Here is a 52,477-nt window from a genome sequence, read left to right on the forward strand (position 1 = left end):
GGATAATCAATATCTAAGTTATCAATTAATATTTTTCGTCTTATATGTGATATATCAAATAGGATTAATTAAAATATATTTAAAAATTGTTGAAAAAAGTAATAACTTTAAAATGTTTGCCTTTGCAATTTTATTATCATTACTTCCGTTAATTACAATCAAAGTATTACAAAGTAGTTGGTTAGGTGAATATCAAGTCAAGATATATGGAACAAGATTAATTGAATTTATAGGATTTCTTGGAATTTCATACATCGCATTTAAGAGTATCCAATTAATCATGGAAATTCGAGATAAGAGAATAAAGTCTATAGAAGTATTAAAACTTGTAGATTTTATTACGTTCTTCCCAACAATTTCATCAGGGCCAATAGATCGTTATAGAAGATTTATTAAAGATGAGAACACAATTCCAACACCAGAAGCATATTATGGTTTATTGATAAAAGCGACACATATGATTTTTATAGGGTTTCTATATAAATATATTATTGCTTATTACATAAACGAATACGTTATCAAAGTTGTTCCGATTGATACTGACCAAACATTTATGAATTACTTGGTATATATGTATGGTTATAGCTTCTATTTATTCTTTGATTTTGCAGGGTATAGTTTATTCGCAATTGCTTTTAGTTATTTATTAGGTATACAAACACCTATTAACTTTAACAAGCCATTTAAATCTAAAAACATTAAAGACTTTTGGAATAGATGGCATATGAGTTTGTCGTTTTGGTTTAGAGACTGTGTATATATGAGATTTGTCTTCTGGGTATCTAAGAAAAAATTAATAAAAGATAAATTGCTCATTTCAAACTTAGGATTCCTATTAAACTTTTTCATTATGGGTATCTGGCATGGAATCGAAATTAATTATATATTATACGGTTTATACCATGCATTTTTATTTATAGCTTATGGCTATTATGAAGTATGGCGCAAAAAGCACCCGCTTAAAGTAAACAATATGTTTATAAATGCGGTAGCAATCGTCATTACGTTCCATTGTGTGGCATTTGGATTTTTACTATTTTCAGGAAAATTAATTTAAAGGAGATTCATTATGAATTTTGAAGAACAAGTATTAGACTTATTGGCAGAGGTTGCAGAAAATGACATCGTGAAAGAAAACCCAGATATTGAGATTTTTGAAGAAGGGATTATAGATTCTTTTGCTACTGTGGGATTATTAATAGAGATACAAAACAGCCTTGGGATAGATGTTACAATTACGGATTTCGACAGGGATGAATGGGCAACTCCGAATAAAATAATTAAAGTACTTAAGGAATTACAATGAAATTAAGATTACTATTACCATTATTATTTAGTGGTATATTGTTTGGTTTATTTCTTTTAATTCCTGTAGAGTGGTTTACATCTTTATCCAAGCACGAGAACATTAAGCAAGAATCAACATCACTTGATGATTCAGTTTTAAAAGGCATACATTCTCAAGAAGAGATGTTGAAGAGCAACAAATATTATCCTGTTTTTGGCTCAAGTGAGTTAGAAAAACCAGATATTTTTCATCCAGCACATGTATTAAATGAGAAAAAGGCGAAGTTAAGCCCTTATTTAATAGGAACTGGTGGATCAACTGATTTGATTCATGCCATCAACATTGGAAGTCAATCACATAACTTAAAAGGTAAGAAAATTGCCATCATTATTTCACCGCAATGGTTTACAAACCATGGATTAACGAATGATAATTTTAATGCAAGATTGTCTCCAATTCAGACGGATCATTTATTTTCAAATGAATCATTAAGTCCCGAATTAAAGAATAGATTTGCAAAGCGATTAATACAGTTTGATCAACTAAAGAATAATTCATATTTAAATTCTGTCATTAAATCGCCGACGCATCAATATGATGAAGGCACATATATGAATAATTTCGAATATAAAATCTACCAAAAACATGATGCGCTTAAATCTATATTATTACCGGCCAAATCGCCGTTAAATAATGAGAAAGCACATGATTTAAGTCATTTGAGTTGGGAAGAAATGAGAGATTATGCTTCTGAATATGGAAAAAAACATTCGACTAATAACAAATTTGGTATGAACAATCATTATTGGCGTCAATTAATGAGCCAACATAAACGTTATAATCGTAATTATGAGTTCAACAAAAATTCAAAAGAATTTAAAGATTTACAACTATTAATTGATACGTTGAAAGAATCTAAAGCAGATCCATTGTTTATCGTTATACCTGCAAATGGAAAATGGTATGATCATATAAATGTAAATCCTGCGAAAAGAGAAGCAGTTTATCAAAAAATAAACGAGACTATTACATCAAATGGCATGAAAGTATATGACATGACTGATAAAGAATATGAACCTTATGTCATTACAGATGCTGTTCATATAGGCTGGAAAGGCTGGGTCTATATAGATGAGCAAATGATTAATCACATAAACGGTAAATATGATGAAAGTATCAGTAGACAATTTTAGTAAAATTTCCTGGGAAATTTTATATTTGAATTATTTAGTGTTATGTTAAAATCCCTACACGTTAGTCTAAAGCTAACGTGTAGGGATTTTTAATATACAACAAAGTCTGGGACTCATTAGTTATGTCCCAGACTCTCAAAGCAATCTATATGATTACCATATGAAATTTATTTAAAATAAAGTTTTTAACAATATTAGAATACTTGTTCTACTTCAACTACACCTGGTACTTCTTCTAATAACGCACGTTCGATACCTGCTTTTAATGTGATTGTTGAACTAGGGCAAGTACCACAAGCACCAAGTAAACGTAATTTTACAATGCCATCATCTACGTCCACTAATTCACAGTCACCACCGTCACGTAATAAGAATGGTCTTAATTTTTCAAGGACGTCACTAACTTGATCAAACATTGTTTGTTGTTCTGTAGTCATATATATAAATGCTCCTTTCACAAAGTCTTATTAGATACATTAATCTTATTTATCTATTATAATAGATATACAGTAAAAAATCTATTCATCAAACTAGGGGGATTTCAATATGTCTAAAGCAAGTATCGTCGTATATGGTGCAGATGTTATATGTGCGAGTTGTGTCAATGCACCTTCTTCAAAAGATACTTATGAGTGGTTAGAAGCAATTTTAACAAGAAAGTATCCAAATTTAAATATTGAGTACACATATATTGATATTGAAAAACAAACTGAAAATTTAACAGATCATGACCAACAGTTTATTGAAAGAATAAATGAAGATGAATTGTTTTATCCACTTGTGACGATAAATGATGAATATGTAGCAGATGGTTATATACAATTAAAATCTATAACAAAATTTATGGATCAACATTTAGTAGTCGAATAATAGCATGATTGCTTTTGAAATAATTAAAGCAACTAATATTTACAGGTATGAGCTGATTATGGTAGTTATTAAGAAATGTAACAAGACATCGCATAATTGTCATGAAGACTTTTATGCGATGTCTTGTTAATTGAATCATGCAATAAGTGCATTATCCATTATGGTATTTATATAACCAGAGTACGCCGGATTTGATTACTCTTGCTAATCGGCCTGTAACTGTTTGTTCCATTAAATAAGCAAATCCTTGTTTTTCGCCTAATGATCCAACAAATCCTTGAGGCTTTAACTCTGGCATTTTTTCAGGTAGTGGTTTGTTAGCCCATTGTAGCTTCATAACTTCAGCAATTTGATCTGCTTGTATTTCTGCTAAATAAGCACTTGGTGCGTGTGGTAATGCTGCACAATCACCTACAATATATACATTTTTGTATGTTGGAATTTGATGATATTGATTTACAATAACCCTTCTACTGTCATTTGTATCAACAGGTAAGTTTCGAACTATTTCAACTGGTTGAATACCGGCTGTCCATACAACTAAATCAACCTCATGGATGTCTTCATTATTATGAAGCTTTCCTGGATCAACTTTTGTAATGTTTGATTTTGGCACAACTTCAACATCATGTTTGTCGAACCATTTTTTGACATAATTACTAAGTTTTTCAGGGAAAGCAGGAAGAATTCGTTCGCCTCTATCAAATAATTTAATTTTGATATCTTGACGACTTTCTCTTAATTCACTAGCAAGTTCTATACCACTTAAACCAGCACCTACAATACCTATTGTAGCGTTGCTAGGTAAGTCACAAATTGCTTGGTAAGTTTTGCGTGCATTTTGTACTGTTTGAATACTATATGTGTATTCTTTTGCACCAGGAACATTATGGTATTTGTCTTCGCAACCTAATCCAATGACAAGTTCGTCATAATCAACCCTTGTATCACCTACTGAAACAATTTGATTGTCTAAATCAATATCTGTTATCTCCCCATATACCGTATTGATTTTAGTGTTCTTTGGAAATTGAACTCGAATGTCTTTGTCTGGTGCTGTACCTGCTGCTAGAGCGTAGAACTCTGTCTTTAAGCTGTGAAATGGCATACGATCAATTAGCGTAATTGAATAATCGGAAGGTAAAGCGCTTGGGATAATTTCTTTCATCAAGCGCATATTACCATATCCGCCCCCTAATAATACTAAGCTTTTCATCGTTATTCTCCTTTATCCTAAATCAAATTTCTACAAATTTGTATGTATATATTTTATAATATATAAGTATACTTTCAGTATAATCTTTTTTGGCATAAACTACAATGAATGTTAAAATTGTTTAATGAATATGAAGTAAGTAGGTGAACACATTGAACCCAATTGTCGAATTTTGTATTTCAAACTTGGCTAAAGGTGCTGATGCAGTGTTTAACAAGCTCGACAATGATCCAAACGTAGATGTACTAGAATATGGCTGTCTACAGAATTGTGGACCATGTGCTAGAGGGTTATATGCATTAGTTAACGGAGATATGGTCAAGGGTGAAACACCAGATGAATTATTAGCTAATATATATAGTCATATAGAAGAAAATTGGATTTTTTAGGAGGAGTTATTTATGGCAACAGTAATATTAACTGAGGCAGCAGCATATGAAGTAAAAGATATGCTAAATAGTAACGATATGGCAGAAGGGTACTTAAGAGTATCCGTTAAAGGCGGAGGTTGTACGGGATTATCTTATGGTATGTCCGCAGAAGAAGAACCATCTGAAAATGATGAAGTACTTGAGTATTACAATGTTAAAGTATTAGTAGACAAAAAGGATGCACCGATTTTAAATGGTACGACTATTGATTTTAAAACATCATTAATGGGTGGCGGATTCTCAATAGAAAACCCTAACGCAATCGCAGCATGTGGTTGTGGAAGTTCCTTTAAAACGAAAGACGTTGCAGGTACACCTGAGAATTGTTAAAGTATGCACAAAATTTTGTGTGACACTTGAATTTATACTTATAAAAATATACAATAAACCTTGTATGTAAAAGTTTTATCTTTGATTGTGACAAAAAACACAAAGAGGCACGAAATTTAAAATAGTGCCAAACAATATTAGAAAGTATAGGTGAAAATAATGGGATTTGAACGTAAAAAAGTTCTCGTATTAGGGGCAGGTTACGCAGGCTTACAAACAATGACTAAATTACAAAAATTAGTCTCAAACCAAGATGTTGAATTAACTTTAATTAACAAAAATGATTATCACTACGAATCAACTTGGTTACATGAAACATCAGCTGGTACTTTAAACTATGAAGATGCTTTATATCCAATTACAAATGTAATTGATAGAAATAAAGTAAACTTTGTTAAAGCTGAAGTTAGCAAAATTAATAAAGATGCTAAAAATGTTGAAACTACAAATGGCGTATTTGAATATGACATTTTAGTTGTTGCACTTGGATTTGAAAGTGAAACATTCGGAATTGAAGGTATGAAAGAACATGCACTTCAAATCGAAAATATTAACACTTCACGCCGAATTGCAAAACATCTTGAAGATAAATTTGCAAATTATGCATCTTCAAAAGTTAAAGATGAAAATGACCTAGCTATTTTAGTTGGTGGCGCTGGATTCACTGGTGTTGAATTATTAGGCGAATTAACTGAACGCATCCCTGAATTATGTAAAAAATATGGTGTAGATCAATCTAAAGTTAAAATTACTTGTGTTGAAGCAGCACCTAAAATGTTACCTATGTTCTCTGAAGATTTAGTTAACTACGTTGTTAAATATTTAGAAGATCGCGGTGTAGAATTCAAAATTTCTACTCCAATCGTAGCTTGTAACGAAAAAGGTTTCGTTGTTAAAGTAAATGATGTTGAACAAACATTAGAAGCTAATACAGCTATTTGGGCTGCAGGTGTTAGAGGTAGTAAATTAATGGAAGAATCATTTGATGGCGTTAAGCGTGGTCGTATCGTAGTTAAAGATGACCTATCTATTGATAACTATGATGATATCTTCGTAATTGGTGACTGTTCAGCTGTAATGGCTGGTGAAGGAGACAACAAACGTCCACTTCCAACTACAGCACAAATTGCAATGCAACAAGGTGAACACTTAGCTAAAAACATTAACAATATTTTCAATGGCGAAAAAACTGAACCATTTGTTTATGATGATAAAGGAACAGTATGTTCATTAGGTAGTCATGATGGTGTTGGTGTTGTTATGGGCCGTGAAATCACTGGTAAAAAAGCAGCATTTATGAAAAAAGTTATCGATACTCGTGCTATCTTCAAAATCGGTGGCATCGGATTAGCCTATAAAAAAGGTAAATTCTAAGTAATTAGAAAATTAAGTACAGAGACCTGCTATTAGGCGGGTCTCTTTTTTTAAAGGAGGTTAGTTATGATTTCATTACCACAAGTTATCATATCGATGGCACTATTTTTTGTATTATTTTTTGGAATTGCATTTATACTAAACATGCTATTAAAAACAACTTGGCTAATGGTTGTTTTATATCCATTTGTAATATTTGCTATCGTTGATAAAGTTTCAACAACCATGTATTTTACAAATCCATCTACAGCATTTTCGAAATTGTTAACTGGTTTAGTTCATATACATACAGCAGACATTTTGATGCTAGGGTTTGGGTGGATTGGTGCTATTGTTGCAGGATTTGTAATACGTAATTTAAGAAGAAGCGGTTATTCAATGTTCTAAAAAAGGGGATAGATAAAATGAACTTTTTATTTAAAAATGCATATGAACAAAATGAACTACCAATTGTAATAGGTTGTCCAAGCCATTTGAATCAAATGGCTAACTTTGATGAAGTAAGCCAAATGTTAAATAATCAACTTGAAGACTTAAAGAAACAACAAATTATTAGTAGTGAATTAGGTGTTATATCTACTACTGGCATAATCATTAATGATAAAATAGTGAAACTCATAACGGTTGGTTTAGGAAATTTAAAAGAAATAAAAGATAACGATTACCAAAAAGTTTATGGGCAATTAAGCAGATATTTACATAATAATAAAATTGAAGAAATTCAATTAATTGATGATACGTTTAAATCTCAAACAATTTCTGATAGCGAGCGATTATATCGTTTTGGATGGTTCTCGAAACAAGCAGTATTTAATTTTGATAATTATAAATCAAGTAAATCAGCGGATATAGAAACTAAAATTCACTTTATAAACAGTTCATCTGATAATGTCGAAACATATATTCAACAAGGTGAAATTTTGGGTGATAGCATTAATTTAGCTAGAACATATTCTCAAACACCACCAAACATATTGACGCCAGAATATTTTGCGAACCAAATTAAAAATCATTTCAAAGATACGCAAGTCTCAGTGTCTATTAAAGATGAAGTAGCAATTAAGAATGAAGGAATTGGTTTATTAGATGCTGTTGGAAAAGGATCTATCAATCCACCGAGATTAGTCACTTTAGAATATAAAGGATCAGATAAAGATCCAATAGCATTGGTAGGTAAAGGTGTTACTTATGATTCAGGTGGATACCAAATTAAACCTAAAAATGGCATGCCAACTATGAAATATGATATGAGCGGTGCGAGTAATGTTGTTGCAATGGTAAATGCCATTAGTGAATTACAATTACCGATTCATATTGTAGCTGTATTACCACTTGCCGAAAATATGATTTCTAACGCAGCAATGAAACCTGATGACGTATTTACTGCTTTAAGTGGCGAAACTGTAGAAGTAACGAATACAGATGCAGAAGGTAGACTTGTATTAGGAGATGCTGTTTCGTATGTGAAACAATACCGTCCAGAACTTATTATGAATTTTGCTACATTAACAGGTGCTGTCGTTGGTGCACTTGGATTAGGAAAGACAGGTATTTTCTCAAGTGATGGGGATGCTTATATCGATGCTATTAAATCAGCAGCAAAATATTCAAACGAAGTGAGTTTTGAGCTACCAATTACAGATGAAGAAAAAGAAGATATTCGATCATCTGATGTAGCAGATTTAACGAATTGTATGTTGAATAAGCATGGTAAAGCGTTATTTGCTGCGGCATTCGTTACGCATTTCAGTGGGGATATTCCACATTTACACTTTGATATTGCGGGATCTGGAGAAACTGAACGCGATTCATTTAAAGGTCCTAAAGGTGCAACAGGTGCGATGATACCTACTGTATTACATTTCTTGAAAAATAAATAATACATCCAAAAAGGCAGTAAAAATTCTAATTATCATAGTGTTTTTACTGCTTATTCTTTAAAGGATATTAATTGAATATTCGGACTAATTGCTACGTGATTGACATGGTCGTAATCAACTGATAAGATAAATTCATTGATTTACTTTATCGTGGTAGAGAGTTAAAGAACGGAGGAGTTTATTTTGGAAATTAATGCTGTATTAGTAGCAGTTTTAATCATGATTGTACTTTGTTTATTTAGATTAAACGTTGTTCTAAGCATTTTTATAGGTGCTTTAACAGGAGGATTACTCAGCGGAATGTCTTTAGACAAAGTTATTTCAACATTTGGCACGTCTATTGTTGATGGTGCTGAAGTAGCATTATCATACGCTTTATTAGGCGGATTTGCAGCACTCATATCTTACAGTGGCATTACAGATTATATAGTTGGTAAAATTATTAAATCTATGAAGAAAGAAAATTCACATACTAGTAGGTTGAAAATTAAAGTGACACTCGTAGTTGTGTTACTTGTTATATCTGTACTTAGTCAAAATATTATACCTGTTCATATAGCATTTATACCAATTTTAATTCCACCATTATTAAGCTTGTTCAACGAATTACAAATTGATAGAAGATTAATTGCAACAGTAATCGGATTTGGATTATGTTTTCCTTATATTCTTTTCCCATATGGATATGGACATATCTTTCAATCCATTATATTCGATTCATTTGAAAAATCACATGTTGATATAGCATTTAATAGTATATGGAAAGCAATGTTAATTCCATCAATGGGTTATGTATTTGGATTAATCATAGCACTTATCATTTATTGGAAACCAAGAAAATATAAAACAATTAAAGTAGATGAAGAAGAAGAAATCAAAACTTTAAAACCTTATCCATTAATTGTTACAGCAGTAGCCATATTGGCGACTTTTATCGTACAAACATTTACTGAATCAATGATTTTTGGTGCGTTAGCTGGGATTTTAATCTTCTTCTTCTCTGGATTATATAATTGGAAAGATTTAGATGTAAAACTTGTAGAAGGTATACAAATCATGGCATACATTGGTGTCGTTATATTATCTGCTAATGGATTCGCAGGTGTTATGAATGAAACACATGAAATTGGTAATTTAGTTCATAGTTTAGCTGCCATTACGGGTGGTAATAAAGTATTTAGTATTATCATGATGTATGTCATTGGATTAGTTGTAACATTAGGAATAGGGTCCTCATTCGCTACTATTCCGATTATCGCAAGTTTATTTATTCCTTTCGGTCAAGAAATGGGATTAAGTGCGATGGCCTTAATAGCAGTAATAGGGACTGCAGGCGCTTTAGGAGATTCAGGAAGTCCAGCGAGTGATTCAACACTAGGACCTACTGCAGGTTTGAACGTCGATGGTGAACATGACCACATTAGAGATACTTGTATTCCTAACTTTCTCATCTACAATATACCACTTCTTATATTTGGATTTATTGCAGCTATGGTACTATAGTATTGAATGAAGGGGGAAATACTATGAATTTACTAGAACATCTTCAAATGAAAACAATTGAAATTAAACATGGTTATATTGAAATGACAATGCCTGTTACAGATGAAGTGAAGCAACCATTTGGATATTTACACGGTGGTGCAACAATTGCATTAGGTGAAACAGCAGCTTCTATTGGCGCACATGCATCATCACAAGAAGATGAAATACCTCTTGGTCTTGAAATCAATGCTAACCATATAAAGTCTGTACAATCAGGGGAAGTGAGAGCAATAGGAACTGCACTTCACATAGGACGTACTACTCAAGTGTGGGATGTAAAAATTTCAGATGAACACGGTGAATTAATTTCAGTTATTAGAGCAACAATTGCAATTAAGAAAATAAGATCATAATTATAACGTAATAGAATTTCAATTCAGTCATCTAATGACCATAAAAATCCTGGGACAAATTTGTTCCAGGATTTTTATTTATTATTTAAATTACATACTACAGACGCTTTTGATGATAATTGTATAGAAGGGCGCTAAGTAGCCAGATTAAGAAATCTAGCAAAATAGAATAAAGAAAAAGAGATCTAATCCATTATTTTATGGATTAGATCTCTGAATTTGTACATGGTTATTTATGTACCAAATTCGTCTATGATTTATATTAATAGTAAATTATTTAGCATCCTTCAAATCATCTCTTAAAGTTCTGTCTGTAGGTTTAACCCCCATATAATATGCACTTCTTGAAACTAAGTGACCTGCAAGTGGTCCAGTGATAAATATGAAGATGATACCTAATAACAATTGAACATTGAAATGGCCATCTTTACCTATGAAATAAATAAGAACACCAGTTAAAATCAACATTACACCAAGTGTAGAAGCTTTCCCAGAGGCATGTGCTCTAGAATAGACATCTGGTAGTCTAAGTATACCAAGAGCAGCGAAAAAGCTGAAAAAGGCACCTGCGACCATCATAATAACTGAAATACTAATAAGTATCGTCTCTATCATTTTCAATGATCTCTCCTTTATCCATAAATTTAGCAAAAGCTGCTGTACCTAGGAATGCCAGAATACCAATTAATAACAATATAACGAATAAGAACGTTGTATCGGTTAATACCGAGAATAAAGCTATAATTGCCATTAATGTAATGCCTAATGCATCTAATGCAATAACTCTATCAGCTAAAGTTGGTCCTAAAATTACACGAATGAGTATACCAATCATTGAAATTGCGACAATGATAATCGCGATAATTACGAAAATATTCGTCATCGTATACTCACCTCCTTGATTGCTTTTTCAAAGGAATCTTTAATTGCACTAATTTCAGAATCTATATCTGAAAAATCTATAGAATGTATATATAGTGTTTTTTGATCATCTGAAATTGCGACTACGATAGTACCTGGAGTTAGTGTAATTAATTGAGATAATAATGCAACTTCCCAATCATGTTTCAACTCAGTAGGATATGCAAAAAATGCCGGTTTATTATGAATTTCTTTTTGTATGACGATTCTGATCACATCAATGTTAGCTAATATTAATTCTTTCATAAATATTAGTCCTAAAACAAATGCTTTCCATACAGGTCTTAAATATAAATGATTGCCAGGAAGAAGCGGTAATGCAGCTATTATAAATAGAATACCGAATAAGTATCCAAATACAAATGCACCGAACGTGTATGTATCTGAAAGCATCATCCAAAGTGCTGCTAATAATACATTAATGAGTGCTTGTATAGCCATTAGTAATCGCCTCCTAACGCATTGACATAAGTCTCAGGATTATAGAATGGTAATGCAGCTTTTTCTATTAATGGATATAGCATATCTGCTCCAAGACCAAATAAAATTGCGATTACCGTGATCGTTAAAGAAGCAAACATCAGTTTCTTTATTGGTAATTTTGGATTAAATGTATATCCTTTTTCTTCTCCCCAAAATGCCATTAAGAAAATTCGCATCACAGAATATAGAACGAATAAACTTGATAATAATACAACTATACCACTAATGTAATAACCTTTTTCGAACGTTGACATGACAATCATATATTTGCCGTAAAAACCACTTAATGGTGGAATACCAGCTAATGATAGTGCAGCAACAAAGTAGAACCATCCTAATACTGGATAATGGTTTATTAGACCACTAAAGTTTCTTAAATCAGGTGTGCCAGTAATTTTGATAATAATACCAATTAATAAAAATAGTGCTGCTTTTATGATCATGTCATGTAGTAAGTAATAGATACTACCCATCATACCAGTTTTATCCATCATGGCAGCACCAATAAGAATGACACCAATCGCAATCATTATGTTATAAATAATGATTTTTTTAATGTCATAATAAGCAATGGCACCGATACAACCCATGATGATGGTTAAGATAGATAATACGATTAATGTCTGGGTTATAAAGTCGCTATTCACTGAATAGAATAAACTAAATGTACGCATGATAGCGTATGCACCGACTTTTGTTAATAATGCACCAAATAATGCAATAATCGGAATAGGTGGTGCATAATAAGCGCCAGGTAACCAGAAATATAGCGGGAACATACCAGCTTTAGTTGCAAAAACAAATAAAAACATAATAAATGTTATGACTACAATATTTAAATCAGTCTTAGAAAGCTCTGCAAACTTTACGTGTAAATCTCCCATATTAAGTGTACCTGTTATTGAATAAAGCATACCAACACCCATTACAAAAAATGCCGATGTCAGTACGTTAACAAGTATATATTTGATACTTTCTTGTAGCTGGATTTTCGTACCACCAATTACAAGAAGTAAGTATGATGACATTAAGAATACTTCGAAAAATACGAACATGTTGAATAAGTCACCAGTCATAAACGCACCGTTTACACCAGTTACCATCATAGATACACCGAAGTAATAGAAGTAACGTTCACGATGTATGCCTATAGATTGATGTGAATAAACTAATACACAAAGTGTAATAAATAAGCTGACACTTACGAGTAATGCACTTAACATATCAACGTAAATAACGATACTATAAGGGACTGGCCAACTTCCTAAGTTCATCGTCATAGTGCCATTTAAATTAATGTTGTAAATATTATACAAACTTACAAGAAAAGCAAGTATAAATCCTGTTAACACGACTTTACGTTTAACATAAGGTCTTTGACCTATAAATATAAGTGTAACAGCAGTTAAAAATGTGATGACAAGAGGTACAATAATCAAGTTATTCATCTTTCGGTACCTCCTTCATCTCTTCCAAATTATCTGTACCAAGCTCTTTGTAACTTCGAAAAGCAAGAACTAAGAAAAATGCAGTAACCGCAAATGCGATAACAATTGCAGTTAAAATTAATGCTTGCGGAAGTGGATCGACATAATTTTTGATGCCTTCAGTTTCGATAGGGAGGGCACCTTTTTTTAGTCCACCCATTGTAAGAAGCATTAAATGAACGCCATGTGAAAGTAGTGTCGTACCAATAATAATCCTAATTAAACTCTTAGAGAGAACTAGGTATACTGATACGGATATGATAATACCTGCAACGAAAATCATTAATATTTCCATTATTCATTCTCTCCAATCGATAATATGATTGTTATCGATGTACCGACAACAGCAAGTAATACGCCTAAATCAAACAACATAGCAGTATGCCAATGCACTTCACCAAATATTGGGAGATGAAGCTCACCAAATTTGTGTGTAAAAAATGTTTTGTGATAAGTCCAACTTAAAATCGGTGTTAATATACAGAAAAATAATCCAATACCAGTGACGATTTTGAAGTCGAAGGGAAACATTTTGTTTAAAGTCTTCATATCAAAAGCAATCCCAATAATGATAACTGCTGAAGACAGTAATAACCCTCCAACGAAACCGCCACCTGGACTATAATGACCACCGAAGAATATGGATACTGCGTACATCATAATAATTAGGAAGATAATGACAGCATTAAACTGAAAGAATACATCATTCGATTGTTTCTTCATTTTCATTACCTCCATTTTTGTTATTATCACGTAATTTTATAAGTGTATAAATACCTAATCCTGCAATACCTAGAACTGCAGATTCAAATAATGTATCAAAGCCACGGAAGTCAACAAGAATAACATTTACCATGTTTTTTCCTGCTGCTAAATCATAAACATTATCAATATAATATTTAGAAATTGAATCAAAGTGTCTATTACCGTAAGCAATTAAACCGATTGTAATAACTGATATACCAACACAAATAGCAATTAAGAAATTGCCGATTTTGAATTTTCTATCTTCATCATGTCTATTCATTTTAGGTAAATGGAAGAAACATAATAAGAACAATGCTGTTGAAATTGTCTCGATTGAAAGTTGAGTTAAAGCTAAATCTGGTGCACCAAATAACACAAAGAACAATGCGACTGAATACCCAACAGCTGCAAGCATAATGATGCTGAATAATCTTGATTTTGCTAAAACGATACAGAATGTACTAACGAGTATAAGACCCATAAGTATAACTTCATATGGTCTAATTTCACTAATATGATCGAATGCAATACTTACTGGATGTGTAAATATTGTAAGTGCCGTCATAATGATAAAGAATGAAAAAATATACATTAAATATGATCTTATAAATCCTGTCATATAACTTTGTGTAATTTTATTTGAGATATAAGAACTTAAATAAATACCTCTATCATAATAATAATTGAAAGTTAAATATTCAGGTTGATAAGCGTATACTTTAATCCATTTCGAAACGGATTTAAATAATACGAAACCGACAATAAATACGATCAATGTACCCATTAATGCAGGTGTTATACCATGCCAAAATGAGATGTGTACTTCTGGACTTTCTGCATAAGGTGCAATTGCTCTAACTGCAGGTGCAATGATTGAATTGCTTAATATATTTGGGAATAAACCAAATATCACAACTAATGAAATTAAAATCCCAGTCGGTAACAACATAAGCTTTGGCGCTTCATGTGGTTTTTTAGGTAATTGATCAGCTTTGTATTCTCCAAAGAATATTTCATGAACATATTTAAATGAATATACAAATGTAAAGATACTACCGACAACTGCAATAACTGGAAGTAAAAATCCAAGTGTCGAAAGGTTGAATACACCAGCTTTATGAGAATCAAACATTGCAGTTAAGAAAAGTTCTTTTGATAAGAAGCCATTAAATGGAGGAACACCTGCCATACTTAATGCTGCAATAATCGTGAACGTACATGAAATAGGCATAATGGTCATGAGTCCACCTAGTTTTTTAATATCTCGTGTTCCGACTTCATGATCAATCGTACCCGTTATCATAAATAATGCGCCCTTAAAGGTTGCATGATTGATTAAGTGGAATACAGCTGCAATAATACTTGCTAAAAATAACTGACTTTCCTCTCCGGTATAATGATAACTAACTGCTCCAATACCCAGCATAGACATGATCATACCTAGCTGTGAAATAGTAGAGAATGCGAGGATGCCTTTTAAGTCTTGTTGTTTTACAGCATTAAATGATGCCCAAAACAGCGTGACCAGTCCTATAGCAGTGACTGTCCATACAAAGCCACCATTTATAGCAAATATAGGTGTCGTTCTTGCGACTAAATATATACCGGCTTTTACCATTGTTGCTGAATGAAGGTAAGCACTTACTGGTGTAGGTGCTTCCATTGCATCAGGTAACCAAATGTGAAATGGAAACTGTGCTGACTTTGTCATTGCACCAATTAATACGAGTACCATTGCTAGAATAAATAAAGGCGATTTCTGAATTGTCTCTGCATTTTGAATGAGTGACGTGATACTCCAAGAATTTCCTGCAATTGATAGCGAGATAAAGCCACCAAGTAGCATAAGCCCACCAAACACTGTTATTAATAATGATTTTTGTGCACCATAGATGGATGACTTTTTATGTCGCCAATAACCAATGAGTAAGAAACTTGATATTGAAGTTAATTCCCAAAATAGATAAAGCATTAATAGGTTATCGGATAGTACTACACCTAACATTGCGCCCATAAACATTAATAAGTAACAATAGAAATTTCCCAAAGATTCATTCTTACTTAAATATGTAATTGAATAAAGTACGACTAACGCACCAATTCCGGAAATTAAAGATGCAAATAATAAACTGAGTCCATCTAAATGAACTGCAAAATTCATTCCGAGTCTTGGCATGAATTCCCAAATAACAATAAATGGCTTGTCTGAATCAGGAACATTTATGTAAGACATAAAATAACTAAAAATAATGATTGGTATAGGTAAAACAAACCAACCTAGATGAATTTTTTTATAAAATCTATAAAAAATCGGTATAATAACTGCAAATATTAAAGGTAATAAAACCATAATATGCATTAAACTCATTTAATAACCTCCCTCCAAAAAATACCTATAAACTATTATACACAATTTTTCATTTGCATGAAAACAGTCGAAATGCTCATGTTTAGAATTTTTAAGCGCTTATTAAATATGAAGAAACGTGTTCATTTAAGTATAAATTTTTTCAAAAGACTAGAAGTTTGTTTTGTATTGTCTTTCGTAATCTAACTTAAGTTGTTGAATGCATTTAAGCGCTTCTTTGCTATAAGCATTATCTCGTTTTGACATTTTGTCTTCTAATTCATTTAACGCAGATTTTAATGATGAAATATAATCAGGCAGTTCTAATGTATATTCTTTTAAAAATTGTGGAGATGTATATCTCTTTTCGTATTTACTTAATGCTTTTCTTTCATGGAAAAATACATTTTCTACTTCGTTTGGATTATGTATATCTCCTTGTCTAGGATGTTTAAGTACGGCAAGTACTTGTATAAGCTTTTCTTCTCCTTTTTCATCGATGATTTCAACGACATATTGTCCTGTTTTATGAGGAAATTGATATAACATGTTGATAACCCCTTTCAATAAAATTATGTTATGATATTACTATTGTATTTATTTTAACATGAATGGAGAATTATAAATGACAAACTACCCACAATTAACAAACGAAATACTTGAAGGTGAGCGTGTTGTTGAAATTAAAACAACAAAAGGAAATATGACTTTCAAATTATTCCCAGAGTTAGCACCAAAAACTGTTGAAAACTTTATTGGTTTAGCTGAGAAAAAATATTACGACGGTATCATTTTCCATAGAGTAATAAATGATTTTATGGTACAAGGTGGAGACCCAACAGGAACAGGTATGGGTGGAGAAAGTATATATGGAAGTGCCTTTGAAGATGAGTTTTCATTACAAGCATTTAATTTATATGGTGCTTTATCAATGGCTAATGCTGGTCCAAATACAAACGGATCTCAATTTTTCATTGTTCAAATGAGAGAAGTTCCATCTAACATGCTATCTCAACTTAAAGATGGCGGATGGCCAGAAGAAATTATAGACTATTACGCTAAAAAAGGTGGAACACCTTGGTTAGATCAAAAACACTCAGTATTTGGTCATATTGTAAAAGGCGAAGACGTATTAGAAGAAATTGCGAATGTTAAAGTTGGTGCAAATGACAAGCCAGTTGAAGATGTTGTAATTGAAACAATTGACATCATTCAATAAATCGACATTCAATTGTCATAAAAAACAATCGTATTCGACTAAATCTTTGTTATAATCTAATTGCTAAGGGAGTGGTCGGATTATGATGGAATTTCTTTATTTTCCAGATAATAAATTAGAATATATTCCTGCTGTTGCAACTTTGTTACTTTTTATGATTTTGGCGTATATCGTTTTTAACTTATTCCGAAAAAAATCAAAAAGAGACGAAGAAAAAATGAAGTCATTTGAAAGACAAGTGATGAATCATTTGGAGCAAGAGGAGAAAAAAAGTGAAGAATAACGAAGTGAATATTGCACTTTATAAACTTCTTTCAGATTGGAATCCTATGAACTTTGATGATCAATCACTAGGGGATAGTGAAGTTTATGAGTGCATGGATGCCGTTCATGAAATAGAAGATGTGAATGAACTTGCTCAAAAGTTTCAAGATATATATGTATTTTCATTTGATATTACAATTAATAAGGAAATATGTATGCAAATGGCTATCAAAGCGACTGCATTACAAAGTTATTGTGAAATATAATGTTATAGAAAGAAAGAGGTTACGACTTATTAAAATATGTCCTAACCTCTTTCTTTTTTGTTTAAATAACGTATTTATGGTTTCTTTAAATTAACTATGCTATGATATAAGAGTTAATAACTATAAGTACAAGGGGTTTTCTAATAGTGAGAAAACAATATAAAGTTGGCCAGTTCCTAAAAGTCAAAGTGACTGGCATTCAGCCATATGGCGCCTTTGTTGAAACCCCTGATCATGTGGAAGGTCTTATTCATATTTCGGAAGTAATGAATGATTACGTTCATAATTTGAATCAATTTTTAACTGTCGGACAAATAGTTAAAGCTAAGATTATTAAAGTAGAATCTGACGGGAAATTGAATTTAACACTTAAAGAAAATGAATATTTCAAGAGACAAGAGCGTAAGAAAGAAAGACGCTCTGTGTTAGATGAAATAAAAGAGACAGAAAAATATGGGTTTCAACCATTAGAGGAAAGATTGCCTAAATGGATTGAGCAGTCAAATAAGCATTTACAAGACGATTAAATGAACATTTAATCGTCTTTTTGTATATTTATTTAAAGTAATTTTACTATAAAAGTGAAAGCCTATTTATTGTAAAAAAATAACTTGAAGTAAGCTATATGTATGTGTCATTATAGGAATGTAAGGGTTTTCTTTTTTGACCCATATAAACATAGGGAGGTTTACTTTAATGATTCCATACAAACACGAACCATTTACTGATTTTACGAAAGAAGAGAATAAAGCTGCTTATTTAGAAGGGCTAAAAACTGTCGAGGGATATTTAGGCAAAGAATATCCTATTATTGTTGGGGGAGAAAGAATTTTTACAGAAGATAAAACACGTTCTTATAACCCTTCAAACGTTGAAGAAACAGTAGGATTAGTTTCTAAAGCGAACAAAGAGCACGCTGAAAAAGCAATGGAGGCAGCAAAAGAAGCTTTCAAAACTTGGAGAGATACAGACCCAAGTGTACGTGCTGATGTATTATTTAGAGCAGCTGCGATAACGAGACGTCGTAAACATGAATTCTCTGCATTACTTTCTAAAGAAGGTGGTAAACCATGGAAAGAAGCAGATGCTGATACAGCTGAAGCGATTGATTTTATGGAGTATTATGCGCGTCAAATGCTTGAATTAAAAGATGGCAAAAAAATAGAAAGCCGTCCTGGTGAATATAATAAATTTAATTATTTACCAATAGGTGTAAGTGTCGTTATTTCACCTTGGAATTTTGCATTTGCAATCATGGCTGGTACAACAGTAGCACCAGTAGTAACGGGTAACACTGTATTACTTAAACCATCATCAAAAACGCCGGTAATTGCATATAAATTTATGGAAGTTCTTGAAGAAGCAGGTTTACCAAAAGGGGTAGTAAACTATATACCGGGTTCATCAAGTGAAATTGGTGATTTCTTAATTGATCATAAAGATACAAGTTTAATTTCATTCACTGGATCACGCGATGTAGGTGTATCTATTTATGAAAGAGCAGCAAAAGTTCATAAAGGCCAAAACCATTTAAAACGCGTTATCGCTGAAATGGGTGGTAAAGATACGATTGTAGTAGATTCAGAAGGTGATTTAGATTTAGCAGCAGATTCAATTGTACAATCTGCCTTTGGATTCTCTGGTCAAAAATGTTCAGCTTGTTCACGTGTAATCGCAGTTGAAAGTGTTTATGACGAGTTATTAGAAAAAGTAGTAGAACGTACAGAAAAATTAACTGTAGGTGATTCTACTGACCACGAAAATTATATGGGTCCAGTAATTGACGAAAATTCATTAAATAAAATTAAAAAATATATTGAAATTGGTAAAAAAGAAGGCCGTATTGTAGCTGGTGGAACAACAGATGAAGAAAAAGGTCACTTCGTTCATCCAACAGTAATCGCTGACTTAAAACATAATGATAGAGTGATGCAAGAAGAAATATTTGGACCAGTAGTTGGATTCAGTAAAGCAAAAGATTATGACGAAGCACTTGAATTTGCAAATGATACTGATTACGGTTTAACAGGTGCTGTTATTTCTAATAATAGAGAAAAATTAGAACAAGCACGCCGTAACTTCTTAGTTGGTAACTTATACTTCAATAGAGGCTGTACAGGTGCTATTGTTGGTTATCAACCATTTGGAGGATTTAAAATGTCAGGTACAGATTCTAAAGCAGGCGGTCCTGATTACTTAGTACTTCATCTACAAGGACGTACTACTTCAGAAATGTTATAATAAATTTGAAATATTAATCAAAACAGTAGAGCATAATACAAGCTCTACTGTTTTAATGGGAGGAGTTTTAATATGACTAAGTCACAAGAAATAATCGAACAAACAAATACATTTGGTGCACCAAACTATTTACCATTGCCAATTGTAATATCAGAAGCAGAAGGTATTTGGGTAAAGGATCCAGAAGGTAATCGTTATTTAGATATGTTATCAGCATATTCAGCTGTTAACCAAGGACATCGTCATCCTAAAATTATCCAAGCATTGAAAGATCAAGCAGACCGAGTAACATTAACATCACGTGCATTTCATAGTGATCAGTTAGGTCCTTGGTATGAAAAGATATGTAAATTAGCAGGTAAAGAGATGGTTTTACCTATGAATACAGGTGCTGAAGCGGTTGAAACAGCTATTAAAGCTGCTAGACGTTGGGCATATGAAGTTAAAGGTGTAGAAGATAATAAAGCAGAAATCATTGCAATGAATGGTAACTTCCACGGACGTACAATGGCAGCAGTATCTCTTTCTTCAGAAAAAGAATATCAAAGAGGCTATGGCCCACTTTTAGGAGGATTTAAGCTTGTTGATTTTGGTGATATAGAACAAATTAAAGCAGCAATCACACCAAACACAGCTGCTGTCTTAATCGAACCAATACAAGGTGAAGCTGGAATCAATGTTCCTGAAGATGGTTACTTAAAACAAATTAGAGAAGTTTGCGATGAGCATAATGTCCTATTTATTGCTGATGAAATTCAAGCAGGTTTAGGTAGAACAGGTAAATTATTTGCAACTGATTGGGATAATGTTAAACCACATATGTATATTTTAGGTAAAGCACTTGGTGGGGGTGTATTCCCAATTTCATGTATCGTTGGTGATAAAGAAATTTTAGAAGTCTTTAATCCAGGATCTCACGGTTCTACATTTGGTGGAAATCCATTAGCATGTGCCGTATCAAATGCAGCGTTAGATGTTTTAATAGATGAGAAATTATCTGAAAGATCATTAGAACTAGGTAATTACTTTAAAGCAGAATTAGAAAAAATCAATGATCCAGTTATAAAAGAAGTACGCGGAAAAGGTTTATTTATCGGTATTGAATTAACTGAAGAAGCAAGACCATATTGCGAAAAACTAAAAGAACTCGGACTACTTTGTAAAGAAACTCATGATACTGTTATTCGTTTTGCACCACCACTCATTATTGAAAAAGAAGATTTAGATTGGGCTATTGAACAAGTTAAATCTGTATTTAAATAAAATTCTTGATAACGTTTACAAAAAGTGATTTAAGACCTTTTAAAAATAATCAATTATGTTACAATTATTTAGAGTGAAAAAGTATTTAAAAAAGAGGCGAAGAGGATCATGAGCGAAAATTTAAATTTAGTTTCATCGACACAAGAAATAATTGGTGAAGCCCTTAATAAATTAGGTTTTGACGAGGGAATGTACGATCTAATTAAGGAACCAATGAGATTATTAACAGTTCGAATTCCAGTTAGAATGGATGATGGTACAGTTAAGACATTTACTGGGTATCGTGCTCAACACAATGATGCAGTTGGACCAACTAAAGGTGGGGTGCGTTTCCATCCAGATGTTGACGTTGAAGAAGTAACGGCGTTATCAATGTGGATGACTTTAAAATGTGGAATCGTAGACTTACCTTATGGTGGCGGTAAAGGTGGAATAGTATGTGACCCACGTACTATGAGTATCCATGAAGTAGAAAGATTATCTCGTGGATATGTACGTTCAATATCACAAATTGTTGGACCGACTAAAGATATACCAGCACCAGATGTATTTACAAATTCACAAATCATGGCATGGATGATGGATGAATACAGTCAAATGGATGCATTTAACTCACCAGGATTTATTACAGGGAAACCACTTGTATTAGGTGGGTCTCAAGGTAGAGATCGTTCAACTGCTTTAGGTGTAGTTATTGCAATTGAACAAGCAGCGAAGAGACGAGGCAAGACAATTGAAGGATCAAGAGTTGTAATTCAAGGATTCGGAAATGCAGGAAGTTTCTTAGCTAAATTCTTGTTTGACCAAGGTGCCAAAATTGTAGGTATTTCAGATGCTTATGGTGCACTTCATGATCCTGAAGGTTTAGATATAGACTATCTATTAGATCGTCGTGATAGTTTTGGAACAGTAACAAACTTATTCGATGAAACAATTTCTAATAAAGAATTATTTGAAATTGATTGCGATATTTTAGTTCCAGCAGCAATTTCAAATCAAATTACTGAAGAAAACGCTAATGATATTAAAGCAGAAATTATAGTTGAGGCTGCAAACGGTCCAACTACAATGGGTGCAACTAAGATTTTAAGTGAACGTGGTATTTTATTAGTACCAGACGTTCTTGCTAGTGCTGGTGGCGTTACAGTTTCATACTTTGAATGGGTTCAAAATAACCAAGGTTATTACTGGACTGAAGAAGAAGTAAATGAAAAATTACGCGAAAAACTAGTTAAAGCATTTGATACAATTTATAACTTATCAGAAAACAGAAAAATTGATATGCGCTTAGCGGCTTATATCGTAGGTATTAAACGTACTGCTGAAGCAGCAAGATATAGAGGATGGGCATAAGAAGCCTATTAAACATAATAAAGCCTGAGACATGTTTGTGTCTCAGGCTTTATTATGTTTGTATAAGAAGTAAATGAATTATAATAATGCTTTGGCCACTTTAATTTGATGTTTAACTGATTCTTGGCCTGTTGAACCATAGCTCTTTCGACGGCTTAAACAGTTTTCTGGTTTTAAATATTCAAATACATTTGCGTCAATTTTTTCATTATATGATTTATATTGCTCGAGTGGCACATCTAGTAAGTATTGATTATTTTGAATACACCATAATACAATTTTGCCTACAATTTCATGAGCTTCCCTGAATGGTATGTTTTTTTCAACGAGATAGTCAGCCAATTCAGTAGCATTTGAAAAATCTTGATGAACTGTTTCGTGTAATCGTTCAGTATTAACTGTCATTGAAGTAAGCATACCTTCAAATATACGTAATGATCCTTTAATCGTATGAATTGAATCAAATAAACCTTCTTTATCTTCTTGCATATCTTTGTTGTATGCTAAAGGTAAGCCTTTTAAAGTAACAAGCATACTCATTAAATGACCTGTCGTTCGACCAACTTTACCTCTGATTAATTCTGCCATATCTGGATTTTTCTTTTGTGGCATAATGGAAGAGCCAGTTGAAAAACTATCTGATAAAGTTACAAAATTAGCTTCGTTACTTGACCAGAAAATAATTTCTTCAGAAAATCTGGAAAGATGAACCATTGTTAATGAAATGTTATGCAAAGTTTCTACAATGTAGTCTCGATCACTCACCGCATCTAAACTATTTTCATAAATATTTTGGAAATTTAGTAGTTCTTGAGTACGATGTCTATCTATATTATGTGTTGTTCCACTCAAAGCAGCAGCACCAAGTGGACTGATATCGATACGCTTAATACTATCTTGGAAACGTGATTTGTCACGCTCTAACATCCAAAAGTAAGTCATAACATGGTGGGCAAATGAAATAGGTTGTGCTCTTTGTAAATGTGTATAACCAGGCATAATCGTATAAACATGCTCATCCGCAATATTTAGAATTGCATTTTGTAATGAGGTAATCAAATCAATTATTGATTTGACGTTCTCTTTTGTATAAAGGTGCATGTCAGTAGCAACTTGATCATTTCTGCTTCTACCAGTATGGAGTTTGCCACCGACTTGACCAATTTTTTGAATAAGTGCATGCTCAATATTTAAATGAATATCTTCGAGTGATTCACTTAATTCAAGTTTGTCTTGATAGTAATCATGTTGAATTTCTTTTAACCCTCGAATGATTTGTTTAGACTCTGCTTCTTCAATGATACCTTGCTCAGCAAGCATTGTAGCATGTGCGATACTACCTTGAATGTCCTGATCAATTAAATTTTTATCAAAATGGATAGAAGCGTTAAACGCATCTACCCAAGATTCGGGATTAGATTCAAATCTGCCTCCCCATGCTTTTTTACTCATTTTAAAACACCCTCTGTTTTTAGTAATGCATTGACCTTAGTAGGTAAGCCGAATATTTCAATAAAGCCTACAGCTGCATCTTGGTTGAATGCATCTTCTTTAGTATAAGTTGCTAATTCTTCATTATATAAACTAAATGGTGATTTACGGCCATTTACTATAACGTTCCCTTTAAACAGTTTAACACGAACTGTTCCTGTTACATTAGTTTGCGTTGAATCGATAAATTGTTTAAGACTTTCTGTTAAAGGTGAGAACCAAAGTCCATTATAGATTTGTTCTGATAATTGCTTTTCGATAACTGGTTTGAAATGTGCAACATCTTTAGTTAATGTAATAGTCTCTAATGCTTTGTGTGCTTCCATGATAACTTTTGCACCTGGCGTTTCATATACTTCACGAGATTTAATACCTACTAGACGATTTTCAACATGGTCAATTCTACCGATGCCATGTAGGCCAGCAATTTCATTTAATTGTAATATTAACTCATCTAAAGGATAAACTTTATTATTGATAGAAATAGGTAGTCCTTCTTTAAATTCAATTTCCATTTCTTCAGCTGTATCGGGTGTTTCTTCAATCGGATTTGTTAAATCATAAGCATCTTCTGGTGGTGTTGCAAAAGGATCTTCTAAAATACCACATTCATTACTACGACCCCATAAATTTTGATCAATTGAGTATGGAGAATCTAAATTAATTGGAATAGGAATGTTATGTTTCTTTGCATAATCGATTTCTTCTTCACGACTCCATGACCATTCACGAACTGGTGCAAGAACTTCAATATGAGGAGCCAAAGCTTTAATTGCAACTTCGAAACGAACTTGGTCATTACCTTTTCCAGTACAACCATGTGCTATAGCTATCGCATCTTCTTCTAATGCAATCTCAACTAATTTTTTTGAAATTAAAGGTCTGCTTAATGCTGAAACTAACGGGTAAGTACCTTCATACATAGTGTTACCTTTAATGGCATACCCTACATAATCTTCACTGAACTCTTTAGTAGCATCTATTACATAAGATTTTTCTGCACCCATATCATATGCTTTTTGTTTAACAAGATCTAAGTCTTTACCTTCTCCTACATCTAAACAACATGCCACAATTGTATAACCTTTTTCAATTAACCATTTTACAGCGACACTTGTATCTAAACCACCTGAATATGCTAAAACAACTTTTTTATTCATAAATTTCAACCCCACTTTGTGTATTATTATTTAATATATTGAATATTTAATCGTTGTATACACAATACCATATCTTTTTTGAATTATCAATTTTATTTATAAATAATTATGCATCTATATGCGTTCAGTTACATTTCAATTGAAAGGGTATGAAAACTAGAGTAAAATAAAAGCGTTAATAATATTAGTAATATTCATTTAGGAGGACATTATGACACATATTCAATTTGATTATAAGAAAGCATTAACGTTTTTTGGAGAACATGAGTTAGACCAAACTCGTGATTTAGTAAAAAATATACATCATGTTATACATGAAAAAACAGGTGCTGGAAGCGACTTTTTAGGTTGGGTTGATTTACCTGTTAATTACGACAAAGATGAATTTGATCGAATTTTAAAAGCCTCTAAACGTATTAAAGAACAATCTGAAGTATTACTTGTTATCGGAATTGGTGGATCATATTTAGGAGCAAGAGCTGCTGTTGAGATGTTGAATTCTACTTTTGCTAATTATGAAAAAGGCGACAATCCTCAAATAATATTCGTAGGACATCACTTATCTTCATCTTATGTACATGATTTAATTGAATATTTAGATGGTAAAGACTTTTCTATTAATGTCATTTCAAAATCAGGCACTACGACTGAACCAGCAGTTGCATTTAGAATTTTTAAGAAAATTTTAGAAGAAAAATATGGTAAAGATGAAGCGAAAAATCGCATATTTGCAACGACTGATAAAGAAAAAGGTGCTTTAAAAGACCTAGCAACTGGAGAGGGTTATGAAACATTTGTTGTACCTGATGATGTTGGCGGTAGATATTCTGTACTAACTGCAGTAGGCTTATTACCAATCGCAGCGAGCGGTATAGATATTGAATCAATGATGCAAGGTGCGCGTGATGCTCGTGAAGACTTATCATCTTCTGAATTAGAAGATAATATCGCGTATCAATATGCAGCAATTCGAAACATTCTTTATGCTAAAGGATATTCTACTGAAATGCTCATTAACTATGAACCTGCATTACAATACTTCAGTGAATGGTGGAAACAATTGTTTGGTGAATCAGAAGGTAAAGATTTCAAAGGCATTTACCCATCAAGCGCGAACTTTACATCTGACTTGCATTCATTAGGTCAATACGTACAAGAAGGACGCAGATTCTTATTCGAAACTGTTGTGAAAGTAGATAATCCAAAACACGACATCACAATCGAAGAAGATAAAGATGATTTAGATGGCTTAAATTTCTTAGCTGGACAAACAGTTGATTACGTAAATACAAAAGCATTCCAAGGAACATTGTTAGCTCATACAGATGGTGGTGTACCGAATTTAATCGTTAAAGTACCACAACTTGATGCATATACATTTGGATATGTTGTTTACTTCTTCGAATTAGCATGTGCTATGAGTGGTTATTTATTAGGAGTAAATCCATTTAATCAACCTGGTGTTGAAGCATACAAACAAAATATGTTTGCATTACTTGGGAAACCAGGATTTGAAGATATGAAAAAAGAATTAGAAGAAAGACTATAATACAATGATGTATGAAAAAAGTCCCCGAATTTTATTCGGAGGACTTTTTTTGTTTATAAATAAAAATCTTAAAAAATGAGGTGTATTTTTTGTGAAATTGCATAAACCATTATTATTATTTTATTTAGAGGCTTTAAATGGAAGGATAGATATGATTCCAATCAAACTGGAAGAACAATACAAAATTTTAAAAACTGGTTATGAAGGTGAGCAAAAATTCGCAAATATATTAAACCTGTATCACACAAAATGGTGTATACACGATGTTCAATTAAAGAATTGCAATCAAGTCCAGTTTGATTTTATTGTCGTAACAGATGAAGAAATTCTTCAATTTGAAATAAAAAATTACACAGGGGATTATTATTACGAAAATCACAAACTATTTAGAAGTTCAGGTTATGTCTCTAAAGATTTATTGAATCAAATCGAAGTATCAGACAACGCACTGCGTAGAATTGTTTCACGATATCGTTTTAATAGAGAAGTAAAAAGCTATATCGTCTTTGTAAATCCAACTTTTACATTATTCGGAGATTTGAGATCAAGAATTAATTTATTGTTAAATAGTGAATTATATAAAATCCAAGACATGGTATCATCAAATTTCAAATATGACGAAAATAAAGCTATTTATGAAACAATTAAAAAATTGCATGAGCCATTCATGCAAAACTTGATTCAGTTTGAACGTGTATCGTTTGAGAAAATTAGAAAAGGGATCAAGTGTACAAATTGCCAAAAATTGATAAAAACAGATTTATTATACAATGCTCGTATTTGGATCGAATGTTCGACTTGTAAAACAAACATTCTTAAACATGAACTAATTATTTATGCATTGAAGGAACTATATATATTGAAAGGTAAGCCGTTTTCTGTAAGTGAAGCAGTAGAATGGACAGGTGTTTCTAAAACATCACTCAAAAGATTACTATATAAAGAATTTGAAAGAGTAGGGAAATGTAAAAACACAAAATATTATTATAAGATCAATGAATAAGGTTTGCGGTCCAGATAACAGATTAAGTGGTCCGCAAATGGGATATACGGTCCAGATAACGGAATATGTGGCCCGCAAACAGGATATTCGGTCCAGATAACGAATTATGTGGTCCGCAAATGGGATATACGGTCCAGATAACGGATTATGTGGACCGCAAACCGAGTGCAAGTCCGCAAACCGAGTACAAGTCCGCAAACTGGAGATAGTCTTGAGCGATATTAAATAAGTGCACATAAGCTAGCAAGTACGTGTTTCTACGACTATTGTATGATGTCATATTTCTTTTATAATTTCACGTTTATGAGTATAATTAATATAAATTTATGAAAGAAGTTGCGTCATATGATATTTCAAGATATTATAAATTGGTTCAGTGAGGAAAATATTACTAATCTGATTGAAACATTTAAATCATTCGGAATTCTAATAGCATTTTTACTACCATTCACTGAGGCATTCATACCTTTTTTACCCATCATATTATTCGTTATAGCAAATGTTAATGCTTATGGATTACTGATCGGATTTCTCATTACTTGGGCAGGTACAGTAACGGGAAGCTATTTAGTATTTATAATACTCCGTTTAATTTCAAAGAAACCATTTATGAAAAGAGTAGTCGAACATCGCCGTGTAGATAAGTTTATAAAATGGATTGATCATCATGGGTTCGGGCCACTGTTTATTCTATTATGTTTTCCATTTACACCTAGTGCACTTGTAAATATGGTTAGTGCATTTTCGCATATTAATCGATATGTATATTTATTAGCACTCATCTTATCTAAAGCAATTATGATTTTTACATTGAGCTATATTGGTTCTGATATAAATTCCTTTTTCATAAGCCCGAAAAAGAGTATAATAGTAATCGTTATTATCTTTGTACTTTGGTTAGTTGGCAAAGGATTGGAAAAATATTTTGATAGTCGACTCAAAAATAGAGGTTAAATATGAAAAAAATATTTGAATGGTTCGTTTCAATAGCTATTGCACTTTTATTATTATTCATTGTGAGAACATTTTTGTTTTTAGGTTATGTTGTGGATGGCGAGTCAATGGAACCAACATTTCATAACAAAGATCGACTTATAGTTAATAAGTTGGTCAAGAGTTTTGGAGAATTTGATAACGGTGATGTGATCGTCTTTCATGCCAACAAAAATGCTGACTACATTAAACGAGTGATAGGTCTTCCAGGAGATACAGTTGAAATGAAAAATAATAAACTGTATATTAATGGTACAAAAGTAAATGAAAGTTATTTGAAAGATAATGAAACGACTGATGATTTTAGTACGAGAACGATACAAGGTTCTAAAAGTGATGTCATACCTAATGATGAATATTTAGTGTTAGGTGATAATCGTAATAATAGTAGAGATTCCAGAGAAATCGGATTTGTTCATAACAAAGATATTGTTGGCAAAGTAAGCCTGAGATACTTTCCATTTGACGATATAGATATTAATTTTAACTCCGATAAATAATAAGAATGAGGTGGCCCTTTTGAAGAAAGAAATATTTGAGTGGGTTGTGGCAATTGCAGTCGCTGTCGTATGTGTTCTACTTATACAAAAGTTTTTATTTGCGACATATACAGTATCAGGTGATTCGATGTACCCAACTTTGAAAAATGGTGAAAAAGTAATCGTAAATAAAATAGGTTATAAAATAGGTAGTATTGATAATGGTGATGTAATAGTTTTCCATGCTAATGCAAATGATGATTACGTAAAACGTGTTATCGGTAAACCAGGCGATACAGTAAAATATGAAAATGACCAACTTTATGTAAACAATAAGAAAATTCCAGAGCCTTACTTAAAAGAAAATAAAGCAAATAAATCACGTGAATTACTGACCGAAAATTTTGAAGTGAAAGATTTAGTGAATGCTAGTGGCGCTAACAAAATTCCTAAAGGGGAATATTTAGTGTTAGGAGATAATCGTGAAGTAAGTAAAGATGGACGTTCATTCGGTTTAATTAAAGATGATGTGATTGTAGGTAAAGTATCATTTAGATTCTGGCCAATCAATCAATTCCATTTCAATTTTGATCCAGCAACAAACGAATAAGATTAAGAACACCTCACTGTTTTAGTTTAAGTGAGGTGTTCTTTTTATGTTAAAATATAGATATTAGAAAATCGTGTAAGGGAGGTCAATTAATGCAATTAAATGTATGGACAGGACGAAGTGGTACAGGGAAAACGAGATCAATGATTCAATATATGACAGAGCAAATGAAAAGTAATCCATTAGGTGACCCGATTATTTTTTTAACACCTACTCAAAATACTTTCCAATATGAACAAGCTTTTGTTAGAAATGCCGAATTAAAAGGAAGTATACGAACTTCTGTGTTTGGATTTGAAAGGTTAAGTTGGAGAGTTTTAAGTGATGAAGGTGGATTAATTGAACAACAAATTTCAGATGAAGCTTTAGCGATGTTAACATATCATTTACTACATACTCATAAAGCGCAGCTAAATTTATACTCATCGACTATTCAACACTATGGTTTTAGTCATAAGATGATGAATGAAATTAAAGACTTCAAAAAATATAATGTACAACCTGAAGATATTGAAGACTATATTGAACAACATAATGAAATACCTAAGAGAATGCGGGATAAACTAATTGATATTAAGACTATTTATTCAGCGTTAGAATCACAACTTAAAGGGCGTTATGTGCAAGCTGAAGATGTTTTATATAAATTAATTGAAAAGATACCTGACTCTCAATACATTAAACAAGCAGATATATACATAGACGGTTTTCATAACTTTTCAACACTCGAATATAAAGTGATTGAATCATTAATCAAATATAGCCGTTCAGTAACGATTGGATTAACGACAGATGGGAGCAAAGATCCATTTAGTTTATTTAGAAAAACGTCCGAAACATTAACTCATATTGAGAATATTGCACAAGATTTACATATACCAGTTAATATTAGACAATTTAAAAAACAAGAACGATTTAATAATCAGCCTGATTTACAACATTTAGAAAATCAATTTGATGCTTTATTACCAGACACTAAAGAAAATGAAAATCTCAATATAATAGAAGCCTCTAATATGAGGGATGAAGTTCAATATGTTGCGAGAGAAATAATTAGAAGGTGTAGAGAAGAGCATGTATCTTACAATGACATCGCAATTCTTTATCGAGATCCAAGTTACGAGCAATTGATTGAAACGGTGCTACCTCATTTTGATATTGCTTATAACCATGACGCAAAAAAGAAAATGGCGTATCATCCATTTATTGAGTGTATTAGGTCAATGCTAGAAGTCATTAAAACTGGTTGGAAATTCGAACCTGTTATGAGAATGCTGAAAACGGGCATATTAACAAGTCATATCCCAAACGCTACATATTTAATTGATATACTTGAGAATTACGCTTTTGAAAGAGGCATATATGGTAATCGATGGACAAATCCAGAGTTCTTCACTGTAGAATCATTTGAAAAACTTGGCAAGAAAAGTTTAAGAAAAGAAGAAGACGCTGTTATAGAAGAAGATAGAAGAACAATTCAAAGCGTTATTAGATTGAAAGATTATGTAGTGAACAAAATTGAACTATTAAATGAATCACTGTCAGATAGTCAAAACGTTGAAGAATTCACAATACGATTATATGAAGTGATAGAACAATTCGAGTTGCCAAGTCATCTTATGACATTAAGAGATGAACTAGAAATTCAAAATAAATTCGAAGAAGCAGAACAAATTGACCAAGTTTGGCAAGGAACGATCAGAATTTTTGATGATATTGTCGAAGTATTGGGAGATGTTTCACTATCACTTGAAGAATATATTGAAATTCTTGATAGAGGATTAGATGAATTGAACTTTTCAATGGTACCTCAATCATTAGATGAAGTAGCAGTAGGAAATATGGATTTAGCAAAAGTCGACAATAAAAAAACAGTGTTCTTACTTGGTATGAATGATGGTGTGTTACCGAGTGTTTCTAATCAAATTTTGTTATTAACAGATGATGAAAAGAAAGCATTAGCAGAAACAAGTGGTTTAGAATTAAGTCCAACTAGTGACATCTTACAAATGGATGAAGCGTTCGTATGCTATATAGCGATGACAAGAGCGAAACAAGATGTGATATTTACATATCCACTTATGTCTGATAGTGGGGAAGTAAGAGAGAAGAGTCCATTTTTAACGACTATTCAATCATTATTTAGAAACTTACATGTTCAATCATTAAATATGAGTATAGAAGCAGAACCTATGCAGTTAATGGAGCATGAACATCAAAGTCAAATTCATATCTTTCAACATGTGAATGATTGGTTAAACGATGAAGTAGTAAATGATATATGGCTTGACGCTTTTCATGCGGTACAAGATATTCATCATTTAGATAATAGAATTCAGTTTTTAAATTCTGCTTTAACATATGAAAATAGCACTGTACAACTGAATGAATCAATTTCTGAACAATTATACGGTGATAAAATTAATGCAAGTGTTTCAAGGTTTGAAACATATAATCAGTGTCCATTTAAGCATTATGTCTCTCATGGATTAAAGTTAAATGAACGTTCTAAATATCAAATTCAAAGTGTCGATATCGGAAACATATTCCATCAAACATTGAAATATATTTCTGATGAGGTCAATGGTGATTTCAGTAAAATATCTGACCAAATGATGGCAAAATTAATCAACGAAGCAATAGATGCAAGTTTACCTAAAATTCAATTTGACGTACTTAATAGAACGGCGCATTATCGTTATTTAAAATTACGAATTCAAAACATATTAAAATCTACCTTAGAAGCGATGAAGTATCAAACACGCTATTCTAAATTTAAGGCATATCAATTTGAATTGAATTTTGGTGCTACTTCAAGACATCAGTTAAAGACAACACCACTTAAAACGAAACGAAATACGCCAATACAAATCCGAGGACAAATTGATAGATTAGATGTTTATAAAGGGAAAGATAAAGATTATGTGTCAATAATTGACTATAAATCATCAGAGACAAATTTGGATTTAACTAAAGTTGTTTATGGTATGCAAATGCAAATGTTCACTTATTTAGATGTTGTACTACAAAATAAATCGATTTTGGAATTACAAGAGCAAGTGTCACCTGGAGCACTGTTATATTTTCATGTACATGAACCAGAAATTAAGGCAACTAATTGGGGAGAAATTCCTGAAGCGGAAGATATTTATAAACAGACGATTGAAGCATTTAAAATGGATGGCTATGTGAACAAAAATCCTGAAGTGATAGATGCATTAGATCATAAATTATTAGAGCAATTAAAGTCTGATATGATACCCGTTACTAAAAAGAAAAATGGCGATTTAAATGCATATAGTAAAGCGCTTGATGAAGAATTGTTTTATAAATTAATTAAAAAAAATAGAATGAATTTTGAAGAAACTGCTAGTCAAATAATGGATGGTCATACAGAAGTTTCACCTTTAAAATACCAGAACAAATTGCCTTGTCAATTTTGTGAATACAAGTCTGTTTGTCATGTTGATCCTATTACAGACACACATCAATATAGAGAAATAGACCATAAGTTAAAAACTGAAGAAATTATTACGATGTTAAGAGAGGAGGATGAAACAGAGTGACTTCTATTCCCGAAAAACCTATAGACGCCCAATGGACTATGGATCAATGGAATGCTATATATTCTGAAGGACAAGACATTCTTGTCGCAGCTGCTGCAGGAAGTGGAAAGACAGCAGTACTTGTTGAACGTATTATTCAAAAAATAATGAGAAATAAAGAAGATGTAAATAAATTACTCGTTGTTACATTTACTAACGCTAGTGCGCGAGAAATGAAGGCGAGAGTTAATCATGCCATTCAACAAGAAAGCATTAAACATCCTGAAGATGAACATCTTAAATCTCAAAGAATTAAGATACATCAAGCACAAATTTCAACATTGCATAGCTTCTGTTTATCTTTGATAAAATCACATTATGACGAAATAGATATAGATCCAAATTTTAGAACAGCAAATGAAGTTGAAGGTGTTGTGCTTTTAGAACAAGCCATTGATGACATATTAGAATCATACTACGACAAGAATGACCAAACATTTTTAGACTTGGTTGAACATTTATCGAATGATAGGTCAGATGAACCTTTGAGAGTGATATTAAAGCGAATGTATCAGTTTAGTATTGCACACGCTAACCCTATTGAATGGTTAGAGAAACTGAATCAACCTTATATAGAAATTGATGAAGGCCATTTGTATTTCAAGATGTTAGACGAAATGATTCGTACTAAATTGAATAGTGCAAACAATGCTTTGTATCAGTCTATAGATTGTTACCAAAATTTAATTGATGTCGAAAAACATATGGATTATCTTGAAGGTGAACGTATATGGATAAGCCAACTCATAGCTGGAGAGAAGTCATATGACGCCATTGGTCATGACATCTCATCCAAAAAATTACCTACAAACACAACCAAAATTAGTAAAGCAAATGAAGGTGATGAGCAATTATTAAAGTTAGGAAAGACTTATCATACAAAATATACAGAAAGCTTGAAAGATATTAATGATAATTACTTAAGTAGAGATAAAGAAAATCTAATTAAAGACATGCATCAAATGTCACCTAGAGTACAAATGTTAAGTGAAATTACAAGAGATATCATTCATTATTTTAAAAAATTGAAACAAGACAAGCGCATTATCGACTTTTCAGATTATGAACATTTAGCATTAGAAGTATTAACAAATGATGATGGAACACCTTCTGAAATTGCACTACAATATCGAGAACATTTCAATGAAATATTAGTAGATGAATATCAAGATACGAACAGAGTTCAAGAAGCAATCATCGGGTGTATTAAACGTGGTAATGAATCAAATGGAAATTTATTTATGGTTGGGGATGTGAAACAATCAATATATAAATTTAGACAAGCAGAACCTGAATTATTTATTGAAAAATATAAGCGATTTAATCTTAATCCTGATACATCAGGTAAAGTAATAGATTTATCAAAAAACTTTAGATCGCGTCGTGAAGTATTAGACAACACGAATTATATATTTTCACATATGATGGATGAAAAAGTTGGAGAAATTGAATATAATGACGAAGCAAAATTATATTACGGAGCGGACTATGATGAACTGAATACACCATTTGAAATGGATATTCTAGTAGAAGACTCATACGACGAAGAAGATAATAACATCTTAGAGGCTAAACATATTGTAAAAAAAGCGCAATATATATTAGATAACAAAGAAGTATATGATAGAAAAACTAAAACATACCGACCTGCAACATATAAAGATATTGTCATACTTGAAAGAAGCTATGGCAATGCACCAAACCTACAACAAGCGTTTAAGGATGCTAACATTCCATTTTATGTTGAGTCCAAAAAAGGTTATTTTGAACAAAATGAAATAAGATTGATGCTTTCATTCTTAAGAGTAATCGATAATCCGCTACAAGATAAATATTTAGTTGGATTGATGAGGTCAATTGCTTTTCAATTTCAAGAAGACGAGTTAGCTGAAATTCGAAATAAAGCACCTCGAGAAATTTATTATTTAGATTCAATACATCAATATGTTGAACATAGTGAAGCGGACATGGTATTAGTTGAAAAACTTAATTTATTTTTAAGACAATTAGAGCATTATCAAACATATAGTAAGTCCGTTCCAGTATGGAAATTACTTGATAAAATTTATAATGATTATTATATTATCGCTTATTTTAGTAGTTTAACTGGTGGTGTTCAAAGAAGACAAAATTTATATGGACTACTAAATAAAGCTGTTCAATTTGAAGCATCAAGTTTAAGAGGAATCTTCCAGTTTATTAGATTTATTGATGAACTCATAGAAAGAGGTCAAGACTTTGGACAAGAAAGTGTGATTGGTCCTAATGATGATGTTGTACGAATGATGACAATACATAGTAGTAAAGGACTTGAATTTCCATTTGTCATTTATTCAGGGATTACAAGAAACTTTAATCGTGCTGATTTAACTAAACATATCATTTTGAATAATAATTATGGTATGGCACTGTCTTACTTCGATGTTGATCAAAAAATATCATATCCAACAATCGCTTCTACTATATTTAAAAATATTAACGAGACTGAAATGATTTCGGAAGAAATGAGATTGATTTATGTTGCTTTAACAAGAGCTAAAGAATCAATTTATTTAGTCGGACGAGTAAAAAATGATAAAGCGGTAGAGGAAATGGGGTTAGTTCAGGCAGATAATCATGAAATATTAGATGCTGACTTTAGAGTAAGTGCCAAATCACCGTTAGCTTTAATGATGGCAGTAATGGCAAAATCTAATAAACATGGGCTAAGTCATGCGATGCTATTTCAATCAAATCAGAACGAATCATTTAATATCAACATACTGCATGAAGACGCAGAAGAAGATATCGAAGAAGATGAAAGTGAAAAACCAACAATTGAAGCATTAATGAAATACAAAACATCAAATAATAAAGAGAAAATTTTAAGACAAATTTCTTATGAATATCCTAATAAATCGAGATTAAATCTCGCTGCAAAGCAATCAGTTTCAGAAATTAAAAGACAAAGAGAAACTGAAGATGCTGGTACAGATTATCAAATTGTTAGACAATATCAAGTAGGTACAAAAGCTTATGACCGACCGAAATTCTTATCAAACCAGAAACGACAAAGTGCTGAAATTGGTACTTTAATGCACGCTGTTATGCAGCATTTACCTTTAGAGAAAGACGGATTAAATGAAGAACAGTTAATTCAACTTGTTCATTCACTTATCGATAAAGATATTCTCCCAACTGATGCGCTTGACGATTTACAGTTAGATTTGATCGCACAATTTACAAAATCAGATTTATATACTGATTTAGTTAATGCAGATAAAGTATTACGTGAAGTCCCTTTTGTAGTGGGGCAAGATGACATAGATCCGAGTGTATCGCATGATTTTAAAGAAGATGAGAATAAACCAATTATTCAAGGTATGATTGATTGCATATTTATTAAAGATGAAAAAGTTTCATTCATAGACTATAAAACAGATGCATTTATTGTAAGACGAGGTAAAACAATGGACGATGTAGCTGAAGAAATGATGAAAAAATATGAAGTTCAAATGGAATATTATAAGAATACTTTAGAAACAATATTACAACGACCAGTTGAAGGATACCTATACTTCTTTCAATATGGAACTAAACATATCAAGGAGAAATATTAATGGCAAAGCAAAGAATTTTTAGTATAGATGCTTTAAGAGGATTTAGTTTGTTAGGAATTTTACTTATGAATATTCTTACATTCGCTTATCCATATCAAGTTATAAATCCGTTTGAATATTTCCAACATCAAGATGGTGCATTATTTAAATTGAGTTCGCTATTTATAATAGGCTCATTCTATCCTATATTTGCTTTCTTATTTGGTTATGGGTTATCCATTATGTACAAAAATAGTTTAGAAAGAAATATAGATTATTATCCTATGATTATTAGAAGGTTATTGTTCTTACTATTAATCGGTGTGGTACATGGTATATTCCTCTTTTATGGCGATATATTAGCAACATATGCACTACTCGGTTTAATAGCTATCCTATTTGTAAAATTAAAACCACATTATTCACTAATAGCAATTTGTATAGGATTTGGTATATTCTCTTTATTGTATATCTTACCTATAATATTACTTGGAGATGCGACTCAATTAGAATCATTTGTCGGTTTACAAGAACTAGAAAGAGTAAACAATATATTAATTTCAACAGACTATTTATCTATAGCTGGCTATAACTTAAAATATTTCGGAGAAAACATTGCGAGTGCAATTTTAGTGGGACCATTTAGTATTTTACCAATAATGTTATTTGGTATTTATGCACATAAGACAAATTGGTTTAAAAAGATAATCACGCACAAAAATTTATATATCATAATAGGGCTCGTCATATTTATTCTAGGTTTAGCAGTGAAGATGATACAAATCAATTTAGTTGGATCAATGATTTCTCAACTTATTAGCCAAATGTTTGGTGGACCTATAGTAGCAATCAGTTACATTATTTTCTTTGTGATACTTTGTGAAGATTCTATTGGTAGGAGAATATTATTGCCATTTCAATCAATTGGAAAATTAAGCTTAACAATATACATCATGCAAAGTATAATTTGCGTCTTGATATTCTATGGGATTGGTTTCAGTTTATATGGTAAATTATCAGTATTAACATTGTATATTATGGCAATAGTTATATTTATCATTCAATTGATTATTAGTTATTTATACTTGAAGAAATTCAATCAAGGTCCATTGGAAAAAATATGGAGAAAAGTAACATATTTAAAATAATTAGTTTGAAAATAATGCGATTTATCTAAAAATTCGGTATAATAGCAACAAGAACAAGAAGGAGCTGACAGAATGTATGAAATTTTTAACTTTTAAAATTAATGATACAACTTCTTATGGTGTGAAAGTAAAAAGAGAAGAAGCGGTTTGGGATTTACGTAAAGTGTTCCAAGACTTTGGTGAAGATCAATTTAATCCAAAAACACTATTAGAAGGTTTACAACAAAATATAAATATCGATTTCCAAGAAGCTGTTCGCAAAGCAGTTGTGAATGTTGAGGAATCACCTGATAAAGATAACTATAAATATAATTTCCAAGATATCGAGTTTTTACCACCAGTAACGCCAACCAATAACGTTATCGCATTTGGTCGTAATTACAAAAAACATGCTGAAGAACTTAACAATGAAGTGAACAGTTTATATGTGTTTACAAAAGCAGCTTCATCATTAACTGGTGATAATGCTGAAATTCCTAATCATCAAGACATTACGGAACAATTGGATTACGAAGGTGAACTAGGCGTTGTTATAGGTAAAGCAGGAGAAAAAATCCCACGCGGACTAGCACTAGATTATGTATATGGCTACACAATCATTAATGATATTACGGATAGAGCTGCTCAGAAGGCACATGGTCAAGCATTCCTATCTAAATCATTAACTGGTGGATGCCCAATGGGACCTTATATTGTAACGAAAGATGAATTACCGTTACCTGAAAATGTTAACATCGTTACTAAAGTTAATAATGAAATTAGACAAGATGGAAATACAAACGAAATGATTCTTAAAATTGATGAATTAATCGCTGAAATATCTAAATATGTAGCGTTACATCCAGGAGATATTATTGCAACAGGAACACCATCTGGAGTAGGTGCTGGTATGAACCCAGCGAAATATTTACAACCAGGCGATGAAGTTAAAGTTACAATCGATGGTATTGGTACATTAACTACATTTATTAGTAAATAATATTAAATTAAGTTGACGCCCTTTTGAAATGAAATTGATTTCAAAAGGGCGTCTTTTTATTGAAGAAAAATATTAGATTTGAATAAAATGTGAACGGTGGAATAATTTTAATATATCTGAAATTACAAAAATACATATAACATTCTCACATATGTTATAATGCTAATGGATTCGAAATATTAATATTTGGGGGGAACTAAATATGATACATTTCCATATTTTTAGTTGGTTAGTGACAATCATTTTATTCTTTGTTGTTTATATGAAAGTTACAAACAAACCGGTACATATGGTTTTAAGATTGTTCATGGTATTTACTTTAATTTCTGGTTTTGTTATTTTTATACAAGCAATGGGCATTAATGGTATGTTATACGGTATTAAATTTATCCTTGGATTAGCAGTTTTAGGGCTAATTGAAGTTACAATTGCGAAAAAGAAAAAGAACAAAAACAGTCAAGGATTGTTAATTGCTACAGTAGTAGTAATGGTATTAACAATTTTACTAGGTAGCTACTTACCAATGGGCGTTTTACACTTCGGTTAAAACAACATTGGAACCTTTAACAAACTAAACGTTTTGACGTTTAGTTTGTTTTTTTATGTAGAATAGTTAATCTGCGAGATGGTGGAAGTCATGGAATAACGAGGCAGTTAATCCACGAAATGGTGTCAAAATATTATTACTCACGTCATTTTATGTATGATTATATATTTTTGTACAAAATAGTTAATTATGACAATTTAATGATGGGCTATCAGTTAAGTAAACGTTTTAGTATAATGAAAGTAATAGCGCAGTAAAGAGGGTAAATGATATGAATAAATGGACAAAATTATTAATAAGTATATTGCTAGTTGCACCAATCTTTAGTAATTATATGTATGCTAAAGAAAAAGAATATGAGGATGTTAAATATCCGAGAATCTATAGTTTAGTTGTTGATCGTTTTATGAATGGGAATAATGACAATAATAAAATGATTAAAAATAATAACAAATCAAAAGATTTACCATTAGGTGGGGATTTTCAAGGTATAGAATCCAAAATAGATTATATACATGATATGGGGTTTAACACGATACATATTTCACCAGTCTTTTCTCATGAACAGAATGATTTTTTAGGTTATAAAGTTAAAAACTACGATAACATTGATTCTGTTTTAGGTGGAGAAAAAGCATTTAAATCATTCATCAATAAAGCACATAATAAAAAAATGAAAGTCATAGTTGATATGCCAGTGACGTATACTGATGAATTCAACGAATCAACGAATGGAGATTTAAACAAAATACAAAAATCATATTTTGGTAACGAAAAATTCATTGATTTAAAAGATAGTAAGAATCAAGGCATTTATAAATCAAAAGTAAAAAAACTGATAGACAAATACCAAATTGATGGAATATCAATGAATATTATTCAAGATGGAATTGATGCGCAAACCTTTATCCCTGAAGGTGTGGATACGTATGGCATCATCAATAAGGATGGCATAAATGCTAAAAATTTCAAACACGTATCTAGTAGTGAAACAAGATCATCCATTCAAAATGGATTTAAAACTGTAAACACTAAAATTCCATCATATAACGAGAATAATGAGGTTCTTTTAGCTGATACTTGGTTTACAGAAAGATTCACAAAATATGCAGCAGATGAAAATATGTTCCCAGGAACACGTATTAAGCAACTTATGGCGTATATGTGGGGATATAAAGGACCAGTTATGATGAATTATGGAACTGAAATTGCTGTAAATGGATCTAATATAGAAACGATAAACCAATTACAAGACTTTAGAACAGATAAAGAAGTGATAGAATATCTTGAAAAAATATCAGATACTTTTAAACAGTATCAAGAACTGTACGAAGGTAGCGTTAAAGAAATTAAACATGATAAAGGAACCGACGTCCTGTATTATGATACAAATACAGTAGATTATATATTAAATATTAATGATACAAATAAATCTAAAAAAGTTACATTAACAGATAAACTAATTGAAGATAAAAAGATGCTCAGAGGACTAATAATCGGTGACAACATTAAAGAAAAAGATAATGAATTTCATTTAATAACAGATAGAGAAGAAAGTGAACTCTATGCAATAATTGATGAAAGAGGACTAAATAATAGTTACTTCTATGCAGCAGCAATGGTCATTATTTTATTTGGATTATTTATATACTTAGTATCAAGAAGAAGTAAGAAAAGAAAACAAGACAATGCAACATCAAACAAATATAAATAAAACATAATAAAAGAAGCCTTGGACATTATTGTCGGAGGCTTCTTTTATTATGGCTATACAATTATATTATGAACATTTTATTTACTTTGAGCTTTATATCCTATCATGTTGACGATATCTTTTGGACTTGAAAACGGAGGAGCATATGCTATTTCTACATCCCTTAAATCATCTACTGTTAATTCACCGATTATAGCAGTGGAAATGATATCAATTCGTTTATCTGCGCCGTCTTTTCCAATTGCACAAGCTCGTAAAATTTTGCGTGTTTCATTCTCGAAATATACGCGAAGCGTGATTGGCTCAGCAACTGGGTAGTAACCAGCGTGTTGCTTTTGTGTTTGTTCAATCATTGTGTAGTTGTAATCACTGAGCTCGGATTCACTTATTCCAACACTACCTAGTGCATAATCAAATACTCGAACAATATTTGTACCTAACAATCCTTTAAATGACACTTTATCGTGAGGATTATCTAAAGATAAATTTTCCGCAATTAATGATGCAGCTCTATGTGCGCCCCATGCGAGTGTAATAGAGGTGCGTTTTTTTGTGTGTCGATAAAAAGTTTCAATAATATCACCGATAGCGTAAACATCATTTACATTCGTTTCAAAATATTCATTTACTGGAATGTAACCTTTATCATTTAATTTTAAAGATGATGTTTTTAACCAATCACTATTAGGTTCAATCCCAACACCAGCGATTATGATATCAAAATCTTCAATATGACCAGACTTAAAAGTAACGGTTTTATCATTAATATTCGTTATTTCTTCATTTAATCTAAATGGAATGTCTCTCTTTTTAATTTCTTCGAATATAACTTGATTTAAATCATTGTCCATACTTTTATTGATTTGTTCACTACGATGAATTAATGTCGTTTTAATACCGCGATAGTAGAAGTTTTCAAGAATTTCTAAACTGACATAACCAGTACCTATTATTAAAGCTTTTTGTACATGTTGTTCTTCGATGAATGATTCGATTCGATCGGTATCTTCAAGATTTCTTAATGTAAATAATCTATTAGACTCAAATGGTAATGTCCGAGCGCGACACCCAGGGCTTAATATAAGCTGATCATAATGATCAGTGAAAATATCACCAGTTTGATGATTTTTAACGGAAATTGTTTTATCCTGAGCATTTAAGGCAATAGCTTCATGGTATGTTTTAACGGTAATGTCTTTTTTATTATTAAATTGTTCAGGTGTAGCTGAGAGCATTAAATCTCTATTATTTACAATGCCACCTAAATAATATGGGAGCCCACAATTTGCGAAACTCATATCTCTGTCTTTTTCGTATATTACGATTTCACTCTCTTTATCAAGTCTTCTAATTTGTGATGCAACAGTTGCACCACCTGCAACTGCACCAATGACAATTATTTTATTCATACTCATTACTCCTTATAATAAAAGATTGCGACTGTGCCACTACCTGTATGTGAGCTTATAACTGGACCAATATTTGAAATGACAACTTGTTTAGGTGATAATGCTTCAAGCATTAATGATTTTAATTTTTCAGCTTCTTCTAAATCATCTGCATGTGTCATATAAATCGTTTCATTGGAAAAGTCATTATTTTCACTTTGCATTTTTTCGATAATGGCATGCCATAATTTTTTTGATCCTCGATATTTTTCTATTGGTACAAGCGCACCATCTTCTACATGTAAGAGTGGCTTAATATTAAGTAATGTACCTAAGAAGGCTTGACCTTTAGATAGACGACCACCACTTGCTAAATATTTCAAGTCTTTAACTGTAAAGAGGTGTCTAATTTTATTGAGTTTATCTTTAATAAATTGATCGATTTCTTCAAATGAATCTGTTACTTTTAATTGTTCATGGACATCGATTATCAATTTACCTAATCCCATAGAAGCGCTTTTCGTATCATAAATGGTTAAATCTAAATCCGGATAATCTTCTTTCACTTGTTCTTTTACTAAACAAGCAGTTTGGTAAGTTCCGCTTAAAGCACTGCTGAAAGCAAGGTAAATAGCTTGTTCTTTATTTGTTGCGATTTCTGTAAATACCTTTTTCATTTGATCCATTGTAGCTTGATTGGTCTTGGGATGCTTATTTTCTTTAATTGCATTGAGTACTTCTTCATTAGAAATTTCATACTGGTCAATTTTATTGACGCCATCTATAACAATGCCATATGGTAAAAAATATAAATCTAATTCTTTAATTTGTTCTAATGTTAAATCTGAACCACTGTCGACTACTAATCTCATATCGTAGGACTCCTTACATATTTAGTTCAAAATGTTTATTTAAGTATTTTCCGATACCGTCATTATTATTTGTGTCTGTTACATCATTTGCAATTTCCTTAAGTTCCGGAATGGCATTACCCATCGCAATACCGTAACTAGCAAATTGTATCATTTCATAATCGTTATCTTCGTCACCAAAAGCAATAATGTTATCATAATTAATGTTTAAATAATCAGCGACATATTTAACGCCTTTTCCTTTGTTGATGCCTTTTTTAACAATTTCAATAACAGGAAATGGTGCACCCCAACGTCTATGTTCAATATGTTCAGCATAATATTTGCTTAAATGGCGTTTAATTCTTGGAATTTCATCCTCTTCAGCTTGAATTAATAAGCTAGTTGGTGATTCTGGTAACAATTTATCAAGCTGACCATATTGAACATTTGGATTACCCATACTGAATCCTTCGAATAATTCTTTGTCATAGTTGTTGATATATACTTGGTCTCTAACTTCAGCAATAATATTTTTAATATTCAATGTTGAAATATCATTGAAAATTTTTGTAGCAATACGAGCATCTAACTTTTCATTCACTGATTTAAATTGATTATCTTTTGGGTGATGAATAACTGCACCGTTAAAATTGATTATCGGTGTATTCATATCCATAGCATTATAATAATCCACACTTGCACGATATGGTCTACCAGTTGAGATAATAATTTCATGACCTAAACTCTTTAAATATTGAAGTACTCGTTTAGTATATTGAGGAATATGTTTATCATCGTTTAATAATGTTCCATCTAAATCTAAACAAATTAAGTATTTTTCCATATCGAAAACTCCTTAGTGTTTGTTAATAAATATCTTATACTATAATATCATATCATTTTCTTTATCGAACGCTTTAAATTTGATATATTATAAATAGTAACTTTTAGAATGAGGTGAAAAAATGGAAGAAGAAATGAAAGATAGTATTTTAGGTGCATTAGAGAACGTTATTGACCCTGAGCTTGGCATAGATATTGTAAACTTAGGTCTAGTATATAATGTTGATTTAGATGATGAAGGTTTATGTACTGTAGAAATGACATTAACTTCAATGGGTTGTCCATTAGGGCCACAAATTGTGGATCAAGTCAAAACTGCATTAGGTGAATTACCTGAAATTAAAGAAACAGAAGTAAATATTGTTTGGAATCCACCATGGAATAAAGACAAAATGTCTCGTTATGCAAAAATTGCATTAGGTGTGAGTTAATAGTAAATAAAACCCAACTAAGTTCAGCTTAGTTGGGTTTTTCTATTCAATTCTGCATATTGATAGCGGACAATTTTCGCAGTTAATTGATTTCTTTAGAAATTCTAAATCAAGTATAGTGATTCTTTTATGTTTAATTGAAATAATGTCTTTTTTCTTTAAGTTACTTAACATCCTATTGACACTTTCTCTCGTTACGTTACAGAAATTTGCTAGTTCATGATTAGTTAAATCAACATTGATATGTACTTTTGTTCCTTCATGAATACCATAAGTATTAGCAAGTTTAATTAATATAGAATAAAAGGCGCCAGTTTTCCCTAAAGTATAAATATCACGAATTTGATATTCATTTTTTTCGTTTTCATTCTGAACCCATAATAGCCATTCATATTTTAATACGTCGTCATCCAATATAGATTCTTCAAATTGTTTTTTAGGCAATCTATAAACGGTTGCACGTTCTTTAACTCTTGCTGAAAGGGTATGTGTTTTTCTTCCACAAAATAAAGTAGTTGAGCCGAATATACTATGATAGCCTAATAATTTTGTATTAAATTCTTTTCCATCTTCCATTACGCGATGGGTGATGACTTTTCCTTCTGTTATGACGTAAATATGATTACACAAGTCTCCTGAATGGTATATATAGTTGTGAGCGTTAAATTGCATACGTTGACCATGAGCAATGATATATTCAATTACTGATGTCGATTCTGTGTAAATCGTTTGCAAAAGATCACTTCCTACCATCGTTTATTTAATTTTATTCTACCATAAAATGTCATCAAAAAGATTTTTAAATTTTATACTTTATATTTGTCAAAGAAGGTCAAACGGTGTATAATAAGCATATGGTCAAAGATAGTCAAACTATTGACCATCATTAAATAAGAGGTGATACAATTGGATATAAATCAAATGACATATTCAGTTCAAAGTGTTATTGAAAAAGCGCAACAATTATCTCAATCACATAAACTACAAAATATTGAAATAGAAGCTGTATTACTATCAGCATTAAATGAAGATGAAAGTATTTTTAAAAGAACCTTAGATAGAGCGGATATAGATACGGAATTATTAGAAAAAGCATATAAACAAAAATTAGATCAATATTCTGTAGTGAAAGGTGAAAATGTTCAATACGGACAATATATTTCACCAAACCTGAATGAATTATTTAATAAAGCAGATCAAATTAAAGAGTCTATGCAAGATGAATTTATGTCAATGGAACATTTGTTAAAAGCAGCAATGGAAGTTGACCAAACAACTAAAGAAAGTGTCGGTAACAAACAAGAAGTTGTAAACGAAATTATAAATAAAATAAGAGGGGGAAATCGAGTGACATCACAAAATCCTGAAGTACAATACGAAGCATTATCCAAATACGGAAGAGATTTAGTAGAAGAAGTTAGAAAAGGAAAGATGGATCCAGTAATTGGTCGTGATGAAGAAATTAGAAATACGATTCGTATTTTAAGTCGTAAAACTAAAAACAATCCAGTTTTAATTGGTGAACCTGGTGTAGGTAAAACAGCAATCGTTGAAGGATTAGCTCAACGTATCGTTAAAAAAGACGTTCCAGAGTCATTGTTAGATAAAACTGTGTTCGAATTAGATTTATCAGCATTAGTAGCTGGAGCTAAATTCAGAGGTGAGTTTGAAGAAAGACTTAAAGCAGTTTTAAAAGAAGTTAAAGAATCAGAAGGACGTATATTACTATTCATAGATGAAATTCATATGTTAGTAGGCGCTGGTAAAACTGATGGCGCAATGGATGCTGGTAATATGCTTAAACCGATGTTGGCACGTGGTGAGTTACATTGTATCGGTGCAACTACATTAAATGAATATCGTCAATATATCGAGAAAGACTCAGCTTTAGAACGTAGATTCCAAAAAGTAAATGTAAAAGAACCAGACCTAGAAGATACGGTATCCATTTTAAGAGGGTTAAAAGAACGCTATGAAGTTCACCACGGAGTTCGAATTCAAGATAAAGCACTTGTTGCAGCAGCAGAACTCTCTGATAGATATATTACAGATCGTTTTTTACCTGATAAAGCAATTGATTTAGTAGACCAAGCTTGTGCAACAATTAGAACAGAAATGGGATCAAATCCTACAGAACTAGACGCTGTTAATAGACGTGTTATGCAACTTGAAATTGAAGAAAATGCTTTAAAATCAGAATCTGATCAAAGCAGTCAAATGAGATTAGAAGAATTGCAAAGAGAATTAGCAGACGAAAAAGAAAAACAACAACAACTTCAAAATAAAGTTGAACAAGAAAAAGAACAAATTAAAGCGCTACAAGAAAAAAGAGCAGAGTTAGATGAAAGTAAACAAGCTTTAGAAAATGCTGAAAGTCAATATGACTTAGGCAAAGCAGCAGAATTAAAACATGGTAAGATTCCACAAATTGAAGCAGAATTAAAAGACCTTGAAGAAGCATTTATTGAAGAAACAGGTTCAGATCATGACCGTTTAATAAGAGAGGTCGTAACAGATGAAGAAATTGGTTATATTGTTAGCCAATGGACAGGTATTCCGGTTTCTAGATTAGTAGAAACTGAAAGAGAAAAATTACTTAAATTATCTGATATACTACATGAACGTGTCGTTGGTCAAAATGAAGCCGTTGATTTGGTTTCAGATGCTGTTGTAAGAGCGAGAGCGGGTATTAAAGACCCTAACAGACCAATAGGTAGTTTCTTGTTCTTAGGACCAACTGGTGTGGGTAAAACAGAACTTGCAAAAACATTAGCAGCAACATTATTCGATTCAGAAAAACATATGATTCGAATCGATATGAGTGAATATATGGAAAAACACTCTGTCGCAAGATTAATTGGTGCGCCTCCTGGCTATGTTGGCTATGAAGAAGGTGGACAACTTACTGAAGCGGTAAGAAGACAGCCTTATTCAGTAATATTACTTGATGAAATTGAAAAAGCACACAATGATGTATTTAATGTGTTACTTCAATTATTAGATGAAGGTAGATTAACTGATGCAAAAGGCCGTAGTGTTGATTTCAAAAATACAATCATCATTATGACAAGTAACATCGGTTCACAATACTTACTTGATGGCGTTACTGAATCAGGTGAGATTGAAGAATCAGCTAAGAAACAAGTGAATGAAAGTTTACATGCATACTTCAAACCAGAAATATTAAACCGAATGGACGATATCGTATTATTTAAACCATTAAATGTTAAAGATATGAGTTATATCGTTGATCACATTATTACAAATTTAAATATTCGCTTATTAGATCAACATATTAAAGTGAATGTAAATCAAGAAGTGAAAGAATGGATTGCTAAAGAAGCATATGAACCTCAATTTGGTGCTAGACCATTAAAACGTTTCGTACAAAGACAAATTGAAACACCATTAGCTAGATTAATGATCGGTCAAGACCTTAAAGAGGGAACTGAAGTTGATGTTTATTTAGACAATGAAGAAGTTAAGTTTACAGTAAATGATTAAATAAAAAAGAGCCTTTGAAATAATGCGTTCCAGGCTAAAACGAAACGAGAAAATCATGATGAAATGTGATTTTCTCGTTTTTTTATGATTTCAGACCCTTTTTCGTTTGAATTTGGTTCAACTTTTTGCGAAATACTTCAAAGTCATGGAATAACACAGAAGTTAATCCACGAAATAGGCAAAGCCATGGAATAACACAGAAGTTAATCCACGAAATAGGCAAAGTCATGGAATAACTCGGAAATTAATCCACGAAATAGGCAAAGTCATGGAATAACACAGAAGTTAATCCAAGAGATGATCGAAAATATATTCCTCAGACATTAGAACTAACTCAAAACTAAAAGCAGAAGAAATTCAGATTCAAATCTGAATTTCTTCTGCTTTTTAAGTTTAGGGGACAATAATGTCCCAGTATTATTTCTTCTATTGTTGTTCTTTAGTACGTGAAGATTTGCCAACAGCTAAACTAATTAAAATTACAACTATTGTAATGATTACAGAATAGATTGTAGGGTTAACTAAATTTATTGGTTCTTCTGATCCGCCTAAACTATGTAACACAAAGTTTATCATTTGAGATAAAAGGAATGCCCAAATAAATGTAATAATATATTGCATGTTATTTCCTCCGTTACATTTTATATCATATCCTTTATTATAATTAACTTTCTACAAATTGTATACCTATTATAATGAAAACGATTTAAAATATTTATGATATGTGTAATTAACTTGTATATAATGGTAAAGGTATGTTAAATTAGTACCTGATAATAACAACAGATTATAAGAAGGTGTCAATATAATGGATATTGGTATAAAAGGTTTTGGAGCATATTATCCAGAACGCGTAGTTAAAAATGAGTATTTCGAAAGTTATTTAGATACATCAGACGAATGGATTAAAAAAATGACTGGCATTAAAGAAAGACGATATGCAGCTGAAGACCAAGATACGAGTGATCTTGCTTATGAAGCATCAGTCAAAGCAATAGAAGATTCCGGTTTAGATAAAGATGAAATAGAAATGATTATAGTTGCAACTTCAACAGGAGATAAGCCTTTTCCAACTGTTGCAACATTGCTACAAAAACGGTTAGGCTTAAATAAAGTGCCTTCAATTGATCAACTTGCTGCGTGTACAGGATTTATTTATGGATTAGTTACTGCACAGCAATATGTAAGTTCAGGACTATATAAAAATGTTTTAGTAGTTGGAGCAGATAAATTATCGAAAATTACTGACATGAATGATAGAGGTACTGCGATTCTTTTCGGAGATGGAGCAGGTGCAGCTATTGTAGGTGAAGTTTCTGAAGGAAGAGGAATTTTAGGCGTTGAATTAGGTTCAGATGGAAATGGTGCACCACATCTTTATCAAGATATGGATCAACATGTCATTAGAATGAACGGTAGAGAAGTATTTAAATTTGCGGTAAGAATTATGGGGGAAGCATCTACTAAAGTTGTAGAGAAAGCTGGACTACAATCAGATGATATTGACATGTTCATACCACACCAAGCAAATATAAGAATTATGGAGTCTGCACGAGAAAGATTAGGGATTGAGAAAGAGAAAATGAGTGTGACTGTAGATCGATATGGAAATACTTCTGCAGCTTCAATACCCTTAAGTATTGCATATGAATTAGAACAAGGTAAAATAAAAGATAATGATACATTAGTCCTGGTCGGATTTGGTGGTGGCTTAACATGGGGCGCCATAACATTACGCTGGGGTAAATAGGAGGAAATTTAACAATGACAGAAAACAAACGTGTTGTACTTACTGGTTTAGGAACGTTAAATCCATTAGGTAATGACGTGCCTACAACATGGGAAAATGCAATTAACGGTGTAAATGGTATAGATGAGATTACGAGGATTGACGTAACGGAGTTTCCTGCCAAATTAGCAGGAGAATTAAAAGATTTCAATCTTGATGATCACATACCTAAAAAAGACGGGCGTAGAATGGATAGATTTACAAAATACGCAATCGTGGCAGCTCGGGAAGCATTAAAAGACTCTAAATTCGAAATCACTGATGAAAACAGTCATCGTATTGGTGTTTGGATTGGGTCAGGTATTGGTGGAATGGAAACATTTGAGTATTCTCATAATATGCTACTTGAAAGAGGGCCAAAGAGAGTGAGTCCTTTCTTCGTTCCGATGATGATACCGGATATGGCAACTGGACAAGTGTCAATCGACTTAGGTGCAAAAGGCCCTAACGGTTGTACAGTAACGGCTTGTGCAACTGGTACAAATTCAATTGGAGAAGCATTCAAGATCATACAACGTGGAGATGCTGATTTAATGTTAGCGGGTGGTACAGAAGCACCTATTACAGAAATGGCTATTGCAGGATTTAGTGCAAGTAAAGCATTATCAACAAATCCTGATAAAAACACAGCTTGTCGTCCATTCCAAGAAGGAAGAGACGGTTTCATTATGGGTGAAGGTGCAGGCGTTGTTGTCTTAGAATCATTAGAATCAGCACAAGCACGTGGTGCACACATATACGCAGAAGTAGTAGGCTATGGTTCTACTGGAGATGCATACCATATTACAGCACCAGCACCAAATGGAGAAGGTGGTGCACGTGCGATGCAAGCAGCTATAGATGATGCAGGAATTAAAGCAGAAGATATTCAATATTTAAATGCACATGGGACAAGTACGCCAATTGGTGATTTATATGAAGTTCTTGCTATTAAATCAACATTTGGAGATGCAGTTAAAGACTTAAAAGTAAGTTCAACTAAATCTATGATGGGTCATTTATTAGGTGCTACTGGTGCAGTTGAAACTATCTTAACAGCACTATCTATTGAGAATAGTATTATCGCACCAACAATCAATGCTGATTCTCCAGATCCAGAAATTGACATTGACTATACACCAAATAAAGCTGCTAAATTAGACATCGAATATGCTATGAGTAATAGTCTAGGCTTCGGTGGACATAATGCAGTGTTACTATTTAAGAAATTTAAATAAAATCAGTTAATTGAATTGTAAATTATGACAAATAAAAACGGACAAACATGCTAAATCTTAGGATTTTCATGTTTGTCCGTTTTTATGTATTTTGTGCTGGAATATGTAAGGTTAAATCATAAATCCAATAATAATAGATACAAAGAAAAAGACTGTGCTCAATACGACGAATGGGAATAACCATTCGTATTTTTTTCGTTCTTTAATAGAAATATCTTTCATATTTGGGTTCATTAAAGGATCATCTTGTAAATATTCTTGAGAAGCCTTTGATTTTAAATGAAAATTGAATTTTCGAATGGCTTGTCTAGAAACTGTTCCTACACCATCTTGTTTCATAGCAATCATCCAACTAACTGCAAATAATACGGTCATAACATAGAAATAAATATTACTCGCTTCTTGAATATTATTTAAAAATATTAAACATAACAGTAAAAATATCCCGATGTACAAAGTGGTAAATATACTCCAAAATTTCATAATTATCTTCCTCATTTGTTTAGATATAGTTGTATTATAAC

General features: G+C 31.9%; 51 protein-coding genes. 33 read left to right on the forward strand and 18 right to left on the reverse strand.

All coding sequences use genetic code 11. The features are described 5' to 3' along the window. The 3 genes from dltB to dltD all read left to right on the forward strand — a co-directional run. Window positions 1–1,057: D-alanyl-lipoteichoic acid biosynthesis protein DltB (dltB, locus tag CD111_RS04055; RefSeq protein WP_103268488.1), on the forward strand; the 1,057-nt coding region annotated here is incomplete at its 5' end. A gap of 12 nt (window positions 1,058–1,069) precedes the next feature. Then, window positions 1,070–1,306: a D-alanine--poly(phosphoribitol) ligase subunit 2 gene (gene dltC / locus CD111_RS04060; protein WP_095088990.1), complete on the forward strand. Its 237-nt coding sequence runs from the start codon at window positions 1,070–1,072 to the stop codon at window positions 1,304–1,306. Continuing rightward, entirely contained in the window at window positions 1,303–2,481 is a 1,179-nt protein-coding gene (gene dltD, locus CD111_RS04065; RefSeq protein WP_095088988.1) for a D-alanyl-lipoteichoic acid biosynthesis protein DltD, read from the forward strand. Before dltC ends, dltD begins: the two co-directional genes overlap by 4 nt. A gap of 194 nt (window positions 2,482–2,675) precedes the next feature. Here dltD and CD111_RS04070 read toward each other — a convergent pair whose 3' ends face one another. Further along, on the reverse strand, window positions 2,676–2,918 hold the full coding sequence (locus tag CD111_RS04070) for a NifU family protein (RefSeq protein ID WP_017001072.1): 243 nt from the start codon (window positions 2,916–2,918) through the stop codon (window positions 2,676–2,678). Between the two features lie 109 nt (window positions 2,919–3,027). Between CD111_RS04070 and CD111_RS04075 the strand changes: the two genes are divergently transcribed. Then, window positions 3,028–3,351, forward strand: coding sequence for a YuzD family protein (locus CD111_RS04075; RefSeq protein WP_095088986.1), 324 nt, complete (start codon window positions 3,028–3,030; stop codon window positions 3,349–3,351). Between the two features lie 151 nt (window positions 3,352–3,502). Here CD111_RS04075 and CD111_RS04080 read toward each other — a convergent pair whose 3' ends face one another. Next, the gene (locus tag CD111_RS04080) at window positions 3,503–4,567 is read right to left on the reverse strand and encodes an NAD(P)/FAD-dependent oxidoreductase (RefSeq protein ID WP_095088984.1); all 1,065 of its coding nucleotides are present in this window, start codon (window positions 4,565–4,567) and stop codon (window positions 3,503–3,505) included. A 152-nt stretch (window positions 4,568–4,719) separates the two neighbouring features. Here CD111_RS04080 and CD111_RS04085 point away from each other — a divergent pair, with 152 nt between their 5' ends. From CD111_RS04085 to CD111_RS04115, 7 genes are all read left to right on the forward strand, one after another. Further along, entirely contained in the window at window positions 4,720–4,956 is a 237-nt protein-coding gene (locus tag CD111_RS04085; RefSeq protein WP_095088982.1) for a YuzB family protein, read from the forward strand. Between the two features lie 12 nt (window positions 4,957–4,968). Continuing rightward, on the forward strand, window positions 4,969–5,328 hold the full coding sequence (locus CD111_RS04090; protein ID WP_095088980.1) for a HesB/IscA family protein: 360 nt from the start codon (window positions 4,969–4,971) through the stop codon (window positions 5,326–5,328). A gap of 159 nt (window positions 5,329–5,487) precedes the next feature. Further along, window positions 5,488–6,702 carry an NAD(P)/FAD-dependent oxidoreductase gene (locus CD111_RS04095; protein ID WP_095088978.1) on the forward strand — a complete coding sequence of 405 codons (1,215 nt, stop codon included), beginning with the start codon at window positions 5,488–5,490 and terminating at the stop codon, window positions 6,700–6,702. 66 nt (window positions 6,703–6,768) lie between these two features. Beyond that, a complete protein-coding gene (locus tag CD111_RS04100) occupies window positions 6,769–7,089 on the forward strand; it encodes a YuiB family protein (protein WP_095088976.1) in 321 nt (106 codons plus the stop codon). Between the two features lie 17 nt (window positions 7,090–7,106). After that, complete coding sequence (locus tag CD111_RS04105; protein WP_095088974.1) at window positions 7,107–8,582, forward strand: M17 family metallopeptidase; 1,476 nt, start codon at window positions 7,107–7,109, stop codon at window positions 8,580–8,582. Between the two features lie 183 nt (window positions 8,583–8,765). Beyond that, window positions 8,766–10,085: a Na+/H+ antiporter family protein gene (locus CD111_RS04110; protein ID WP_095088972.1), complete on the forward strand. Its 1,320-nt coding sequence runs from the start codon at window positions 8,766–8,768 to the stop codon at window positions 10,083–10,085. Window positions 10,086–10,108: 23 nt separating this feature from the next. Beyond that, complete coding sequence (locus tag CD111_RS04115) at window positions 10,109–10,480, forward strand: PaaI family thioesterase (protein ID WP_095088970.1); 372 nt, start codon at window positions 10,109–10,111, stop codon at window positions 10,478–10,480. Between the two features lie 273 nt (window positions 10,481–10,753). Here CD111_RS04115 and mnhG read toward each other — a convergent pair whose 3' ends face one another. The 8 genes from mnhG to kapB form a co-directional block, all read right to left on the reverse strand. Beyond that, window positions 10,754–11,095 carry a monovalent cation/H(+) antiporter subunit G gene (mnhG, locus tag CD111_RS04120; protein WP_095088967.1) on the reverse strand — a complete coding sequence of 114 codons (342 nt, stop codon included), beginning with the start codon at window positions 11,093–11,095 and terminating at the stop codon, window positions 10,754–10,756. Continuing rightward, window positions 11,073–11,363, reverse strand: a complete 291-nt coding sequence (locus tag CD111_RS04125) for a Na(+)/H(+) antiporter subunit F1 (protein ID WP_095088965.1) — start codon at window positions 11,361–11,363, stop codon at window positions 11,073–11,075. The genes mnhG and CD111_RS04125 overlap by 23 nt, the downstream gene beginning before the upstream one ends. Next, on the reverse strand, window positions 11,360–11,842 hold the full coding sequence (locus CD111_RS04130; protein ID WP_095088963.1) for a Na+/H+ antiporter subunit E: 483 nt from the start codon (window positions 11,840–11,842) through the stop codon (window positions 11,360–11,362). Before CD111_RS04130 ends, CD111_RS04125 begins: the two co-directional genes overlap by 4 nt. Then, a complete protein-coding gene (locus CD111_RS04135) occupies window positions 11,842–13,332 on the reverse strand; it encodes a Na+/H+ antiporter subunit D (protein ID WP_095088961.1) in 1,491 nt (496 codons plus the stop codon). Before CD111_RS04135 ends, CD111_RS04130 begins: the two co-directional genes overlap by 1 nt. Further along, a complete protein-coding gene (locus CD111_RS04140) occupies window positions 13,325–13,666 on the reverse strand; it encodes a Na(+)/H(+) antiporter subunit C (protein ID WP_095088959.1) in 342 nt (113 codons plus the stop codon). Before CD111_RS04140 ends, CD111_RS04135 begins: the two co-directional genes overlap by 8 nt. Continuing rightward, window positions 13,666–14,094 carry a Na(+)/H(+) antiporter subunit B gene (locus CD111_RS04145; RefSeq protein WP_095088957.1) on the reverse strand — a complete coding sequence of 143 codons (429 nt, stop codon included), beginning with the start codon at window positions 14,092–14,094 and terminating at the stop codon, window positions 13,666–13,668. Before CD111_RS04145 ends, CD111_RS04140 begins: the two co-directional genes overlap by 1 nt. Further along, a complete protein-coding gene (locus CD111_RS04150; RefSeq protein WP_095088954.1) occupies window positions 14,075–16,486 on the reverse strand; it encodes a Na+/H+ antiporter subunit A in 2,412 nt (803 codons plus the stop codon). Before CD111_RS04150 ends, CD111_RS04145 begins: the two co-directional genes overlap by 20 nt. 150 nt (window positions 16,487–16,636) lie before the next feature. Further along, on the reverse strand, window positions 16,637–17,014 hold the full coding sequence (gene kapB / locus CD111_RS04155; RefSeq protein ID WP_095088952.1) for a sporulation phosphorelay system protein KapB: 378 nt from the start codon (window positions 17,012–17,014) through the stop codon (window positions 16,637–16,639). 76 nt (window positions 17,015–17,090) lie between these two features. Here kapB and CD111_RS04160 point away from each other — a divergent pair, with 76 nt between their 5' ends. From CD111_RS04160 to CD111_RS04190, 7 genes are all read left to right on the forward strand, one after another. Next, window positions 17,091–17,684 carry a peptidylprolyl isomerase gene (locus CD111_RS04160; RefSeq protein ID WP_095088950.1) on the forward strand — a complete coding sequence of 198 codons (594 nt, stop codon included), beginning with the start codon at window positions 17,091–17,093 and terminating at the stop codon, window positions 17,682–17,684. Window positions 17,685–17,766: 82 nt separating this feature from the next. Continuing rightward, window positions 17,767–17,967 carry a hypothetical protein gene (locus CD111_RS04165; RefSeq protein WP_095088948.1) on the forward strand — a complete coding sequence of 67 codons (201 nt, stop codon included), beginning with the start codon at window positions 17,767–17,769 and terminating at the stop codon, window positions 17,965–17,967. Further along, on the forward strand, window positions 17,957–18,214 hold the full coding sequence (locus CD111_RS04170; protein WP_095088946.1) for a DUF1871 family protein: 258 nt from the start codon (window positions 17,957–17,959) through the stop codon (window positions 18,212–18,214). The genes CD111_RS04165 and CD111_RS04170 overlap by 11 nt, the downstream gene beginning before the upstream one ends. A gap of 146 nt (window positions 18,215–18,360) precedes the next feature. Continuing rightward, window positions 18,361–18,741, forward strand: coding sequence for a S1 domain-containing post-transcriptional regulator Ygs (gene ygs / locus CD111_RS04175; RefSeq protein ID WP_095088944.1), 381 nt, complete (start codon window positions 18,361–18,363; stop codon window positions 18,739–18,741). Between the two features lie 169 nt (window positions 18,742–18,910). Continuing rightward, window positions 18,911–20,455 carry an L-glutamate gamma-semialdehyde dehydrogenase gene (gene pruA, locus CD111_RS04180; protein WP_095088942.1) on the forward strand — a complete coding sequence of 515 codons (1,545 nt, stop codon included), beginning with the start codon at window positions 18,911–18,913 and terminating at the stop codon, window positions 20,453–20,455. A 72-nt stretch (window positions 20,456–20,527) separates the two neighbouring features. After that, a complete protein-coding gene (locus CD111_RS04185) occupies window positions 20,528–21,718 on the forward strand; it encodes an ornithine--oxo-acid transaminase (RefSeq protein WP_095088941.1) in 1,191 nt (396 codons plus the stop codon). 108 nt (window positions 21,719–21,826) lie between these two features. Then, window positions 21,827–23,071, forward strand: a complete 1,245-nt coding sequence (locus CD111_RS04190; protein ID WP_095088939.1) for a Glu/Leu/Phe/Val family dehydrogenase — start codon at window positions 21,827–21,829, stop codon at window positions 23,069–23,071. Window positions 23,072–23,149: 78 nt separating this feature from the next. Here the strand turns inward: CD111_RS04190 and argH are convergent, their stop codons facing one another. Together argH and CD111_RS04200 are read right to left on the reverse strand one after the other, a co-directional pair. Continuing rightward, window positions 23,150–24,523: an argininosuccinate lyase gene (gene argH, locus CD111_RS04195; protein ID WP_095088937.1), complete on the reverse strand. Its 1,374-nt coding sequence runs from the start codon at window positions 24,521–24,523 to the stop codon at window positions 23,150–23,152. Then, window positions 24,520–25,722 carry an argininosuccinate synthase gene (locus CD111_RS04200; protein ID WP_095088934.1) on the reverse strand — a complete coding sequence of 401 codons (1,203 nt, stop codon included), beginning with the start codon at window positions 25,720–25,722 and terminating at the stop codon, window positions 24,520–24,522. Before CD111_RS04200 ends, argH begins: the two co-directional genes overlap by 4 nt. 211 nt (window positions 25,723–25,933) lie before the next feature. Between CD111_RS04200 and CD111_RS04205 the strand changes: the two genes are divergently transcribed. The 11 genes from CD111_RS04205 (at window position 25,934) to CD111_RS04255 (ending at window position 41,927) form a co-directional block, all read left to right on the forward strand. After that, on the forward strand, window positions 25,934–27,271 hold the full coding sequence (locus CD111_RS04205; protein ID WP_095088932.1) for a glucose-6-phosphate isomerase: 1,338 nt from the start codon (window positions 25,934–25,936) through the stop codon (window positions 27,269–27,271). Window positions 27,272–27,362: 91 nt separating this feature from the next. Next, window positions 27,363–28,274 carry a nuclease-related domain-containing protein gene (locus CD111_RS04210; RefSeq protein ID WP_095088930.1) on the forward strand — a complete coding sequence of 304 codons (912 nt, stop codon included), beginning with the start codon at window positions 27,363–27,365 and terminating at the stop codon, window positions 28,272–28,274. A gap of 345 nt (window positions 28,275–28,619) precedes the next feature. After that, window positions 28,620–29,228: a TVP38/TMEM64 family protein gene (locus CD111_RS04215; RefSeq protein ID WP_095088928.1), complete on the forward strand. Its 609-nt coding sequence runs from the start codon at window positions 28,620–28,622 to the stop codon at window positions 29,226–29,228. 2 nt (window positions 29,229–29,230) lie between these two features. Beyond that, entirely contained in the window at window positions 29,231–29,767 is a 537-nt protein-coding gene (gene lepB / locus CD111_RS04220) for a signal peptidase I (protein ID WP_095088926.1), read from the forward strand. 19 nt (window positions 29,768–29,786) lie between these two features. Further along, the gene (gene lepB / locus CD111_RS04225; RefSeq protein WP_095088924.1) at window positions 29,787–30,356 is read left to right on the forward strand and encodes a signal peptidase I; all 570 of its coding nucleotides are present in this window, start codon (window positions 29,787–29,789) and stop codon (window positions 30,354–30,356) included. A gap of 92 nt (window positions 30,357–30,448) precedes the next feature. Further along, entirely contained in the window at window positions 30,449–33,922 is a 3,474-nt protein-coding gene (addB, locus tag CD111_RS04230) for a helicase-exonuclease AddAB subunit AddB (RefSeq protein ID WP_095088922.1), read from the forward strand. A gap of 38 nt (window positions 33,923–33,960) precedes the next feature. After that, on the forward strand, window positions 33,961–37,560 hold the full coding sequence (addA, locus tag CD111_RS04235; protein ID WP_095090163.1) for a helicase-exonuclease AddAB subunit AddA: 3,600 nt from the start codon (window positions 33,961–33,963) through the stop codon (window positions 37,558–37,560). Further along, a complete protein-coding gene (locus CD111_RS04240; protein WP_095088920.1) occupies window positions 37,560–38,687 on the forward strand; it encodes a DUF418 domain-containing protein in 1,128 nt (375 codons plus the stop codon). The genes addA and CD111_RS04240 overlap by 1 nt, the downstream gene beginning before the upstream one ends. Window positions 38,688–38,763: 76 nt before the next feature. Continuing rightward, complete coding sequence (locus tag CD111_RS04245) at window positions 38,764–39,666, forward strand: fumarylacetoacetate hydrolase family protein (protein ID WP_095088918.1); 903 nt, start codon at window positions 38,764–38,766, stop codon at window positions 39,664–39,666. A 202-nt stretch (window positions 39,667–39,868) separates the two neighbouring features. Further along, complete coding sequence (locus tag CD111_RS04250) at window positions 39,869–40,213, forward strand: YisL family protein (RefSeq protein WP_095088916.1); 345 nt, start codon at window positions 39,869–39,871, stop codon at window positions 40,211–40,213. A gap of 271 nt (window positions 40,214–40,484) precedes the next feature. Continuing rightward, window positions 40,485–41,927, forward strand: coding sequence for an alpha-amylase family protein (locus tag CD111_RS04255; RefSeq protein ID WP_095088914.1), 1,443 nt, complete (start codon window positions 40,485–40,487; stop codon window positions 41,925–41,927). Between the two features lie 77 nt (window positions 41,928–42,004). Here CD111_RS04255 and CD111_RS04260 read toward each other — a convergent pair whose 3' ends face one another. The 3 genes from CD111_RS04260 to CD111_RS04270 are packed head-to-tail and all read right to left on the reverse strand — an operon-like array spanning window position 42,005 to window position 45,013. Beyond that, window positions 42,005–43,336, reverse strand: coding sequence for a CoA-disulfide reductase (locus CD111_RS04260; RefSeq protein ID WP_095088912.1), 1,332 nt, complete (start codon window positions 43,334–43,336; stop codon window positions 42,005–42,007). 5 nt (window positions 43,337–43,341) lie between these two features. Continuing rightward, the gene (locus CD111_RS04265; protein WP_095088910.1) at window positions 43,342–44,187 is read right to left on the reverse strand and encodes a DegV family protein; all 846 of its coding nucleotides are present in this window, start codon (window positions 44,185–44,187) and stop codon (window positions 43,342–43,344) included. A 13-nt stretch (window positions 44,188–44,200) separates the two neighbouring features. Continuing rightward, window positions 44,201–45,013, reverse strand: coding sequence for a Cof-type HAD-IIB family hydrolase (locus CD111_RS04270; RefSeq protein WP_095088908.1), 813 nt, complete (start codon window positions 45,011–45,013; stop codon window positions 44,201–44,203). Between the two features lie 121 nt (window positions 45,014–45,134). Here CD111_RS04270 and CD111_RS04275 point away from each other — a divergent pair, with 121 nt between their 5' ends. Continuing rightward, window positions 45,135–45,443: a metal-sulfur cluster assembly factor gene (locus CD111_RS04275; RefSeq protein WP_095088906.1), complete on the forward strand. Its 309-nt coding sequence runs from the start codon at window positions 45,135–45,137 to the stop codon at window positions 45,441–45,443. A 42-nt stretch (window positions 45,444–45,485) separates the two neighbouring features. Here CD111_RS04275 and CD111_RS04280 read toward each other — a convergent pair whose 3' ends face one another. Next, window positions 45,486–46,178: a Crp/Fnr family transcriptional regulator gene (locus CD111_RS04280; RefSeq protein ID WP_095088904.1), complete on the reverse strand. Its 693-nt coding sequence runs from the start codon at window positions 46,176–46,178 to the stop codon at window positions 45,486–45,488. Between the two features lie 171 nt (window positions 46,179–46,349). Here CD111_RS04280 and clpB point away from each other — a divergent pair, with 171 nt between their 5' ends. Beyond that, window positions 46,350–48,947 (forward strand): ATP-dependent chaperone ClpB, encoded by a 2,598-nt coding sequence (gene clpB / locus CD111_RS04285; protein WP_095088902.1) that lies wholly within the window; start codon window positions 46,350–46,352, stop codon window positions 48,945–48,947. A gap of 426 nt (window positions 48,948–49,373) precedes the next feature. On the opposite strand, the gene CD111_RS04290 is transcribed toward clpB, so the two are convergent. After that, entirely contained in the window at window positions 49,374–49,568 is a 195-nt protein-coding gene (locus CD111_RS04290; RefSeq protein ID WP_095088900.1) for a DUF2929 family protein, read from the reverse strand. Between the two features lie 187 nt (window positions 49,569–49,755). Here CD111_RS04290 and CD111_RS04295 point away from each other — a divergent pair, with 187 nt between their 5' ends. Continuing rightward, complete coding sequence (locus CD111_RS04295) at window positions 49,756–50,697, forward strand: beta-ketoacyl-ACP synthase III (RefSeq protein WP_095088898.1); 942 nt, start codon at window positions 49,756–49,758, stop codon at window positions 50,695–50,697. Between the two features lie 14 nt (window positions 50,698–50,711). Then, entirely contained in the window at window positions 50,712–51,953 is a 1,242-nt protein-coding gene (gene fabF / locus CD111_RS04300; protein ID WP_095088897.1) for a beta-ketoacyl-ACP synthase II, read from the forward strand. Window positions 51,954–52,064: 111 nt separating this feature from the next. Here fabF and CD111_RS04305 read toward each other — a convergent pair. Continuing rightward, window positions 52,065–52,477 (reverse strand): hypothetical protein (locus tag CD111_RS04305; RefSeq protein ID WP_240610491.1); only part of this gene is annotated, 413 nt, incomplete at its 5' end.

The sequence above is a fragment of the Mammaliicoccus stepanovicii genome (genome assembly GCF_002902525.1).
GTDB lineage: Bacteria > Bacillota > Bacilli > Staphylococcales > Staphylococcaceae > Mammaliicoccus > Mammaliicoccus stepanovicii.

Coding starts and splice junctions, on each gene's coding strand:
- argH (WP_095088937.1), bottom strand. CDS start 24,523: ATGAGTAAAAAAGCATGGGGAGGCAGATTTGAATCTAATCCCGAATCT.
- CD111_RS04135 (WP_095088961.1), bottom strand. CDS start 13,332: ATGAATAACTTGATTATTGTACCTCTTGTCATCACATTTTTAACTGCT.
- CD111_RS04260 (WP_095088912.1), bottom strand. CDS start 43,336: ATGAATAAAATAATTGTCATTGGTGCAGTTGCAGGTGGTGCAACTGTT.
- CD111_RS04080 (WP_095088984.1), bottom strand. CDS start 4,567: ATGAAAAGCTTAGTATTATTAGGGGGCGGATATGGTAATATGCGCTTG.
- CD111_RS04250 (WP_095088916.1), top strand. CDS start 39,869: ATGATACATTTCCATATTTTTAGTTGGTTAGTGACAATCATTTTATTC.
- CD111_RS04245 (WP_095088918.1), top strand. CDS start 38,764: ATGAAATTTTTAACTTTTAAAATTAATGATACAACTTCTTATGGTGTG.
- kapB (WP_095088952.1), bottom strand. CDS start 17,014: ATGTTATATCAATTTCCTCATAAAACAGGACAATATGTCGTTGAAATC.
- CD111_RS04130 (WP_095088963.1), bottom strand. CDS start 11,842: ATGGCTATACAAGCACTCATTAATGTATTATTAGCAGCACTTTGGATG.
- CD111_RS04165 (WP_095088948.1), top strand. CDS start 17,767: ATGATGGAATTTCTTTATTTTCCAGATAATAAATTAGAATATATTCCT.
- pruA (WP_095088942.1), top strand. CDS start 18,911: ATGATTCCATACAAACACGAACCATTTACTGATTTTACGAAAGAAGAG.
- addA (WP_095090163.1), top strand. CDS start 33,961: ATGGATCAATGGAATGCTATATATTCTGAAGGACAAGACATTCTTGTC.
- CD111_RS04140 (WP_095088959.1), bottom strand. CDS start 13,666: ATGGAAATATTAATGATTTTCGTTGCAGGTATTATCATATCCGTATCA.
- CD111_RS04090 (WP_095088980.1), top strand. CDS start 4,969: ATGGCAACAGTAATATTAACTGAGGCAGCAGCATATGAAGTAAAAGAT.
- lepB (WP_095088926.1), top strand. CDS start 29,231: ATGAAAAAAATATTTGAATGGTTCGTTTCAATAGCTATTGCACTTTTA.
- CD111_RS04200 (WP_095088934.1), bottom strand. CDS start 25,722: ATGAATAAAAAAGTTGTTTTAGCATATTCAGGTGGTTTAGATACAAGT.
- CD111_RS04070 (WP_017001072.1), bottom strand. CDS start 2,918: ATGACTACAGAACAACAAACAATGTTTGATCAAGTTAGTGACGTCCTT.
- CD111_RS04190 (WP_095088939.1), top strand. CDS start 21,827: ATGAGCGAAAATTTAAATTTAGTTTCATCGACACAAGAAATAATTGGT.
- CD111_RS04255 (WP_095088914.1), top strand. CDS start 40,485: ATGAATAAATGGACAAAATTATTAATAAGTATATTGCTAGTTGCACCA.
- mnhG (WP_095088967.1), bottom strand. CDS start 11,095: ATGATAGAGACGATACTTATTAGTATTTCAGTTATTATGATGGTCGCA.
- CD111_RS04075 (WP_095088986.1), top strand. CDS start 3,028: ATGTCTAAAGCAAGTATCGTCGTATATGGTGCAGATGTTATATGTGCG.
- CD111_RS04205 (WP_095088932.1), top strand. CDS start 25,934: ATGACACATATTCAATTTGATTATAAGAAAGCATTAACGTTTTTTGGA.
- CD111_RS04275 (WP_095088906.1), top strand. CDS start 45,135: ATGGAAGAAGAAATGAAAGATAGTATTTTAGGTGCATTAGAGAACGTT.
- dltD (WP_095088988.1), top strand. CDS start 1,303: ATGAAATTAAGATTACTATTACCATTATTATTTAGTGGTATATTGTTT.
- CD111_RS04160 (WP_095088950.1), top strand. CDS start 17,091: ATGACAAACTACCCACAATTAACAAACGAAATACTTGAAGGTGAGCGT.
- CD111_RS04215 (WP_095088928.1), top strand. CDS start 28,620: ATGATATTTCAAGATATTATAAATTGGTTCAGTGAGGAAAATATTACT.
- CD111_RS04150 (WP_095088954.1), bottom strand. CDS start 16,486: ATGAGTTTAATGCATATTATGGTTTTATTACCTTTAATATTTGCAGTT.
- CD111_RS04265 (WP_095088910.1), bottom strand. CDS start 44,187: ATGAGATTAGTAGTCGACAGTGGTTCAGATTTAACATTAGAACAAATT.
- addB (WP_095088922.1), top strand. CDS start 30,449: ATGCAATTAAATGTATGGACAGGACGAAGTGGTACAGGGAAAACGAGA.
- CD111_RS04270 (WP_095088908.1), bottom strand. CDS start 45,013: ATGGAAAAATACTTAATTTGTTTAGATTTAGATGGAACATTATTAAAC.
- CD111_RS04105 (WP_095088974.1), top strand. CDS start 7,107: ATGAACTTTTTATTTAAAAATGCATATGAACAAAATGAACTACCAATT.
- CD111_RS04095 (WP_095088978.1), top strand. CDS start 5,488: ATGGGATTTGAACGTAAAAAAGTTCTCGTATTAGGGGCAGGTTACGCA.
- CD111_RS04290 (WP_095088900.1), bottom strand. CDS start 49,568: ATGCAATATATTATTACATTTATTTGGGCATTCCTTTTATCTCAAATG.
- CD111_RS04240 (WP_095088920.1), top strand. CDS start 37,560: ATGGCAAAGCAAAGAATTTTTAGTATAGATGCTTTAAGAGGATTTAGT.
- fabF (WP_095088897.1), top strand. CDS start 50,712: ATGACAGAAAACAAACGTGTTGTACTTACTGGTTTAGGAACGTTAAAT.
- CD111_RS04185 (WP_095088941.1), top strand. CDS start 20,528: ATGACTAAGTCACAAGAAATAATCGAACAAACAAATACATTTGGTGCA.
- CD111_RS04145 (WP_095088957.1), bottom strand. CDS start 14,094: ATGAAGAAACAATCGAATGATGTATTCTTTCAGTTTAATGCTGTCATT.
- CD111_RS04125 (WP_095088965.1), bottom strand. CDS start 11,363: ATGACGAATATTTTCGTAATTATCGCGATTATCATTGTCGCAATTTCA.
- dltC (WP_095088990.1), top strand. CDS start 1,070: ATGAATTTTGAAGAACAAGTATTAGACTTATTGGCAGAGGTTGCAGAA.
- CD111_RS04115 (WP_095088970.1), top strand. CDS start 10,109: ATGAATTTACTAGAACATCTTCAAATGAAAACAATTGAAATTAAACAT.
- CD111_RS04295 (WP_095088898.1), top strand. CDS start 49,756: ATGGATATTGGTATAAAAGGTTTTGGAGCATATTATCCAGAACGCGTA.
- CD111_RS04100 (WP_095088976.1), top strand. CDS start 6,769: ATGATTTCATTACCACAAGTTATCATATCGATGGCACTATTTTTTGTA.